The organism is Saccharothrix australiensis, from assembly GCF_003634935.1.
GTDB lineage: Bacteria > Actinomycetota > Actinomycetes > Mycobacteriales > Pseudonocardiaceae > Actinosynnema > Actinosynnema australiense.
Window position 1 is genome coordinate 4,309,432 of sequence record NZ_RBXO01000001.1, and the last position, 57,671, is coordinate 4,367,102.

Sequence of the window (57,671 nt, forward strand, 5' to 3'; positions counted from 1 at the left end):
GTTCCACGCCGGGCATCGGTGGGGCGACGCGAGCCGTTACCGGACGAGGCCGGGGCGGCTGCGGCGCGGAGGGCCGGGGGAACCGTTGCCGCACCGGCGAATGCGCGTGGACGGTCGCGGTGGGACGGTCCCGCCGCGCGGGCCGCCGGGGCAGGGCCCGCACGTACCGCCGGCTGTTCGCCGCGCGGGTGACCGCGCTGCTCGGCACCGGTCTGGCCACCGTCGCTCGGCCTGCCCGCCCACGACGTCGCCGGCGCGGACGCGGGCGCGGTCCTGTGCACCGCCCTGGCGATCAAGATGGTCACCTACGTCGGCATCGGGGCCGGCGGCCGGCGCGCTCGCGGCCAGGGTGCCGCGCGGGACCGCGCTCGTGGCGCTCGACTGCGTGCGCGCGGCCGGCGCGCTCGCCCTGCCGCGGGTGGACGCCGTGTGGCAGGTCCACGCCTGGTCCTCCTGCTGCGCGTCCGCCGCGTTCACCCCGATCTTCCAGGCCACCATGCCGGACGTCCTCACCGCGCGGCGGGGCAGCGCGGGTCAGCGGTCCGCGCGCTCCCGGCCGATGCGGCGGCGCAGGCTCAACGGCCGGATGTCCGTCCACACCCGCTCGATGTGCGCCAGGCACTCCTCCCTGGTGCCGCGGACGCCGGCGTCGGACCAGCCCGGCACGTCCGCCCGGTCCACCGGCCAGATCGAGTACTGCTCCTCGTGGTTGACCACGACCTTGTAGACGTCCCCCACGTCAGGAGGCCCCCTCCACCGGGAACGGCGACGCGGCGGGCGCGGGCACCCGGTCCACCCGCCCGGCGAACTCCAGGTTGCCGTCCGGCAGTTCGCGCGCCAGGTCACCGGTCCGGTACAGCCGCGCGCCGGGCTCGCCGCCGAACGGGTCGGGCACGAACCGGTCGGCGGTCAGGCCGGGCCGCGCCCAGTAGCCGTGCGCCACGCCGACACCGCCGACGAACAGCTCGCCGAGCGCGCCGCGCGGCACCGGCCTCATCGCGCCGTCGAGCAGGTGGACCCGCACGCCGGGCAGCGCGGTCCCGATCGGCACCCGGCCCGAGCCCCGCGCGGTGACCTCGTACGCGGTGCACGACACCGCCGCGCCGGCCGGGCCGTAGGCGTTGACGATCCGGCGCACCGGGCCGCCCAGCCACGCCGCGACGTCCTCGAACCGCAGGTCCGCGCCGCTCACCACGAGCACGCCCGCCCACTCGGTCGCGCGCTCGGGCACGTGGTCCGCCGCCAGCAGCCGCAGGTGCGAGGGCGTCGTCTTGACGAAGCTCAGCCCCGTGTCGCCGCGCGCCGAGGTCGGGAGGTCCGCGCGCAGCCACAGCGTCCGACCGGCCAGCAGCGGGCAGTACAGGCTGGGCACGGCCAGGTCGAACGCGAGCGACGAGTGCAGCACCGCGCCGGTGCCCTCGTCCAACCCGAACGCGCCGACCGCCCAGCGGAGCTGGTTCACCACGTTCCCGTGGGACAGCACGACGCCCTCGGGGTCACCGGTCGACCCGATCGCGTACAGCACGCACACCACGTCGTCCGGCCCCGTGTCGACGCCCAGCGGCGTGAACCGGACGCCCACCACCTCGGCCGCGGTCGTCACGCGGACACCGGGGTACCGCCGGGCCAGCGGCGGGTCCGTCACCAGCACCCGCGTCCCGGTGTCCCGCAACAGGTGCTCGACGCGCGCGGCCGGGCACGACGGGTCGAGCGGCAGGTAGGCCGCGCCCGATTTGAGGACGCCGAGCAGCACCGCCACCGTCTCGGGCACGCGGTGCAGCAGCACGCCCACCACGTCACCGCGACCGACGCCCAGCGCGCGCAGGTGGTGCGCCCACGCGTTCGCGCGGCCGTCCAGCCGCCGGTAGCTCCACCGCACGTCGGGCGCCGCGACGGCGACCGCCTCCGGCGTCACGGCCGCCTGCGCCGCGACGAGGTCGTGCACGCACCCGTCACGCCCGTCCACGGACCTCACCCTCCCCGAGCCTCACGGGCGCGGTCGGAGTCGCCGCGGCCGGACGGCCGGGCCGGACCCGCGAGCCGGGCGCCCCGCGCGCGGACCCCGACCGGCGCGCCGCCCCACCCGCACGGCGTCGCGCGGGCGGACCGCCGCACGGCCGCACCCCCGCGCCGCGCCGCGCCCGCCCGGCGACGGCCGGAGCGCGACGTCGACCGGCGAACCGCCCGACGACGAACGCGGCACGACGCACCGGACACTCCCCTCGCGCGCGGCGGCGACCAGCACGACCGATCGGAAAGCGGCGTCCGACGACAATCCGACGGCGATTGCGCGTCCGCTCGGGGTGGACTCCCGCGGACCCGCCCCGGCTACCGTCGACCCCAGATCCCCCGGTCTTCCCCGACTCGGTCGACTGCTCCGCAGCGGCCGACACTTCGCATACTAGCGATCGGGGCCATCCAGGCAACCCCCGTTCGGACAGTGGTCGACGCCCCCTCAAATCGATGGTCACGGCCGCCGGCGACGTGCTTGACGCGGGCGGAAGCCCTGTGCCACGTTGGTGCCGCGCCAGGTCGGCGTCGGTGGGGCGTCCCGCCCAGGGACCGGAGCACGCGCCGGCGCGGTGGCCGTCGAGGCAATTACGAGTGGTCTTCGGAAACGCCGGGAAACCGGGTGCGCCGACGCGCCTGTGGTCGCCCGGCGCGTGCGCGCGAATCGTTTCGCGGGGGAATCGCGTGCATTGTCGTGAACCATTTCACCCGAACGCCCACCGCGCACGGTTGAATCCCACCGTGCGCGCGGACGTCACCCGACCCGGTGCCCGGCTGGGAATTCGGGGCGAGCCGGCGCGGTGACCCGCCGCGCACCGCGGTCCGGCACGGTCCGCCGGTCGGCGGTCCCGCGGGGCGTCCGCCGACCGGGCCGCGCCCCGCGCGGGTCGACGTGCGGCGCCGGTCGACGTGCGGCGCCGGTCGACGTGCGGCGCCGGTCGACGTGCGGCACCGGTCGACGTGCGGCACCGGTCGACGTGCGGCGCGGCCCCACGTGCGGCGCGGGCCCGAATCCACGCGACCGCGCGGCGCGGTTTTGCGAAGCTGGACCGGTGACGATCACCTCCGCCCTGGCCGCGCTCACCGCCGGGGAACCCGACCGCGCCAGGGACCTCGCGTCCGCCGTCGACTCGCCGCTCGGCCGCGCGCTGGGCCGGTACCTCGCCGGCGACGCCGACGGCACGGTCTACGACCGGCCCGCCGCGTTCCGGGCGTTCATCGGCGGCGGCGGCAACGTCGGCCTGTACGAGGCGGTGGGCTCGGCGCTGGCCGACCTCCACGAGCGCGTGCGGCCGGCCTCGCTGCTCGACGTCGGCTGCGGCGACGGCCGGGCCCTGCGGCCGTCGCTCGCCCGCCACCGGCCCGCGCGGCTCACCCTCGTGGAACCGTCCGCCGCGCTGCTCGCGGAGGCGGTGCGACACCTGCCCGGCGACATCGCGACCGACGCCCGCAACACCCGCGTCGAGCCGTTCGCCGGGTCGTGCGGGTGGTTCGACGCGGCGCAGTCGACCTTCGCCCTGCACACCCTGCCGCACGGGACGCGGGACGAGGTGCTGGCCGCGCTCGCGCCGCGCGTGGGCGTGCTGGCGGTGGTGGAGTTCGACGTGCCGGACCTGCCCCCGGCGGAGCGCCTGCGGTTCCTCGCCGAGACCTACGAGCGCGGCCTGGCCGAGTACGACGACGACCGGGACCTGGTGGCGCAGGGCTTCCTGATGCCCGTGCTGACCGGTCAGCTGCTGCCCGGCGCGGTGCGCTCGACGTGGGAGCAACCGGCGGACCGGTGGGCGGAGCAGGTGGCGCGCGCCGGCTTCACCGACGTCCGCGTCACGCCGCTGCACGACTACTGGTCGTCACCCGCGTTCCTGCTCACGGCCGCCGGGGGCGCCTGACCGCGCCCGCCCGCGCAGCCGCCCGCCGGCCCCTCATCCCCTGCGCCGAACCCCCTGCGCCGAGCCGCCGCCCGCCTTCCGGACCCTTCCCACACCTCGGGACCCGTGCGGCGGCCGGCCCCGGTTCACCCTTCCACCGGCTCGACATCCCGGCGGGCGATCGGGGACGCAAGGGGAAATCCGTGCTCACGGCGTTCGGCGGCGCGAGAGGGCGAGCCTCCCTCGCATACCGTCCGTCGCGGCGGAATCAAGGCGTTCGCCGAATCGTGTGGCCGGTCGCCACCAACCGGAGCAATTGCGCCATCCGGCGCGGACCTACCCATTCGGGCGACTGTACACGGTCAAATAGCCGGTGCTAGCGTATTCCACGGTCGCGACCGCCGATTAGCCCTTCCACGGAATTCGCCGGCACCGCAATTCGGCGGTATCCCGCAGCGCGCATTCCGGTCAGGGCGCGGACTCACGAGGAGAGCACTCACCGATGACCACTGTCGCACCCGGGGTGCTGCGCACCGATTACCAGAAGTCCGTGGCGGCGTATTGGAACGCCGAACGCGACCCGGTGAACATCCGGCTGGGCGAGGTCGACGGGATCTACCACCACCACTACGGACTCGGCCCGTACGACGAGTCCGTGCTGGCGGGGCCCGAGGAGACGCGGGACGCGCGGGTGATCGCCGAGCTGCACCGGCTGGAGACCGCGCAGGCCGACTTCCTGCTGGACCGGTTCGCCGGGATCGGGCCGGACGACCGGCTGCTGGACGGCGGCTCCGGGCGCGGCGGCACGAGCATCATGGCCAACCGGCGGTTCGGCTGCCGGGTCGACGGCGTGTCCATCTCCGAGAAGCAGGTCGAGTTCGCGAACGACCAGGCCGCGCGGTGGGGCGTGGCGGACAAGGTGCGGTTCCACTTCCGGAACATGCTCGACACCGGTTTCGAGGCCGGTGGTTTCGACGGCGTGTGGACCAACGAGACCACCATGTACGTCGACCTGTTCGACTTGTTCAGCGAATTCTCCCGGCTGCTGCGGCACGGCGGTCGGTACGTGTGCATCACCGGCTGCTACAACGACGTCACGGGTGGCCGTTCCAAGGCGGTCAGCCAGATCGACGAGCGCTACACGTGCAGCGTCCACGCGCGCAGCCAATACTTCAAGGCGCTCACCGCGAACAACCTGGTGCCGATCGAAGTGGTCGACCTGACGCCCGCCACCATTCCTTATTGGGAACTGCGCGAGCGCTCGTCGGTGGCGACCGGCGTGGAGTCGTCGTTCCTGACGGCGTACCGCGAGAGCAGCTTCCACTACCTGCTCATCGTGGCCGACCGCGTCCAGGGCCGGATCTGACACCGGCGTCGCCGCCACCGCGCCGTGCTCCGCGCACGCGCCGGTGGCGGCGACCGCGCGCTTCCGCGACGGTTGCCGCCACCGGGCGTCTGTCGGGTCGCCCCGCGACGGTTGCCGGGTCCGGGCGACCGCAGCGCCCCTGCGGCGGGTGCCGGCTCCGGGCGACTGTCGGGTCGCCCGGTGCCGGCGGTGCCCTGGGGGTGCGGTGCCCTCCGGGGCTTGCGCGGAAGCCCTGACGGCGGCTACGCCTCGGCGGACCGCGAGAGGACCCGGTCGGACAGCAGCTGCCCCGGCCAGTCCCCCACCGTGAACGTCTCGACCGGCGTGAAGCCCCTGCTCCGGTAGTACCGCACCAGCCGGCCGTCGCCGCCCGCGTAGCAGTCGACCCGCACCAGGTCGATGCCCTGCCGGCGCGCCTGGTCGCGGGCGTGGTCGAGCAGCGCGGCACCGACGCCGAGGCCGGTGAACGCGCGGGACGTCACCAGCAACCGCACGTACAGCTCGGGCTCGTCGACGGCCGGCACGTAGTCCATCGGCTCCGGCGAGTGCGTCAGCGCACCGGCCGGCTCGCCGTCGACCTCCGCGATCCACACGGTGTCCTCGCGCACCCGGTCGGCGATCCGCCCGGCCCGGCGCGGGTCGGCCGACCACGGTTCGCTGCCCCACTGCCCGGTGCGCCCGGACGCGTCCAACCACGCCACCGCGCCGTCCAGCATCGCCATGATCGCCGGCAGGTCTGCCGGACCACCTCGACGGATCTCCACGCTTCCCCCTTCGCGACAGGTCTGCGGCCACCTTACGTCCTCTGAGGACACTGGCCGCCGCTCCTCAAAGGACACGAGCCGCCGCGAACATCGCCACCGCGGGCATGATCCGCTCAACCACCGCGAGCCCCCCTTACCAATGCGTCCGCATCGTAGACAGTGGCGTGCAACGATCTCAATGCGTCCGTATTGCTAAACTGCCGCGGTGGCCCGCACCATCGACGTCGAACAGCACGAACGGCACAAGGCCGACATCGCCGGCGCGGTGTGGCGGCTCGTCGCCCGCGCGGGCCTGGAGGCGGTGAGCCTGCGCGAGGTCGCCGCCGAGGCCGGGGTGTCGGTCGGGCGCGTCCAGCACTACTTCCGCAGCAAGGACGCGCTGCTGCTGTTCGGGCTGCGCCTCGCGCGGGACCGCATGACGGCCCGCATCGGGCAGCGCGTCGGCGGGCTCGCGGGCACGCCCGAGGACACGCTCCGCGCCACCTTGGACGAACTGCTCGGCGACGACCCCGACACCCGGCAGGCCGTGCGGGTCTGGGTGGCGTTCCTCGGCCGGGCCCTGGACGACCCGGAGTTCGCCGAGCTGCTGTACGCCGACGACATCGACCTGCGCGCGCGCACCGCCGAGGTCGTCCGGGGCGTCCGCGCCGACCTCGACGCCGAACGGGAGGCGCACCTGATCCGGGCGCTCGCCAACGGCCTCGCCGCCGAGCTGGCCTGCGGCCGGACCAGCTCCGAGTGCGCGCGGGCCGTCGTGCACCACCACCTGGACCGCGTGCTCGGCGGCACGGGTCGCGGGTAGCGGCACGACTCGGATCGCGGGCAGCGGCGCAGTACGGACAGCGGCACAGTACGGGCAGCGGCGCAGTACGGGCAGCGGCGCAGTACGGGCAGCGGCGCAGTACGGGCAGCGGCGCAGTACGGGCAGCGGCACGTGGCGGTGGGCAGGGAGCACGGCGCGGATGGCGGCGCGGGAGGCTCGGGCCACGCGCCACCGCCCACCCGGCCGGTGTGCCCCGGATCACGTCCCGGACCGGCGTCCGATAGGGTCCGGGCAAGACCTTGGACCGGGGGGGCGTTCATGGCCGACACCACCTTCACCCCGCCCGGAGCGGCGGACCTCTTCCCACCGGCGATCTTCGGCTGGGTGACCAAACCGATGATCCTCGTCGTGCTCTCGGCGGTGATCATCTCGACGTTCTTCCTCGTCACCTCGCGCAGGCTCGCGGTGGTGCCGGGCAGGCTCCAGTTCGCCGTCGAGTCGATCTACGACTTCGGGCGGAACACGATCGCGCGCGAGCAGATCGGCGGTCGGGACTTCGGCCCGTACGTGCCGTTCATCATCTCGCTGTTCACCTTCGTGCTGGTGAACAACATCTTCGGGATCATCCCGCTCATCCAGTTCCCGACGCTGGCCCACATCGCGTTCCCGGGCGCGCTGGCGGTGCTGGTGGTGTACCCGACCTACCACTGGGTCGGCATCCGGCGGCACGGCCTGCGCGGGTACCTCAGGAACCAGTTCGTGCTGCCGGGCGTGCCGAAACCGGTGCTGTGGTCGCTGCTGATACCGACCGAGGTGATCCTCAAGTTCTTCTTCGACCCGATCACCCTGGCGATCCGGGTGTTCGCGGCGATGTTCGCGGGTCACCTGCTGGTGGTGGTGTTCGTGCTGGGCGGCCAGTACCTGCTGCTGGAGGCCGCGCCGCCGCTCAAGCCGGTGTCCGCGGTCAGCTTCGCGCTCGCCATCGGGATCACCCTGCTGGAAGCGCTGATCCAGGTGCTCCAGGCGTACATCTTCGCGACGCTCAGCGCGCACTACATCGGTCGGGCGCTGGCCGCGCAGCACTGAGGGCGCCGCCGGACCCCGCGCGGCGGGGTCCGGCGCGGCCACAATGGCCGCAAGGGGCCGCACCGGTCCCGGAGTCGAGGAGGTCTTCGTGGAACTCGCCGTCCACTTCGCGGATTTCAGCCTGCCCGAGGCCCCCGGGTCCCTGCCGGGGGCGCTCGCCGACACGGCGCGGGCCGCCGAGGAGGTCGGGTGCGCGGCCTTCACCGTGATGGACCACCACTTCCAGCTGGACTTCCTGGGCGGGCCGGCCGAGCCGATGCTGGAGTGCTACACGGTGCTCGGCTTCCTCGCCGGGAAGACCGAGCGGATCACGCTCGGCGTGCTCGTCACGGGCGTCACCTACCGCCACCCCGGACTGCTGGCCAAGGTGGTGTCCACGCTGGACGTGCTGTCGGGCGGCCGTGCGCTGCTCGGCCTCGGCGCGGCCTGGTACGAGCGGGAGCACCGGGGGCTGGGCGTGCCGTACCCGCCGGTCGCCGAGCGGTTCGAACGCCTGGAGGAGACGCTGCTGATCTGCCGGCAGATGTGGGGCGACGACGACGGCCCGTTCGAGGGCAGGCACTACCGGCTCGCGGAGACGATCTGCGAGCCCCGGCCCCTCCGCCGGCCACCGGTGCTGATCGGCGGCGGTGGCGAGCGGAAGACCCTGCGCCTGGTCGCGCGCCACGCCGACGCCTGCAACCTGTTCGGCGGTCCGGAGGAGGTGGCGCACAAGCTCGACGTCCTGGCCCGCCACTGCGCGGCCGAGGGCCGCGACCCGTCGACCATCGAGAAGACCATCCTGTTCGGCGAGGACCCGCTGGACGACCCGGACGCGTTCCTCGACCAGATGGCGCGGCACGCCGAGCTGGGTGTGTCACGGGTCTGGGTGGGCGCACGCGGACCCGTGCCCGCCGACTGGCTCAGGCGCGTCGCCGACGTCACCGGGGACCGCCTGCGGGCCCTCTGACCGGACGCGGGCCGGCGCGGTGCCCCCACCGGCGAACGGCCCTCCGGCGGGTTGCCTCACCCGAACACGACGTGCACCCGGCCTGACGTGCACCCCGGCCTGACGTACACCCCGGGGCGCGACCCGCGATCAGCGGCCGGGCAGCGGGTTCGCGCGCGGGCGGAGGCGGCCCGTCGGCAGCGGTGGCGCGGGCAGGCGCGTCCCGGCGTAGCCCTCGACCCGGCCGAACCGGTCCGACTCCGCCTGCCACTCCGCGCGGAACCGCTCGATCTCGTCGTGGTCGCGGCCGACGAAGTTCCACCACATCACGATCTCCTCGCCGAACGGCGCGCCGCCGAGGAGCATCACGCGGGCGGGTTCGGCGCCGGGGTTGGCCACCTCGGCGGTGCGCGCGCCCGGAGCGAGGTAGCCCAGCTCGGCGTGCCCGAGGCGGGTGCCGGCCAACTCGACCGCGCCCCGGTCCACCAGGACGCCGTGCTCGAAACCCGCGTCGACCGCCAGGGCCAGCCGCGCGCCGGGGTCGAGCACCAGTTCCGCGCCCAGCAGCGGTGAGAAGGTGGCCACCGGCGACGTGTGGCCCGCCAGCGCGCCGAGGAACACCCGCGCGACCGCGCCGTCCAGGGCGATCGGCTCGGGCACGTGGTGCTGGAAGTCGCGCGGGGCGTCGCGGTGGGCGTCGGGCAGCGCGATCCACAGCTGCACGCCGTGCAGGACGGTGGTGTCCGGCAGCGACACCTCCGAGTGGCAGATGCCGCGACCACCGGTCATCAGGTTCAGCTCGCCCGGCCGCACCGTCGCGTGCACGCCGTGGCTGTCGCGGTGCTCGATGGCACCGCTGAACAGCCAGCTCGCGGTCTGGAGCCCGGTGTGGGGGTGCGGCGCGACGTCCATGCCGCCGGTCGCCGACACGTCGTCGGGCCCGTAGTGGTCGGCGAAGCACCACGCGCCGATCATCGACCGGGAGCGCTGCGGGAGGGTGCGGCGCACGGTCATCGCGCGGGGACCGCCCAGCGGCACGTCGCGCGGTTCGAGCACCTCGACCCTGGTCTCCGGCCCGGACGTGCCGGTGCACACCACCTCGGCCGGGCTGGTCTCCACGTTGCTCATCGGGCGGGCCCCGATCCGGTCGTCACCGGGTCATCGTAGGCCGGGCGCGAACGCCGACCGCGTCGCCGGCGGTGTGCCGTCGACCGCACGACCGCAGCGCCGGCTCGGTCCGCCCCGCCGGCTCAGTCCGTCGCGCGCCAGGGCGCGAACGGTCCGCCGGGCGCGGTCTGCGTCGCCGAGTGCAGCCGGCCGTCGGCCCCGACGAACAGCGCCACCACCCGGCCGTCGCCGTCCACGGCCGCCGCCGGCTGGTCCAGCACCGCGCCGCCGATACCCGCCCACGACCCGGTCGCGTCCGTCGTCACCCCGCCGCCGGCATCGCGCCCCACGACCGCCACCCGGCCGGCCGCGGACACCGCCGCCGGGTCGCCCGCACCGCCCGGACCGGGACCCCGCACCGGAGCCGACCAGCTCCCACCGGATCGCGTGGTTCGCGCGATCTCGCCCGTCTCGGCGACCGGGACCACCACCGTCGTCGCGTCCGGACCGCCCACCGCGACCGGAGGGCCGGCGGGCGGCACGGCCGGGAACGCCGCGTCCCAGCCCTTCGACGTCCAGTGGACCACCGCCTTCGTCGTGCTCGCGTAGACCTCGGGCGCGCCGTCCGGCCCCGGCACGGCGCTCAGGCCGTCCCGCACGTCCGAACCGCCGAGCCTGCTCCACGGACCCCAGTCGCCGTCGGCGTCCTGCTCCGCCCGGCTGATGCCACCGCCCTCGTCCCGCACGAACACGGCCAGCCGCCCGTCGCGGTGCGCGGCCACCGCCGGCGTGCCGACCCGCCGCCCGCCGGGGTCCGGGCTGCCCAGCGCCGTCCAGCCCCGGTCGTCGCGGCAGGTCAGCTCGCCGTTGTCCAGCCGACGGCCGCACACCGTCAGCCCGCCCCGGCCGGCGCCCACCGCGAGCCCGGCGGCCAGCGGGCCGCCCGCGCGGTCGGGCTCGGTGGCCTCCCAGCCGTCACCGGCCCGCCGCCAACCCAGGAGCTGCGCGCCCCGCGCGGCGAACGCGTGCAGCCTGCCGTCCGCGTCGCGCCCCACCCACGACGTGCCGCGGCTCCACCGGTAGTACATGCGGCGGGGCCAGCGGTCGTACGCGCCGGGCCCGTTGGCCAGCTTGTCGTGCCGCTGGTAGGCCGCGAAGTGGCCGATCTTGTCGTCCTGCTCGCCCGGCGGGAGGTTCACCGGCGAGCTCTCGACGTTGTAGTCGCGGTACCCGATCACGGTGAGCCGCGGCCGGTCGGGCGACTGCTGGTAGACCCTGGCCGCGGCCTCCGCGAACCGCGCGCTCATCACGTGGTCGGGGTGGTCGTGCCACGGCTGCCAGTAGGGGTACTCCGGGTCCGGGTCGTCGTCCTGGGCGCGCAGCACCGTCGGCCGGAAGTCCGCCATCAGCTTGGCCAGCACCCTGATCAGGCCGTTCCCGGTGTACCGGGACGGCTCCGAGACCTGGCCGCCGGTCGGCAGCAGGGTGTCCACCGCGTACCAGCCGCGCCGGTCCTCCCACAGGCGGCGCAGCGCGCCCCGCCCGCCCTCGGCCCGTGAGTCGGCGTCCTCGGGCAGGTTGAGGAACACCAGCGACACCAGCGGGCGCGCCTTCAGCGAGTACCGCTCGGCCGTGCGGCCGTCGGCCAGCGGCAGCACCGAGCCGTCCCACTCGTCGGGCACGCCGGCCATCCGCGCGTACGCCGCGCGCGCACCGGCCTGGCGGGTCGCCGAGTAGCCGTTCGCGTCCGCCTCCTCGGCCTCCCCCGCGGTCAGGAACACCGTCATCAGGCGGTGGCCCGAGCGCACCGCGTCGCGGACGTCCGGGTTCATGAACAGCAGGTCGTCGTCGTGGTGCGCGACCACCTGAAGGTGTGCGACCCCATCGGGTGACGCGGGCGGTGCGGTAAGGTCGCCGCAGGCCACCAGCACCGCCAGCGCCAATGCCACGAGCAGTGCGACCGGCCGTGTACGCCCCATAACCAACGCCCCCATCGCATTCACCCCTGCTGCGGCGGACAGGCTACGACAGAAAGGCGACAACGCGGAAAACCGGTGATCAGCGCGACTCCGGGCAACGGGACGAGGCTGCGGGGCGTCGGTTAGAGCAGGTGGGTTCTCCACGGCGGTCGGATCGGCACGGAAAGTGTCTTGAGGGGTTCAAGGGGTCTTGTGCGCATCTCGGTGGTGGTCCCGTGCTTCAACGAGGAAGCCGGGCTGGAAGAACTCTACGCGGCGCTGATGCGCACGCTGCCCGCGCTGGGCGACGATTTCGAAGTCCTGCTCGTGGACGACGGCAGCACCGACGGCACGCTGGCGGTGCTCCGCGCGCTCGCCGAGCGCGACCAGCGGTTCAAGTACCTGGCACTGAGCCGGAACTTCGGCAAGGAGGCCGCCATGCTGGCCGGCCTCGGCCACGCCACGGGCGACCTGGTGGCCATCATGGACGCCGACCTCCAGCACCCGCCCGAGCTGCTCGAACGGATGATCGGCCTGGTCGGCGCGGGCTACGACCAGGTGATCGCCCGCCGCTCGCGGCGCGGCGAGGCGCCGCTGCGCAAGCTCGTGTCGAACCTCTACTACCGGCTGATCAACAAAGTCATCGACGTCGAACTCCAGAACGGCGTGGGCGATTTCCGGGTGCTGAGCAAGCGCGCGGTGCAGGCGCTGCTGTCGCTCGGCGAGTACAACCGGTTCTCCAAGGGCCTGTTCTCCTGGATCGGTTTCGACACCGCCGTCATCGACTACGACAACGTGCTCCGCCAGAACGGCCGGAGCAGCTGGACATTCCGCAAACTGCTGAACTACGGCATCGACGGCGTGGTGTCGTTCAACTCCAAACCGCTGCGCATCGCGATCTACCTCGGCGCGCTGGTGACCGCCGTGGCGTTCGGCTACGCGACCTGGGTGCTGGTGCACGCCGTGCGCCACGGCGTGGACGTGCCCGGTTACGTCACCGTCATGTGCGGGATCCTCGTCCTCGGCGGCCTGCAACTGCTGTTCCTGGGCGTGATCGGCGAGTACGTCGGCCGGATCTACGCCGAGACGAAGCGCCGGCCGCACTTCCTCGTGAAGGAGTCGGGCGGTGCCGGGCACACGCCGGTGACGCTGCCGCTGGGCCCCGGCGTGGCCGAGCACGCGGCGGAGCTGATGGGCGAGGTCGTGGCCGGGCCGTTCACGGAGCGGACCACGTCGTGACCGGCAAGCTGGGACGCGTCGCCCGGTTCGCGCTCGTCGGCGTGGTCAACACGGGCGTCTACTACGCCCTGTACCTGCTGCTGCGCCTGCTCCTGCCGTACCTGGCGGCGCACGTGACCGCGTTCGTGCTGGCGATGGTCGGCTCGTACTTCCTCAACTGCCACTTCACGTTCCGCACGACGCCGTCGCTGCGGACGTTCCTGCTGTTCCCGCTGTCCAACGTGACGAACTTCGTGGTCACCACCACGGGCCTGTACGCCCTCGTCACGTGGCTGCGGGTCGACCAGGGGGTCGCGCCGCTGCTCGCGGCGGTGGTCGCCATCCCGTTCACGTTCATCGTCGCGCAGCTCGTGCTCCTGGGCCGCCGGAAGCCGACCGCGCCCCTGATCAAGGAAGAGGAACGAACGTCGTGAGGACGCTCGTCCAACGGCCGACGCGGGGACCGCTGGTCGCGCTCGGCGTGTGCGTCGCCGTGGTGCTCATCGCGCAGATCCCGTTCCTGCGCAACCGGCTGTTCTACGTGTGGGACGACAGCGCGGTGCAGTTCCTGCCCACCTGGCACCACCTGGGCGACCGGCTGCTGGCCGGCGAGTGGCCGCTGCTGCTCGACGTCGACAGCTGGATGGGCGGCAACCTCGCCGCCGAGGCGCTGTTCGGCGTGTGGAACCCGGTGAACCTCGCCAACTACGCGCTGGTCGCGCAGTTCGACGACCTCGCGGTGGCCGCCGTGGTGGTCAAGAGCGAGTTCCTGGCGCTGCTCGCGCTCGGCACGTACCTGTTGTGCCGGGAGTACGGCGCGAGCCGGGGCCCGGCCGCGGTCGTCGGGATCGCGCTGCCGTTCTGCGGGTTCACCCTGTACTACGAGGCCGCGACCTGGGCCGCCGGGCTGATGGCGTTCACCTGGCTGCCGTTCACCTGGTGGGCGGCGCGGCGGGCGGCGCGCGGCGCGGCCAGTCCGCTGTGGGCGTTCCTGTTCGGCGCGCTGGCGGTGACCACCGGCAACCCGTACGGCCTGCTCGGCGTGTGCGTGGTGATGGCGGCGCTGCTGGTCGAGTCGTGGCTCAAGCGCGACCGGAGCGCCCTGGTGCGCGTGCTGGTCGTCGGCGGGCTGGTCGCGCTGCTGGTGCCGCTGGTGTACCTGCCGCTGCTGGGCAGCTCGGCGGTGACCGTGCGGGCCAACCAGGGCTTCTCCAGCGACGGAACCCTCATGCCGCGCCTGTCCGAGCTGATCAACCTGAGCATGGCCAGCCACCAGCCGATGGTCAAGGGCTTCGGGCACAGCATCCGGATGTTGACGCCCAGCGCGTACTTCGCGTGGTTCGTGGTGCCGCTGCTGCCGTGGCTGCACTGGAGCAGGCTGCGGGACCGTTGGCGCCCGCTCGCCGGTGTGCTCGCGGTGGGCGCGGCGTACCTGCTGCTCGCCATCGGGCCGTCGAACCTGTGGATGTTCCGCTTCCCGCTGCGGCACCTGGAGGTCGTGTACCTCGCGTTCGGCGTGCTGTTCGCGGTGCTGCTGACCGGCGGGCCCCGGATGGACCACGTGCGGCGGCGGGCGTCGATCACGGCGGGCGCGCTGCTGCTGACCGCTTACCTGACGTTCGCGGCGGGACCGTGGCAGTGGCGGCACCACCTGGTCGCGCTCGCGCTGCTGGCGGTGGGCGGCGCACTGGCGCTGTGGCTCGCCCGGCGCGGTCGGCTCGTCGGGACCTACGGCGTGCTCGTGGCGGGCGTCGCGGTCGGACTGGTGGCGCAGACGTCGTGGTTCCCCTTCAACGGCGACGTCGCCGAACACCGCTTCCCGCGGTCGGTCTCCGAGCTGCGCGCCCAGACCCCGCCGCACGAGGGGACGACGTTCCCGGTCGGGACGGTGCTGCCGGGCAACGTGGGCCTGGTCGCGGGGTTGTCGTCGGTCGGCTCGTACACCGGCATGTCATTCCGCGAGTTCGCCGCCGCGACCTGCATGGTCTACCACGGCGGCACCTGCGCGGGCAGCCTGGAGAAGGTCTTCACGCCGACCAGGCTGGACGGGGTGGTGCTCGCCGACCTGATCCGCGCGGAGAGCGTGGTGGTCGAGAACGCGCTGCGGCCGGACGCCCAGCCGCCGCCCGGCTGGCGCGTCTCGTCCCGGTCGGCGAAGTTCACCGTGCTGAGCCGCGAGCAGCCGCTCCCGTGGCCGGACGGGCGGCTCGCGCACGCCACGGCGGGCGTCCGGGTGACCGAGGACGTCGCGCCGCACGACCGCGACGAGTCGGTGCGCTTCAGCAAGCCGCGCGGGCAGGCGGGTTCGCTGGCGTTCGCCCGGCTGGCGTGGCCCGGTTACCGGGCGGAGCTCGACGGCCGGGCGCTGGCGACGCGGGAGGGGCCGGCGGGGCTGCTGGTGGTGGACCTGCCCGCGGACGTCGAGGGCGGCCGGCTGACGCTCCGGTGGACGCCGCCGGGGTTGCCGCTGGGCATCGCGCTCGCCGTGCTGAGCCTGCTGGGTGTGCTGGCGTACGCCGGGTTCACGTGGCGGCGGGCCCGACGCGACCGGGTGCTGGTGCCGGCGGAGCGGCGCGCACCCGCCGAGCTGTCCTCGTCGGGGGTCTGACCAGAGCGGTGGGCGGCCGGTGCGCCGGCCGCCCACGCCGTTCCGGGGCACCCCCGGCTGATCGGCTGCCCCGTCGGGCGCGGCGCTCGGGGGGCGTCAGCCGCAGCCCTTGCGCAGGACCGCCCCGGACGTGCCGGCCAGGCGCACGTCCGCCACGCCCGCGCCGCGCTCGTCGACGTAGGTCGCGCCGAGGCGGACCTGGACCGGCTCGCTCTCGGTCGGGTTCGCGTTGACGACCACCACGCCGCACGTGAAGTCGCGCTGGAACACGTTGTGCCCCACCGACCGGTACGGCGTCGTGGCCGTGCCGAGGTCCCAGTCGTACAGGGGGTTGCGCGGTGGCGGGTCGCCGTAGCCGTCGGTCCGCTCCACCGCGGCGATCGCGGCACGCTCGCCGGCGGTCAGGAAGTAGCTCGCCATCGCGTAGCGCATCGCCCGCTCGTCGCCGGGGCCGAAGTGCGGCTGGACCCAGGTGATCTTGCCGCGCATCTCGTTCTCCGTGACCTCCTCGGCCTGCCTGCTCCAACCCTCCCGGTACTCGGGCAGCAGGTTGGTCCCGCTGAAGGCGAGCCACCACTCGTCGAAACCGCCGTCGACGTGGTCGACGTAGGACGTCCAGCCGCCGGGGTGGAGCCTGGCGTTGGACAGGTTCGCGACCGTGGTCAGCCCGGCGTCGGCGAACCTGCCCTTCATGTTGGACAGCATCGACCGGTAGGCGCCCTGGAACCGGGCGTTGTCCGGGTACTTCGCCGGGCACACGCCGGGGTGGTAGGCGTCGCACGGGAACAGCGCGTTGTCCATGAACACGCCGTCGAACCCGATCGCCTTGCTCTCCTGGATGACGTTGGCGGCCCAGGCGTCCTGGTAGCCGGTGTGGCCGACGTCCATCTGCCAGTGGCCGTCGTACCCGCTGTACTGGAACCGCCGCCCGTCGGGCCCCAGCAGGAACCAGTCGGGGTGGTCCCGGTCGGCGGCGCAGTAGCCGACACCGGCGGGCAGGAACCGGTCGTCCGCCCCGTCGCGGCACGCGTAGCTGCGGGTCGAGGACAGGTCCTTGTAGACGAACACCCGGATGTCCGGGTTGCGTGCCTTGAGCTTCTTCAGCAGGTCGCCTTCCCAGGCGTTGAGCACGACGTACCGGTGCCGCCGGGCCTCGGCCTCGATCATCTCGTCCGACACCGGCGTGCTGTTCAAGTGCAGCCAGAACGACTTGGCCCCACCGCTGAACGCGCCTGGTTTCACAGGACCGTGTTCTACCGCACCGGCGGTCGCGGGGGGTGCGACCAGCAGCGCCGACACGGCGACGAGCGCGGCGAGCGCGGCGAGCACCCGGCCGTGACCACGTCGTCGTGGGTACGTGCATTCGGAAGGAACGATGTTCATGGTTCACCTCGCCGATCACCCGTTCACTCGGATTCGCGACAGACATCGCCGACCGGGCAACCGTCCGTGCGTGAGCCAGTGGCGCAGGCCGGTTCACCGGATCAGGTGGACGGCACAGCAGGATCAGTCGTGTGCGGTCATGCCGTCCACTTCGGAGTGGCTACCCGTCGAGTTAACAGGAAAACTCGGGGTCACCGAAAGGGTTCGGCGCGCGGCCCCGCAGAAGGGCGGATCGCCACTGTCGTGGAGAGCGGCCGGTGAAGGTGACTGCGTGTCAGCACGCTGTTTCGCAGCGTGCGGCGGGCGCGATCCGGCGCGGGGATGCGATCCGGCGCGGCCCTGAGCCGTCGGACCGTCTACAGAGGAGCGGTCCACTCGGGACCCACCGCGTCCAGCCACCCCGCCGCGCGACGGCGCGGGTGGACTCGCGGACGTGCAGGCCCGCGCGCAACCACGCCACCGGGCATGGGCGTGGCGCAGCGCGCCGGCGATGTGCGTGCCGCCGCCGATCCGGGACCTCCGGCAGGAGCGACGACGGGTCCGCCACCCGGTCGGTCAGGTCGACGACCCCGGTTGAGAACGCCGGGAGGTCCACCGGCGGGAACGGCGCGCCGACCGGTTCGCGACCCGGCCGTGATCACCGGTCGCGGGTGCTCCGGTACCGGTCGAGCAGGGCGACCACGTGCCCGCGCAGCACCTCGGGCGCCAGGCCGCCCGCCCACGCGGCGGGCCCGGCCCGCTCGCACTCGTCGATCATCGCGAGCAGCCGGCCGAACTCGTCCTCGCACGCGTCGGAACCCTCGCCCCACAACAGGGTCACCAGCGCCAGCTGCGCGCTGACCGACTCGGCGTCCGGGCGGCCGAGCAGCTGCCCCCGCAGCCGGATCACCTCGCGGTAGCTCGCGCCGTCGCGCCCGCCGACACCCGCCTGCGCCCGCAGGTGCGCGACGTCGTGCAGGCACGCGATGGTCAGCGGGTCCTGCTCGCCCAGCCGCTCGCGGCAGCCCTCGGCGAGCGCGGCGAACTCGTCCAGCACCGCGAGCGACGGCTGCTGCTCCCACTTCAGCCAGGCCAGCTCGCGGCGCAGCGCCACCACCTCGGGGTGCCAGCGGCCGAGGTGGTGGCGGCGCACGTCGACGGCCGCCTCGAACTGGCCGGCGGACCGCGCGTACGCGCCGGTCAGCCGCGCGAACCGGGCGAGCCGGCAGGTGAGCTGGGTGGCCACCAGCTCCCAGGTCAGCGGCGACCGCAGCCCGCCCGCCTCCTGCCCCACCCTGGCGACCACGTGCTCGCAGTGCGGGCTGACGACCGCCCAGCAGGCCAGCTCCGCGGCCGTCGCGAAGGTCAGCCCCGAGGTGAGCCCGTCCAGCACCGCCAGGCACAGCGCCAGGTAGCCGGGCAGGTTCTCGCGCACGTCGGTCTGGTGGCGGTTGGCCTCCCGGATCACCGGGTGCAGCCGCACGCACTCGATCGTCGCCGTCTCCGAGCGCGGGTCGACGAACTCGGCGCGCTCCACCAGGCTCAGGGTGATCAGGCCGGCGACGGTCGCCTCCACGTCCTCCGCCGTGATGCCGTGGAACAGGTCCGTCTCGGCGAGCACCCGCGCGTCGAGCAGGAAGCACGGCACGGCGGCGGGCGCGAAGCAGGACAGCCAGCGCAGCATCCGCCGCGCCCACCGCAGGCCGCGGTCCTCCAGCAGGTCGAGCGACAGCTCCCAGGTCCGGTTGAGCAGCTGCCGCTCGTCGGCCTGCGCGCCGAGCCGGTGCAGCCGGTCGATCTCGGGGAACCGGTCGCGGAACACCTGCCCGTACTCGTCGAAGTCGCGCGGCCGGCGCAGGCCCGGCACGCACGGTCTCTCCTGGACGGCGGTGAGGTAGCGGCCGGCGAGGTGCAGGGCGAGCGGCATGTGCCCCAGCCGCGCGGCGAGGTCGAGCGCCTGCGCCGAGGAACCCGCGCCCGGCGAGCCCGCGTTGAGCAGTTCCGCCGAGGCGGCCGGGCTCAGCGGGCGCACCTCGTGCCGCACCGCGCCCGGTCCCCACGCCTCGCGGGAGTTCTCCCTGGTGGTGACGAGGATCGTGCCGCGCGAGCGGCCGGGCGCGCGGATCCAGCCGGTGCCGTCGCCCAGCGGGCCCCGCACCGCGAGCAGCCGCACGTCGTCGGCGTTGTCGATGATCAGCAGCCACGGTCCGGGCGCGTCCGCCAGCGTCCGGTTCAGCAGGTCGGGCGCGGACCGGTCGCCCGACCAGGCACGCAGCACGTCCTCCAGGTCCGCGCCCGCGTCCAGGGCGACCTCGCGGAGCCCGGCGACCAGGCCGGGCCCGGTGGACGCGTCCACCCACCACACCCGGAAGTCCGGGTCCTGCCGCCACAGCCGCCGGGCGACGCCCAGCGCGATCGCGGTCTTGCCGTAGCCGCCCGCGCCGTGCAGCACGACCAGCTCGCCCGCCGCGCCGGTCGCGGTGGCCACCAGGTCGGCCAGGATCGCGTCCCGCCCGTACAGCTCGGCGCCGAGCCTGCCGATCGGGGGTTTGATCGACACCAGGCCGGGCTGCGGCTCGCCGCTCGGCGCGCTGCCGTACGACACGCCGCCGTAGACGTTGCCCACCTGGAGCAGGGCGTGCGCGGCCGCGCCGGCTAAGGAGTTCACCACCGAAGGGCCGTCACCCCCCTCCCGGCCCGGATCTTCGACTAGCACCCGATGTTCTCCCGCGGGTGTCGACGCAATGGGGTGACCAATGATTCGCGGACGTTGACTGGTTCGCGGACGTTGACGGCAGGGATACTAGGGCAGGACCCGCGCGCCGCCGATACCCTCGGAAAAGGGGAACAGCGGTAATTTCCGCAAATCTGCGGGACGATTCGCCGCCGCGGCGGCGAGGTCGCCGCACCTCATCGCGCTGAACGGCCCACCGAGGCGGAATGCGGTCCCATCACAATCCACGCGCAAGACCACTCGAACGAGTGAACTCACACCAAGGTGGGGGCAAAAATAGCGCTCGGCCGAGCGCCGTCCGCTGTTCGTCGCGGTCGACGGAGGGTGCATATCCCCGGCGGACGACCGACGCGCCGACCCGCGCGGAAGTCCGGCACCAGCGGAAATCCAACCGTCGCGGAAATGCATGTGCAGGCGCACACCCGGATGCACGTTCAAACCGTCCCACCGATGATCTTCGGGACCCTCTTCTGGAATTTGATGTGGAGACTCCACATGGGTCACCCTGCGGCCCATGACGAACGCGCACGGCGGGTGGGTGGAACCCGCGAACCCGGCGACGCTGCCCGAGCCGCTGCGCGGGCTGCGCGTCTACCTGCCGAACCCGATGCCGGTCGACGCGCGGCTGCCCACCGGCACGCACCGCAACCTCGCCGAGGCCGAGCACGCGCTGGGCAGCCTCAACGAGAGCGCCGAGCGGGTCGCCGACCGGTCGATGCTGGTGCTGTGCGGCCAGATCCGCGACGCGCGCAGCTCCGGCGCGCTGGCCGGCCACGACGCCGACCTCGTGGAGGCCCTGCTGTTCCACCTGTGGGCCGCCCGCGCGGCAGGCGACGACGCCGCGGTCGCCGAGCTGCTCGCCAAGCACCCCGTCGGCCGGTTCGTCCTGGCGTCCGCGCACGGCACCGCCCGGCTGGCCGCCGGCGCGCCGGTCGACCCCCGGCTGCTCGGCGAGATCAGCGCCATCCTCACCGGCTCCGGTCCGCGCGACCACGACACGGGCCTGCGCCGCCACCAGGGCTGGTTCGGCGGCCGGACCGAGCGGGACGCCTACCTGCTCACCGTCCCGCCCGGCGAGCCGCTGCGCCGCGCGCTCGCCGAGTGGTCGGCCGCGCTGCGCGCGCCCAGCCCGCTGTCCCGCGTCGCCCGGATCGCGCTGTCGCACCTGCACCTCGAACTCGTCCAGCCCTACCCGGAGGCCAACGGGCACGTCGCCCGGCTGGCCAGCTCGCTGGAACTGGTGCGGACCGGCCTGCTCCGCGACCAGGTCCTGCCGATGTCGCACTGGCTGGACGCGCACCGCGCCGAGTACCACGAGCGGGTCAGGGCGGTGGTGCACGGCGGTCCCGTGCACGAGTGGATCGACTTCTTCGCCACGGGCCTGCGGACCGAGGCGCTGGCCCAGGTCCGGATGATCGACGAGCTGGCCGCCCTGCACCGCGCGCACCTCGCGCTCGCGCCGAGGCCGCTGAGCCTGCGCCGCGTCGCCGCCGACCTCGTCACGTCACCGGTGCTGACCCACCGGACGCTGGTCGAGCGGTACGGGATCACCATGAAGACCGCCACCCAGGTCACCGGGCGGCTCGTCCGGCTCGGCGTCCTCACCAGCCTGGAGGAGCGGGTGTACAACAAGGTCTTCGTGTGCCGGGCGGTGGTCCGGCTGCTGACCACCGAACGGCCGGTGGAGCGGGCCGCGCGCGACCAGGACGCGTTCTGACCGTCAGCGGTCGGCAAGCCCCGCGCGCGTGCGGCGGACCCGGTCGGCGGCCTCGTCGTCCACGTCGACCAGCAGGCTCAGCGCCTCGTCCAGCCGCCGCAGCGCGACGCCGCGCTCGCCGAGCCGCCACAGCGCGCGCCCGAGGTGCTCCAGCACGCCGGCCCGCTCGACCGGTGACGTGCCGGGCAGCCCGTCGTAGAGGCGCATCGCCTGGTCCAGCCGCGCCGCGGCGGCGTCCGGGCGGTGGGAGGCCAGCAGCGTGGCGCCGGTGGCGGCCAGCGCGCGCGCCTCGCCGTGCCGGTCGCCCCGGTCGAGGTAGTCCGCCGCCAGCTCGCGGTAGCAGTCCAGCGCGAAGTGCGGGTGACCGGACCGGCGGTAGGTGCCCGCCCGCCGCCACAGCGCCGCCGCGATGCCGTCGGGCGCGCCGAGGCGGCGGCGTGCCCTGGACTCCCGGACGCCGTGCTGCTCGGCGGTGACGAAGTCGCCCGCGTCCGCGAACCACCGGGCGCTCAACGCCAGCAGGTCGGCCAGCGCTTCCGGTCTTCGGGCCTCGATCGCGGCCTCCGCGGCCCACCACGCCAGCTCGTGCCCCCAGGCCGGGTCGGCGTCGCCCGGCGGGAGCGACCAGAGGCGGGCGGCCAGCGCCACCGCGAGGTCGTGGCGGCCGGCCCTGGTGTTCGCCCGGACCGCGCCGCACAGCAGGGCGCGGTGGGCGGTCAGCCACGGTGCGACGCGGTCCGGGTGGGGGAACTCCACGGCGGGCAGGACCACGCCGGCCACCTCGTAGGCGAAGTCGCACGGGGTGGGTACGGCGGCGCAGGGCGGGTACGCGAGGACGTCGCGACCGGCAGGGGCGTCCGGGTGGGCGTGGTGGTCCCGGTGGCCGGGTCCGGGCGGCCGGCCGGTGTCGTCCGGATCTCCGGTGCCGGTCGGGTCGCCGTCGGCCGTCGGCCGGCCGGGGCCGCCGGGGTTGGCCGGACGGGCGGGGTCGGCGCGCGTGGTCGGGTCGGTGGCCCCCGCGAGGCGGGCCGGGTCCGGCGGCCGGGCGGGTGCCGACCGGCCGACCAGGTGACCGCAGGTGTCCAGGGTGACCAGGAAGTCCTCACCGATGCGGCGGGCCACCGCCGGCCCGTTGCCCGCGTGCGGGTCGGGCAGCGCGTCCGGCGCGGGCCGCAGGGCGAACCGGCCCTCGCCGGCGGGCAGCAGGCGCGCGGGGCTGTCGTCCAGCGGGACGCCGACGAGCCCGGCCACCACCTCGTCGGCCGCCCACAGGTCCACGTCCGCGCCGACCGCGAGCACGCGGACCGGCAGCACGCCCGCGCCGAGGACCCGGAAGCTGTGCAGCAGGTCGGCCCGGATCGCGGCACCGCCCGACGCTTGGCTCACCCGCAACAACTCCTCGACCCCCGACCGCCGTGCGCCCTCCCGTCGTCCGCGTGCGCCACTGATCATGCAGTCTTCCGGCGGCGCGTGGTGGGCCGATCCGCCGCCCTTCCGGGGACCGCCACGCTGACCAGCGGTTCCGGGCGGGCGGGCGAGGTTCGCTCACCCCAACTTCAGCCATACGGGCTACCGCATACGAGGGATGCGCCGATGCACACCGCCCGTACGGGTGAAGCATGCGGTGGCCTGGCCGGGACGACCGGCGCGACCACGACCGGCGGCCCACCCGGTCAGCGCGGGGCGCCCGCCTGCCCACCGGTGGGCCGACCGCCCCGAGCGGGTCCGGGCAGCGGGTAGTCCGGCAGGTCGGGGTCGGTGGCGAACCGGTCGGTCGTCTTCAGCAGCAGCGACACCAGCGGTCGGGAGTTGAACAGCCCGTTCCGCAGCCTGATCCGCGCCCGGCTGCGCGGCGCGAGGAACGGCCCGGCGTTGGCCCGGCGGGCGACCTTCGCCAGGCCGCGCAGCCGTTCACCGTACCGGCGGAACGCCGTCCGGTGGTCGCCGCCCGCCGCCTGCAGCTCACCGGCCAGCACGTACGCGCCGACCACCGCCAGCCCGGTGCCGAACCCGGCGAGGGTGTTGCCGTACCCCGCGTCGCCGAGCAGCACGACCCGCCCCCTGGCGTACCGGTCGGTCTCGACGCGGCTGATCGAGTCGAGGTGGACCGAGGTGGTCCCGGCCAGCGCCGCCACCAGCTCCGGCAGCCGCCAGCCGCCGCCCGCGAACGCCGACCGCAGGACCTCGCGCTGCGCCACCGGGTCGTAGCGGTCGTAGGTCAGCGGGGCGGAGGCGAACACGAAGAACGCCGGTCCCGGACCGCCGACCACCGCCGTCCGGCCGGGCTCGCTGTACATCACCGCCTCCTCGCCGCCGAGGTCGCCGAGGCCACCGAAACCGCCGAGGTCGCCGAGGTCGGCCAGCGCGTAATAGTGCCCGAGGAACCGCACGTGCTCCTCCTCCGGCCCGAACACCAGCCGCCGCACCGCGGAGTGGATGCCGTCCGCGCCCACCACCAGGTCGAACGTGCGCTCCGCGCCGCGCTCGAAGGTGACGTGCACGCCCCCGGCGGTCTCGGTCAGCGACGTCACGGAGTCGCCGAACACGTACTCGCACGCGTGCGCCGTCCGCTCGTGCAGCAGCGCCGCCAGGTCGCCCCGCCGGATCTCGACGTCGCCGCCGGTGAACTCGCGGGGGATGACGGCCAGCCGCCGGCCGCGCCCGTCGACGACGGCCTGGTCGACCCCGCCGGTCCGGAGGGCGCGCACCTCGTCCAGCAGCCCCATCCGGGCGAGGACCCGGAGGTGCGTCGGACCCTTGAAGTCGACGGCCTGCCCGCCTGGACGCGGCGCGCACGCCTTCTCCACCACCGTGACGGCGCAGCCCAGCCGGTGCAGCCAGTGGGCGAGCGCGGGGCCGGCGATGCCCGCGCCGGAGATGAGGACCTCGGTGTTCTCCATGCCCACAGCGTCGGCAGGTCCGTCGACAACGCGCCGGCAGTCCGCTGACAGCCCGGACCGTCACAGCGCGGCGGCGGTCAGCGCCTGCTCGGCCGTCATCGCCGCGCCGCGCGCGTACGCCGCCCCGAACGCCTCCGCGCCGATCAGCTCGCGCGCACCCGCCGCCACCCGCGCCACGTCCGGGTCGCCCGCCTCGGCCGGACCGCGCAGCGCCACCGCCACGCCCAGCAACAACGCCGCCCGGTCGCCCTCACCCGCCGCCAGCGCCGCGCCCGCGCGCCCCTCCACGGCGGCGGCCAGTTCGACCGCCAGCACCGGGGTCCACACCACGGCCACCGCCCGGTCGTGCCGCCGCGCCGCCTCGGCGGCGTCACCCGCCGCCTCGGCCAGCCGACCCGCCGCGGTGAGCGCCCGCGCGGACATCCACTCCGCGCCGCCCTCCTCCGCGCGGGCGCGGTCGAGCAGGTCGGCGGCGGTCCGCAGGTCGCCGCGCAGCCGGGCGACCTCGCCGAGCCCCAGCAGCGCCTCGGCGGCGGGCCGCGCGAACAGCTCGGCGGCGCGCGTGAACGCCGCGTGCGCCGCCGCCAGGTCGCCCTGGCGGACCAGGCAGCGACCACGGTGGCAGTGCAGTTCCGCGCACTCCTCGGTCGCGCCGAGCTGCTCGTACAGGTCGAGCGCCGTCGCCCACCGCTCGTGGGCCGCCGCCCAGTCGCCGCGCCACCCCGCGATCCGGGCCAGCCAGTCCAGCGCCTGCGCCGCGCCCCACCGCTCGCCCAGCGCGCGGAACGCGTCCAGCGCCTCCCGCATCCCCCGCTCGCCGTCGGCGACCGCGCCGCCGAGCACGGCGAGCAGCGCGGAGCTGAGCAGGCCGAGCGCGGCGTTCCACGGGTCGTCGCCCGGCAGCCCGCCGAGGTCGGCCGCCCCGTCGTCGGGCGGACCGGCCGCCATGCCCCACAGCACCAGCCCGAACGGGTACCGCACCTCCCCCGCCGCCACGAGCCGCCGCGCCCGGTCCCAGTGCGCGGGGGCCGGGCGCGGCCGGGCGTGCACGACGCAGCTGACGTACTCCTCCTCCAGCCCCGCCGGCACGTCCCCGTCGAGCAGCGCCGCAGCGGCCTCGCCCACCTGACCCCGCGTGCCGCTCAGCCACCAGTACGCGGCCAGCGACGCCACCAGGCGCATCCCCGTACCGCGGTCCGCCCAGCGCAGCGCCGCCAGCAGGTTGTCGTGCTCCGCGGCCAGGCGCGCCAGCCACGTCAGCTGGTGCGCGCCGCGCAGGTGCGGGTCGGCGCGCCGGGCCAGCGCCAGGTGGTGCGCCACGTGCCTGCCCCTCAGCTCCGCCTCCTCGCCCGCCTCGGCCAGCCGCTCGGCGCAGAACAGTCGGATCGTGTCGAGCATCCGGTAGCGGCCGTCGACCACCCGCACCAGCGACCGGTCCACGAGGTCGGCCAGCACGTCCTCGTCCTCGCCGCACACCTCCGTCGCGGCGGCGGCCGTCGCACCGCCGACGAACACGGAGAACCGCCGCGCCAGCACGCGTTCCCGTGCGCCGAGCAGGTCCCAGCTCCAGGCGATGACCGCGTGCAGCGTGCGGTGGCGCTCGGCCGCCGTGCGGTCGCCCCGCGACAGCAGCCGGAACCGCCCGTGCCCGGCGAGGCGTCCGGCGATCTCCGCCGCCGTGAACTGGCGCAACCGGGCGGCGGCCAGCTCGATGGCCAGCGGCAGCCCGTCCAGCGCGGCGCACACCTCCACCACCGCGCCGACCGTGTCGTGGTCGACGGCGAACCCCGGCCGCACCGCCGCCGCGCGGTCGGCGAACAGGCGCACGGCGGGGCTCTCCAGCGCCTCCGCAGGCGACCGGTCCGGCGCGGCGGTCGGCAGCGGTTCGAGCGGCAGCAGCGCCTCGCCGGTCAGGCCGAGCGGCTCGCGGCTGGTGGCGAGCACGCGGAGCCGGGGGCACCGGCCCAGCACGGCGCGGACCAGCGCGGCGACGTCGGCGACGACGTGCTCGCAGTTGTCCAGCACCAGCAGCGGCTCCCGGTCCAGCGCGGCGACCAGCCGCTCCACCGGGTCGACCGCGTCCGCCCGGAACCCCGACCCGCGCAGCCCGAGCGCGGCGAGCACCGCGGACGGCACCGCGTCGCCGGTCCCCACCGCCGACAGGTCGGCGAAGCAGGCGTCGCGGCCGGCGGTGAACTCGATCGCGAGCCGCGTCTTGCCCGTGCCACCCGGCCCGACCACCGTGACCAGCCGCGCCCGCTCGGCGGCCAGGCGCGCCAGCTCGTCGGCGCGCCCGACGAAGCTGGTGAGCTGGGCGGGCGGACGGCGGCGGGCGGGCGGCGCGGGCTGCTCGGCCCGCAGCACGGCCAGGTGGGCGGCGGCCAGGCCGGGCGCGGGTCCGACGCCCAGCTCGTCGGCCAGCAGCCGCCGCGCCCGGTCGAACTCGGCGAGCGCCTCGGCCGTGCGCCCGTCCGCGTGCAGCGCGCGGACCAACTGCTCGCGGAACCGCTCCCGCAGCGGGTGCCGCTCCACCAGGGCGCGTAGCCGGGGCACCGGGCTCTCACCGGACGCCGCCAACTCGGCGTCGACCAGGTCCTCGGTCGCCGCCAGCCGCAACTCCTCCAGCCGCGCGACCTCGGCCGCGCCGTGCGGCAGGTCCGCCACCGCCGCCCCGCGCCACAGCGCCAGGGCCTCCCGCAGCACGCCCGCCGCCTCGGCGGCCCGCCCGGCCGAGAGCAGCCGCCGCCCGTCCCGCGCGAGCCGTTCGAACACGTGCGCGTCGACGTCCTCGGGTTCGACGGCGATCCGGTACCCGTCGCCGACGAACCCGACCAGCCCACCCAGCGCCCGGCGCAGCCGCGACACCTGCGCCTGCACGGCGTTCGCGGCCCCGGCGGGCGGGTCGTCGCCGTACTGGCCGGCGATCAAGCGCGCCAGGGGCACCACGCGGTTCGGGGTGGCCAGCAGCATCACCAGCACCGCACGCGTCCTTGGCCCGCCTACGTGGACGAGTTCCCCGTCCGCCGTCCGCACCTCCAGCGGGCCGAGGAGGTTGTACTGGGTGGTGTGTTGGATTTGCCCGCTGTGTTGGATTTGCCCTCTGTGTTGGATTTGCCCTCCTTCGTCGGGCGGCTCGGCCGCCTGGGAGTCGGCGGCTCGCGGGGCGTTTCTTGTCGATCGAAAAGCGTGATCGACAAGAAACGCGCCACGAACCACCGACGCGGCCTCGCTGTGTTGGATTTGCCCTCCTTCGTCGGGCGGGCTCGGCCGCCATTGGGTCGGCGGCTCGCGGGGCGGGTTGCACCGATCGAAAAGCATGATCGGCACAACCCGCGCCACGAACCACCGACGCGGCCTCGCGGGGTTGGATCTGCCCGACTCCGTCGGGCGGCTCGGCCGCCATTGGGTCGGCGGCTCGCGGGGGGCGGGTGCGAGAGGCGGCCTGTTGGTCGTTGGTGAGCGGATCATGTGGAGGGGGCGTCGCTTTCGTGGTCCAGGGTGGCCAGGCGCTGTCGCACCGCGTCAGCCTCCTGCGCGCGCTGTTGCGACCGGTACAGCGATTCGGCTTCCTGCCAGGTCGTGCGGGCCTCGTCGGTGCGTCCCAGGGCGAGCAGCGACTCGGCCAGCCGGTCGAGCGTGTTGACGGCCTGGTAGGTGTTGTCCACCGCCCGGTAGAGGTCGACGGCCGCCGCGAAGTGGCGCACCGCGTCCTCGTGCGCACCGGTCCGGTGGTCGATGAAGCCGAGGCTGTCGAGGGTGTCGGCCTCGCCCTCGCGGTCGCCGTGCGCGCGTTGCAGGGTCAGCGCCGCCCGGCAGTGCTCACGGGCGAAGTCGTGGCGGCCCAGCTGCGCCGCGCACCAGCCGACGGCGTTGAGCGTGTCCGCCTGCCACGCCGGGTTGCCCAGGGTGCGGTGGATCTCCAGGGCGCGCATGGCGTGCTCCAGGGCGCGTTCGTGGTCGTCCGCCTGCACCCACGACCAGGTCAGCGCGTGGTGGGTGTGCGCCTGGTCGGCGCGCGCGCCCGTCTCCTCCGCCAACGCCAGCGCCTGGTACAGGTGGCGCATCGCCTCCTCCGGCCGGTCGACGTCGGCACTGGCCCGGCCCAGCATGCGGTGCGCCAGGAGCTGCGCGGCCGGGTCGCCCAGGCGCTGTGCCGCCGCCAGCCCGGCCCGCCACAGCGCCCACTGGTCGTGCCGGTTGCCGCGGCGGAAGTGGTAGGTGTTCATCGCCCACGCCAGTTGCCACACCACCCGGTGCCGACCGCCGGCCGCGGCGGCGTCGACGGTCGCGAGCAGGTTCGCGTGCTCGGCGTCGAACCAGGCCAGCGCCGCCGCGTCGTCCGCGAGCGGCTGCGGCCGGCTGCCCGGTTCCGGTGGGTCGAGGTCGATCGGCGTCACGTAGGGGTGCAGCAGCAGGTTCCCGGCGTGCGCGGTGCGCAGGTAGAAGTCCGCCAGGCGGCGCAGCGCGGCGTCGACGTCGTGCCCGGCGGCCCGGTCGGCGGCGAACCGGCGGATCAGGTCGTGCATCCGGTACCGCCCCGCGCCGTCCCGCGCGACCAGCGACGCCTGCTCCAGCCCGCGCAGCAGCGCCCGCGTCCGGGCGCTCGGCAGGCCAGCGAGGCTCGCGGCGGCGGGCAGGCCGATGTCCGGTCCGGGCGCGGCGCCCAGCAGGGCGAACAGCCGCGCCTGGTCGGCGGTCAGCGCGCGGTACGACCAGGAGAACACGGCGGGCAGGCTCGCCGCCGGGTCGTCGTCGTCCAGCGCGCCGAGGCCGGACTCGCGCAGGTCCGCGACCAGCTCCGCGAGCGGCAGCCCGGCGACGGCGTGCGCGGCGACGATGCCCAGCGCCAGCGGGAACCCGCCGCACAGCCCGATCAGCTCGGCCACCGCGGCGGGTTCGGCGGCCACGCGGTCCGCGCCCAGGCGGTCCGCGAGCAGCGCCCGCGCCTCCGCGTCGGTGAGCACGTCCAGCGGCAGGTGGTGCGCCGAGTGGCCGGCGATCAGGCCGGTCAACCGGTTGCGGCTGGTCACCAGCACGGTGCAGCTGGCGCCGCCCGGCAGCAGGTCGGCGACCTGTGCGGTGTCCGCGGCGTTGTCCAGCACGATCAGCACCCGCTTGTCCGCCACCAGGCTGCGGAACAGGGCGGCCCGCGCGTGCGGGTCGACGGGCACCCTGGCCCGGTCCGCGCCGAGGGCGTCGAGGAAGCCGCGCAGCACCGCCTCGGTGGCGAGCGGCGCGCCGTCCGGGCTGAACCCGCGCAGGTCGGCGAACAGCTGCCCGTCCGGGAACCGGTCGAGGTGGCGGTGCGCCCAGTGCAACGCCAGCCACGTCTTCCCGATGCCGCCCGCGCCCGCGATCGCGGAGATCACCACCGTGCCGCCCGCCTGGTCGAGCGCGGCGTCGAGCCGGTCCAGCTCGTCGCGCCTGCCCACGAACGGCGCGGGCGGCGCGGGCAGCCCGCGCGGCACGGCGGCGGACGCCCGCGCGACGCCGCTCAGCGCCGGGTCGCCGGCCAGCACCCGCCGGTGCAGCTCCCGCAGCGCCGCGCCGGGCTCCACGCCCAGCTCGGCCACCAGCCGGGCGTGCACCCGCCGGTAGTGCTCCAGGGCGTCGGCGGCCCGACCGCCCCGGTACAGCGCGAGCATGTACTGCGCGGCCACCCGCTCGTCCAACGGGTGCTCGGCGGCACGGGCCGACAGCTCAGCCACCAGCCCCTCGCCCCGGCCCAGGCGCAGCAGCGCGTCGGTCAGCTCGCACTCGGCGCGCAACCGCTCCTGCCGCAACCGGTCGCGCTCGGCGGACGCCCAGTCGCCCTCCAGCCCGCCCAGCGGTTCGCCGCGCCACAGCTCCAGCGCCTCGGACAGCACCGCCGCGGTCCGCTCGTCACCACCGCCGGCGGCCCGCGCGCACAGCCTGCGGAACCGGTGCAGGTCCACCACGTCCTCGTCGGCGACCAGCGCGTACCCGCCCGCGCGCCGCTCCACGCGGACCTCCGCCGTGAGCTGCCGCAACCGGGACACGTAGCTGGACAGCGTGGCCCGCGCCCGCCGGGGCTGGTCCGCGCCCCAGACGCGCTCGGCCAGCCGGTCCGCGGACACGGCGCGGTTGAGGTCGACCGCCAGCGCGGCCAGCACGCACCGCTGCTTCGCCGGCCCCAGCTCGACGCGCTGCCCGCGCACGTGCGCCGTGACCTCGCCCAACAGGGCGATCCGAACCCCCATCACCACTCCCGGCCGCCGAGTGCCTCCGCCCGGACACCACCGGCCGCGCTGTCCCGCGCGACCGGCCGTGCCCGATCGCGCGCCCCAGGCTATGAAACCACCGAACCCGCGGTCCACTTCGAGTCTCCATGCATTCGCCATGCATTCTCTTGAAGCAACGGGACCACGGCAGGGGAACCACGACGGCGAGGCGACCGGGGGCTACGCAGGTCTTGGACGGTCGTCGGGAACGCTACGCACAACGACCACCCCTTCGATCGGGTACGAATCCGCCGCGCGGATCTCCCATCTGTTTGACGTTGATCCGTCAGCGACCCCGCCCGGGGAGCCGCACTGCCCTAAGCCAACCGCCAGCAGCCACCACCAGCCACCGCCAGCCACCGCCGGGGCCGCCGAACGACGGCCCCGACGGCCCTGGCGGCCCGCGTCAGCCCAACGCCCTGTTGAGCGCCGTGACGTTGACGCCGGGCTCGCCCAGCACACCCGCCGCGCGCCCCTCGGTGTGCGCCGAGACCAGCGCCCGGACGCGGTCCTCCGCCAGCCCCCGCGCCCTGGCCACGCGCGGCACCTGGAGGTCCGCGTACGCCGCGCTGATGTGCGGGTCGAGGCCGGACGCCGACGCCGTCACCGCGTCCTCGGGCACCCGGTCCGCCGGCACGCCCTCGCGCGCGGCGACGGCGGCCCGGCGCTCCGCGACCACCGCGTCCTGGCCGGCGTCGCGCTCGCCCTTGTTCGACCCGCCCGAGGCGGGCGGCGTCGCGGCGGACGGCCGGGTCCGGAACCACCGGTCGCCCTCCCGGTCCACGCCGACCAGCGCGGTGCCCACGGCCTCCGCGTTGGCGTGCAGCCCCGGCAGCCGGGACACGCCCCACACCGCCGCCGGGTACAGCACCCCGGTGAGCACGGTCAACGCCAGCAGGACGCGCAGTCCCGCCATCGCCTGCTTGCCGAAGTCGTCCACGGTGTCACCCGATCCCTGGGATGTGTCGCACGAGCAGGTCGATCAGCCAGATGCCGACGAACGGGGTCACGACCCCGCCGACGCCGTACACCAGCAGGTTGCGCCGCAGCAGCGCCGACGCGCCGGCCGGTGTGTACCGGACGCCCCGCAGCGCCAGCGGGATCAGCACCACGATGATCAGGGCGTTGAAGATCACCGCCGACAGGATCGCCGACTGCGGCGAACCCAGGCGCATGACGTCGAGCACGCCCAGCTGCGGGTGGATGGCCGCGAACATCGCGGGCAGGATCGCGAAGTACTTCGCCAGGTCGTTGGCCACGCTGAAGGTCGTCAGCGCGCCGCGGGTGATCAACAGCTGCTTGCCGACCGCCACGATCTCGATCAGCTTGGTGGGGTCGGAATCCAGGTCCACCATGTTCCCGGCCTCCTTCGCGGCCGAGGTGCCGGTGTTCATGGCCACGCCCACGTCCGCCCGCGCGAGCGCCGGCGCGTCGTTGGTGCCGTCGCCGGTCATCGCCACGAGCCGGCCGCCCTCCTGCTCGCGCCGGATCAGCGCCAGCTTGTCCTCGGGTTTGGCCTCGGCGAGGTGGTCGTCCACCCCGGCCTCCGCCGCGATCGCCCGAGCGGTCAGCGGGTTGTCACCGGTCACCATCACCGTGCGGATGCCCATCGCGCGCAGCTCGGCGAACCGCTCCCGCATGCCGGGCTTCACCACGTCGGACAGCCGGATGACGCCCAGCACCACGTCGTCCACCGCGACCACCAGGGGCGTGCCGCCCTGCGCGGCGATCCCGTCCACGACCTCGCGGACCGCCGGGTCCAGGGCGAACGCGCTCGCCGCGCCCTTGCGGACGCGCCGACCACCCAGGTCGACGCCGCTCACCCTGGTCTGCGCGGTGAACGGCACGAACTCGCCGTCCCGCTCCTCCTCCGCCGGCTCCGCCGCCCGGCCGTACCGGGACGCGCACAGCTCGACCACGCTGCGCCCCTCGGGGGTGTCGTCGGCGAGGCTCGACAGCCGCGCGGCGTCCACCAGGGCGTCCAGGTCCGCGCCGGGCGCCGGGATCAGCTCGGTGGCCCGCCGGTTGCCCCACGTGATGGTGCCGGTCTTGTCCAGCAGCAGCGTGTCGACGTCGCCGGCCGCCTCGACCGCCTTGCCGGAGGTGGCCAGCACGTTGCGCTGCACGAGCCGGTCCATGCCCGCGATGCCGATCGCCGACAGCAGCGCGCCGATGGTGGTCGGGATCAGGCACACCAGCAGCGCGGTCAGCACGATCACCGACTGCTCGCCGCCGGAGAAGACCGCGAACGGCTGCAACGCCAGGACCGCGAGCAGGAAGATGATCGTCAACGTGGACAGCAGGATGGTGAGCGCGACCTCGTTCGGCGTCTTCTGCCGCCGCGCGCCCTCCACCAGGGCGATCATGCGGTCCACGAAGGACTCGCCGGGCCGGGTGGTGATCCGCACGACGATCCGGTCGGACAGGACGGTCGTGCCGCCGGTCACCGCGCACCGGTCGCCACCGGACTCGCGGATCACCGGCGCGGACTCGCCCGTGATGGCCGACTCGTCCACGGTGGCGATGCCCTCGACCACGTCGCCGTCGCCGGGGATCACCTCGCCCGCCTCGACCACCACCAGGTCGCCGACCGCCAGCTCCGCGCCGGCGACGGTGCGGCCGTCGGCCAAGCGCGCGACCGCGTCCTTCCTGGTCTGCCGCAACGAGTCGGCCTGCGCCTTGCCGCGCCCCTCGGCGACGGCCTCGGCGAGGTTCGCGAACAGCACCGTGGCCCACAGCCACAGCGCCACCGCGACGGTGAACGCGCTCGGGTCGGTGACCGCGAACACCGTGACCAGCAGCGAGCCCACCCACACCACGAACATGACGGGGTTGCGCGCCTGGTGGCGCGGGTCGCACTTGCGCAGCGCGTCCGGCAGCGACGTCAGCAGCTGCCGCGGGGTGAACGCCCCGGCCGCGACCCGGCGGGCCGGTGCGTGGGCGGACCGGTCGCCGGTCGCCGGGTCCGTCCCCTGTGGACGGTTGATGGTGTCGATCACAGCAGGGCCTCCGCGATGGGACCGAGGGCGAGAGCGGGCACGAAGGTCAGCGCCGCGACCAGGACGATCGAGCCGGCCAGCAGGGTCGTGAACAGCGGACCCGTCGTCGGCAGCGTCCCGGCCGTGGCCGGCGTCCGGGGTTGGGCGGCGAGCGAACCGGCCAGGCACAGCACGGCGACGATCGGGACGAACCGACCCAGCGCCATGCACACGCCGAGCGACGCCTGGAACCAGTCGCCCGTGGCGGTGAGGCCGGCGAACGCGCTGCCGTTGTTGTTCGACGCCGACGCGTACGCGTAGAGGATCTCCGACAGCCCGTGCTCGCCGGAGTTGTTCAGCGCCTCGCGCGTGCCGGGCAGCAGGGCCGCGATGCCCGCGCCGACCAGCAGCACGGTCGGCATCGCCAGGATGGACACCGCCGCCGCCGTGACCTCCCGCCGCCCGAGCTTCTTGCCCAGGTACTCGGGGGTGCGGCCGACCATCAGGCCGGCGAGGAACAGCGCGATGACCGACATGACCAGGATGCTGTAGAGCCCGGTGCCGACACCGCCCGGCGTCATCTCGCCGAACAGCATGTTCAGCAGCGCGCCGCCGCCGCCCAGCCCCGTGTAGCTGTCGTGCGCCGAGTTCACCGCGCCGGTCGAGGTGGCCGTGGTGGTGTTCGCGAACAGCGCCGACGACGGGATGCCGAACCGGAGTTCCTTGCCCTCCAAGGGGCGCAGCCCGTGCGCCTCGGCGGTCCAGATCACGGCGAGCACCAGCCCCCAGAGCGCGCCCATCACGCCCAGCAGGGCGTACCCCTGCTTGCGGTCGCCGACCAGCGTGCCGAACGTCCGGGTCAGCGACACCGGGATGACCAGGATCAGGAAGACCTCGACCAGGTTCGACCAGCCGTTGGGGTTCTCGAACGGGTGGGCGGAGTTCGCGTTGAGGACGCCGCCGCCGTTCGTGCCCAGCTCCTTGATGGCCTCCTGGCTCGCGACCGGCGCGGTCGCGACCTGCCGACCGTCCACCGCGACACCGGGTTCGAGGCTCATCACCACCCCGGTCGCCACCAGCACGATCGCGAACAGGAACGCCACGGGGAGCAGGATGCGGACGGTGCCGCGCACCAGGTCGACCCAGAAGTTGCCGAGCCGGTCGGCGCGGTGGCGGGTGAAACCGCGCACCAGGGCGACGGCCACCGCCATCCCGACCGCGCCGGACACGAAGTTCTGCACGGTGAGGCCGACCAGTTGGACGGCGTGGCCCAGCGTCGCCTCCGGCACGTACGACTGCCAGTTCGTGTTCGTCACGAAGCTGACCGCGGTGTTGAACGCCATCGCCGGCGGCACCGCGCCCCGGTCGAAGTCGAGCGGCAGCAGCGGTTGCAGGCGCTGTAGGAGGTACAGCAGCACCACGCCCAGGAAGGAGAACGCGAGCACGCCGCGCGCATAAGTGCCCCACCGCTGCTCGGAGGCGGGGTCCACGCGCGCCACCCGGTACACGGCGCGCTCGACCGCCAGGTGCCGCGAACTGCTGTACACCCTGGCCATGTAGTCGCCGAACGGCCGGTGCACCGCGGCCAGCGCGACGAGGAGGACGCCGACCTGGACCAGGCCGGCCACGGTCGACGTCATCAGAACTTCTCCGGACGGATCAGTGCCACGAACAGGTAACCGATCAGCGCCAGGGCGAGCACGCCGGCGACGACGTTCGCCACCACACCGGTGCCGCTCACAGCCGCTCCAGACCGCGCACGGTCAGCGCCAGCAGCACGAATACACCGATCAGCAGCAACGCGTAGGCCAGGTCGGCCATGAACGCGCTCCCTTCCCGACTGGAACAGGCCCCCTTTGGGCCGTGTGACGCCGGAAAGGCTGCATCAGGAAGTAGGTGCTCTTGACACGCCTGACGTGCCCTTGACACCGGTGACCGGCATCTTTACGGGACGTTGATGGCCGGGAGACTTGCCTCTCACTGGACCGTCCACCCAATCAGGGGGACGCGGCTACCGAGAGCAACGAGGACACTCGTGCCCTCCCAGGCCGCTCCAACGTTCTTCGAGCTTTTGAGGCAACGGGACCACAGCAGGGCAACCACGGACTCCACGCGCCCGGAAGCCTCCCAAGCCTTGGACGGTCGTCGGGAACGCCAAGCAAAGGGATCACCCTCAACGATGAGACCTTTGCTCGGTCGCGATCCCCCATCTGTTCGGCTTCGTGCAGCGGCACCGCTATCGGGTCGGTGACGGATCAGCGTTCAACAGACGGGAGATCCGCTCGGCGGATTCGTACCCGATCGAAGGGGTGGCCGTTCTGCGTAGCGTCCCCGACGACCGTCCAAGACCTGCGTAGCCACCGGTCGCCCCGCCGTCGTGGTTTCCCTCCTGTGGTCCCGTTGCTCTGAATAGATGCATGGAGTCTCGGATGGGATGTCGATGCGCTGGCGGCCGTTCCGTCAGACGGCGGATGCGGACCGTCTCGGTCAGACGGCGGGCAGGAGTTCGCGGCCCCGGTCGTACCACCAGGCGTCGAACGCCGGGCTGCACCCCTGCCGGCGCGCGTAGCTGTCCAGCACGTGGGCGTGGATCTCGTCGATGTGCGCGGCCACCACCGTGTCCGGGCGGTAGAACAAGCGGAGTTCCTGCCACAGCGGCGCGCCCCCGATGGCGCGCACGACGGTGCTGCCCGGACGGTCGCGGCTGGTGGCCAGCGCCGGGCCGACGGCCAGTTTCGCCAACACCAGTTCCAGCAGCGTCGCCAGGCACTGCGTGCTGTGCGGCTGGCGCAGCACCACGCCGTGCTCCTGGCACACCTGGTTCAGGTAGGTCCACCAGCGGGACGTGCCCGGCGGCTCGTCCACCCACGCGTGCTCGAACACGTCCTCCAGCGGCACCGGACCAGGCCGGACGATCGGGTGGTCGTGCGCCATCACGACGAACACCGGCTCGGCCGGGTGCACCAGGACGCTCGCCACGCCCGGCGGCGTCGTGAGGCCCGGCAGCGGCGGCCGGTAGACCAGCGCGAGGTCCAACTCGCCGATCGCCACCTTCTCCACGCTGATCCGCTCGTCCAGGTCCTCCTGGAGGTTCACGTCCGCGCACCAGGGGCGCTCGCGCAACCACCGGCTCACCGCCACGTGCAGGAAACCGCAGTACCCGCCGACCCGCAGCGGGTCGGACGGGCCGCCCCGGCGCGACCACTCGCCGACGCGCTCGGCGATCGCCGACATGCTGCTCAGCACGACCCTCGCCTCGCCGAGGATCTCCGTGCCCAGCGGGGTGGGCAGGCAGCCGTACTCGGTGCGGAAGAACAACGCGCCGCCGACGCTCTGCTCGATCCTCTTGAGCAGGCCGGACAGCGCCGGCTGGGACATGCCCAACCGCCGGGCGGCACGGGTGAGGCTGCCGGTCTCGTCGATCGCGGCCAGTGCGCGCAGGTGGCGTACTTCCAGCTCCACGGGACCTCCGCTCCCCGCCCCCGGACGGTCCCGCGACCGTACCCCCGCCCGGCGCGCGCGGGGAAGGGGTCCGCGTCGCGGCGGACCCCTTCCCGCGCCAGGGGTTCGGTCGTGGCCTACGGCTTGGTCGTCTCCAGGGTGTACCGGCCGGAGCCGCTGTAGGAGCGGACCTGCCACCGGTAGCGCCCGGCGGTGCCGGTGTAGGTCACCTCCTCGGTCGAGTCGGGGCCGGTCGCGGAGGCCACCGTGCGCCACGACGTCCCGCTCTGCTTCTGGAGGTACAGGTCGAAGTCGGCGCCGGCCGGGCCCTTCAGGCAGCCCTTCTGCGCGCCGGCCGCCGCGTCGAAGTACCCCGTCTTCGGCTCCACGGCCGTGGCGCCCGTCGACACGGTGCCCGTGGCGGCCGTGCCGCAGCCCGGCGGGTTCGGCCCGCCGCCGTCGGAGGTCAGCAGGGTGACGCCGTAGGCGCGCAGGATCTCCGGCACGGGCTGGAAGTACGTCGTCGCCGCGCCGCCCTTGCAGTCGCCGGACCCGCCGGAGGTCACGCCCTGCGCCTGGCCGTCGGAGATCGCCGAGCCGCCCGAGTCGCCGGGCTCGGCGCACGCCGTGGTCTCGATCGCCTCGTACACCTTGCCGATCTCCGGCCCGTAGTCGACCGTGGCGTCCCGAGACCGGATGGTGCCGCAGTGCCAGCCGGTCGTGCCGCCGGACCGGCAGATGGACGACCCGACCAGCGCCTCCTGCGCGCCCTTCACCGCGACCCGGCCGCCGTTGTAGTCGTTGACCGCGCCGATCGGGGTCTCGCCCGCGTTGGTGCGCACGAACGCCATGTCGTCGGTCGGGAAGCTGGAGCCCTCGAACCGGCCGCCCGGCTGGGTCGTGGTCTCGCCGACGCCGCCGCAGTGCCCGGCCGTGATGAACCCGCCCCGCACGGAGAACCCGACCGAGCAGCCGTACTTGCTCGTCCAGTACCGGTTGCCGCCGACGACGTCGATCAGCGGGCGCGGCCGCTCGGTCGTCTCGGCGTAGCGGACGGCCCCGGTGTCCACCCCGGTCGCGGCCACCCAGGCACGCGCACCGGCCTCTGCTCCCGGCGCGTGCTTGACGAGGACGCTGTTCGCGGCCGGGTCGATCCGCCAGCCCGGCACCGAGGCCGGCGCGGCGGACGCGGCGGCGTCCAGCCTGCCCTTGACCGCGACCAGGGTGGACTCGCCGCGCGTGACGAGCCGGGGTTCCGCACCACCGGCCCGCACGGTCGCGGCGGCGCGGGAGTCGGTCACGGCGACGACGAGCGTGCCGCGCTCGGCGTCGAACCAACTCCCACCGAGGCGGTCGCCGAGGGCCGCGCGCAGCCCCCGGTCCGCGGTGAGCGCGGCACGCTCGGCCGTCAGCCGCGCCACCGGGTCGGCGACGCCGAGATCACGCCGCATCGCGGCCGGCACCGGTTGCTCGGCGGTGACGGGTTCGGGCGCGGCGGACGCCGGTGACGCGGCCGTGGTGGCGGCGACGGTGGTCATCACCGCCAAAGCTGCGAGCGGCGACATGCGCGGTCTGGACATGGTGGGTCTCCTCGCGGTGCAGGGGACCGCCGGAGAGCACGCGACCGTCGCCGGCCGCGGCGCGGGAAGGCTGTCGACGGCCCGCTCCGGCGGTCACCCGACCGTAATCCGCGCAAGATCAGGTGGGGAGATCACACATCGCCATAGCACCGGGCCGACGGGCGCGCCGCTCCCCCCGCGCATTCGCCCCTGCGGGCGGGAGGCAACCGCGCGCACCACCGATCCCCCACGGATCCGTTGCCCCCCATCGGTCCTTGCGCCCGCCGCCCACCCCGTACCACGCTGGCCGGCGGGGGGCACCGCACCGCGAACCCCCGGACAACCCGAGCGCGGTCGTGGCTCCGCCGGGCACCCCGCGCGACCGCCTCCCCGACCGGACACGGTCCGTTCACCGGGTAGTCGCCCACGTGGGCTACAAAGCGCCCACTTCGTCGTCGAGCTTGGAGGCCCCGTGGCACGCAAGGTCCGTGTTCTCGCAGGTCTGGCGGCCTGCGGGTTGGGCATGTCGGTCCTGTCGCCCGCACAGGCGACCGTGCCCGAGCGCTTCCAGCGGGTCGACACCATGCCGGTGTTCCGCAACAGCTCCGCCGCGGAGCACACCGCAGCCGAGATCGCGGCGGCCACCGCCGACGGCCGGACCGTCGTCTACACCGACTCGCCGGCCCGGCGCATCGGCTTCGCCTCCGTCCGCGACGGGCGGCTGTCGCCCGAGGGCGTGCTGCCCGTGCCGGGCGAGCCGACGTCGGTCGACGTGGTGGGACGCCTGGCGCTGGTCGCGGTGAACACCTCCGAGTCGTTCACCGCGCCGTCCGGCGTGCTGCTGGTGGTCGACCTCGCCGGCCGCCGGGTCGTCGCCACCCACGACCTCGGCGGGCAGCCGGACTCGATCGACGTCTCACCGGACGGTCGGCACGCCGCCGTCGCGATCGAGAACGAGCGCGACGAGGACGTGGCCGACGGCGCGCTGCCGCAGGCGCCCGCCGGGTTCCTCGCGATCGTCGACCTGAAGGGCGCGCCGACGGCGTGGGCGGTGCGCCGCGTCGAGCTGACCGGGCTCGCCGAGGTCGCGCCGGAGGACCCGGAGCCCGAGTACGTCAGCGTCAACGGCCGGGGCCAGGTCGCGGTCACGTTGCAGGAGAACAACCACATCGCGATCGTGGACCTCGCCTCGGGCCGGCTGGTGCGGCACTTCCCCGCCGGCTCCGCCACCGTCCGCGGCGTGGACACCGAGGACGACGGCCGCGTCGACCCGTCCGGCACGATCACCGCACCACGCGAGCCGGACGCGGTGGCGTGGCTGGACGACCGCACCCTCGGCACCGCCGACGAGGGCGACTACCGGGGCGGCTCGCGCACGTGGACGGTGTTCGACGCGGAGACCGGGCAGGTCGTGTTCTCGTCGGGCAACGAGCTGGAGCGGGTGGCGATCCGGCAGGGCCAGTACCCCGACGGCCGGTCGGACAACAAGGGCACGGAGCCCGAGGGGTTCGCGGTGGCCACCTTCGGGCGGCACCGGTACGCGTTCGTGGGCCTGGAACGGGCGAACATGGTCGCCGTGTACGACGTGGACGACCCGCGCCGGCCGCGGTTCGTGCAGGCGCTGCCGACCGGTGTCGGCCCGGAGGGGCTGCTGCCGATCCCCGCGACCGGCACGCTCGTCGTGTCCTCCGAGGAGGACTCCGCCGAGGACGGCGTGCGCTCGTCGCTCAGCTCCTACCGCCTGACCCGCACGCCGCTGTCGGTGTCGTTGCGGGACAACAAGGGCACGCCGTCGATCGTGTCCGACGGCATCGGGTTCGGCGCGCTGTCGGGGCTCTCGGGCGTCCCCGGCGACCACCGCCACGTCGTCGCGATCACCGACTCGGCGTACCGCCCGACGCGGGTGCTGACCGTCGACGCGCTGGCCGCGCCCGCCCGCGTGCGCGCCGAGCTGACCCTGACCAAGGGCGGCGAACCGGTCGGCTACGACGGCGAGGGCATCGCGGCGCGCCGCGGCGGCGGCTACTGGGTGGCGGCCGAGGGCGACGGGAAGAAGGTGCCGAACCTGCTGGTGGAGGTCGCCGCGTCGGGCGAGGTGGTGCGCGAGGTGCCGCTGCCCGCCGCCGTCGCGGCCACGGCCACCGGCAACGGGTTCGAGGGCGTCGCGGTCACCGGCCGCGGCGCGGGCGAGCGAGTGTGGCTGGCCGTGCAGCGCGAGTGGAAGGCGGACCGGCCGGGCCAGGCGACGCTGGCCCGCTTCACGCCCGCGACCGGCGAGTGGGCGTTCGCGGCGTACCCGCTGGACGCCCCACCGGCGGGCGGGTGGGTCGGACTGTCGGAGGTCACGGCCCTGGACGACCGGACGCTGCTGGTGCTGGAGCGCGACAACCGGCGCGGCGACGCGGCGGTGACCAAGAAGGTCTACCGGGTGGACGTCTCCCGCCTCGCACCGGTCCCGGCGGGCGCGCCGAAACCGGTGGTGGCCAAGAGGCTCGTGCGCGACCTGCTGCCCGCGCTGAAGGCGGACGGCGCGCCGGCGCACGACAAGGTCGAGGGCCTCGCGGTGGTCGGCCACGGCCCGGTGCGCCGCCTGGTCGGCGCGGTCGACAACGACGGCGTGGACGACGCGCCCGGCGAGTCGGTGTTCCTGCGCCTGGGCTGGGTGGGCTGACCGGCGCGGGTGCCCGGCGCGCTGCCGGGCACCCGCCCGGTCGGTCAGGCGACGGCGCGGCCCGCCGGTGCCGGGCTCACCCTGGTCGGGACCGCCACGACCTCGTTGTCCGACGGGTAGCCGTCCCGGCCGGCCTCCAGCGCCACCACCGCCTTGAACGCCACCTTGCCCAACGCGCCGTCGTCGGGCGTGAACGTGTAGCGGAACGGGAAGGACGTCCGGCCGGCGGACTTCGGCAGCCACTGCGTCGCCGACCCCACCTCCACGTAGCCCTTGGGGGTGCTGCGGTACAGCGTGACCCGCACCGCCTCGTCGTAGCGGTGGTTGGCCACCGTCACCGTGACCGGCTTGCTCGTGCCCGCGACGGCCGACGACGGCACGGCGAACCCGCTGATGCCCACGTCGTGGGTGCGGACGGGGATCGTCTTCGTGGCGGTGCCCGCCCGGCCGTCCGCGGTGCTCGCGGTGAGCCGGGCGGTGTAGTCGCCGTCGGCGGCGTAGCGGTGCCGCACCTCCGCGCCGGTTGCGGTCGCGCCGTCGCCGAAGTCCCACGCCAGCGCCGCGATCTCCGTGCCGCCGGGGTCGTGGGACGCGTCCCGGAAGGTGATCTCGTCGAACAGGGACGGGTCCGGCGCGTCGTGCTCGAAGGCGGCCGCCGGCGACGGCGCGACGACGAGGTCCACCTCGATCTTCGAGTGGCTCGCGTAGTAGGGCGACAGTTGCACGTAGTAGGTCTGCCCGGCGACGGCCTGGAACGTGGTGGAGGCGTCGTAGGTCGCACACGTGAGCGGTTTCAGGTCGGGCAGCGAAGTACCCGTGTAGACCGCCATGTGGGCGTAGGAGCGCTGCTTGAGCGTGACGGGGCGCGTCTCGGTGGGCCGGTAGGCGTACCAGACGGTCTGGTTCCAGATCTCGCACGCGCTCCCCGGCTCGCCCCACTCGCTGGTCGCCACCGACGCGTCCGCCTCCATCCGGTGCGGCAGGGTGCTGATCGGCTCGGCGTCGGCGAAGTCGTCGTTGGCCGGCTCGCGCCACTCGGTCACCGCCAGGTCGAGCACGCCCGGTGTGCCGGGCGCGCCGACGACGAAGTGGTAGACCTCGCCGGCCTTGACGCGGAACGAGAGCTGGGACTGCTGCCCGCCGCCGAAGTCGTCGTTGCACCCCAGGTGCGCCAGCGAACCGCGCTTGCCGGAGTAGGCGGCCACGACCGTGTCGTGGTCGCTGCCCAGCGTCGACACCTCGACCAGGGCGTCGACGGGCGGGAGGTAGTTGAACCACAGCGTGTGCCCGGCGTGGGCGCAGTCGTACGGGTCGTCCTCCGCGCGGGTCGCCTCGGTGGTCGACAGGGTGGTGCGGAACGGCAGCGCGCGGATCGGCGCGGCCAGGTCGAACTCGTCGTTGGCGGGCGGCGCGGCGTGCGCGACGCCCGGCACGGCCAGGCCGAGCAGCAGCGCGGCCAGCGCGATCAGCAGACCGCGCGGGCCCGGTCTCTCGGACGGGATCATGTGGTGTTCCCCTCTGGAGGTGGTCCCCGACTCCGCTGGACGTGACCCCCGACGGCACCCGACGCTAGGAGCGGACGCCCGCTCCGGTGCGGGCGTCGGGCGCGAGGTGCACTCGGACAGCCGATCAAGGCCACTCGAACGGCGCGCACCGGCACGCGGCGGCGGAGCGGAGCGGCGGCGGGGCGTAACCTGGGTTGGTGCGATCATCGACCCACTCGGCGAGGTAGGACGTTGGGACTCTTCACCCTGCCCGAGGCGCGGCGCGAGCTCGAACGGCTGCGGCCGGTGCTGGACGAGATCGTCGCGCTGCGGGCCGACGCCGCCGAGCTGTCCGCCGCCCTCGGCGCGGGGACGCCGACGGACCTGGGCGGGCTCGCCGAGTTCAAGGCGGCGCAGGCCAGGCTGGACGACCTGATGAGCGCGGTGCAGGCCACCGGCGCGGAGCTGAAGGGGTTCGCCCCGCTGCTGGTCGACTTCCCGGCCGACCTGGCCGGCGTGCCGGTGCTGCTGTGCTGGCTGGAGGGCGACCAGGAGCTGACCTGGTACCACCGGGCCGACCTGGGGTTCGCCGGTCGCCGCCGGCTGCCCTGACCTGCCCGCTGTGACCTGCCCGCCCCGAGCCGCCCGCGCCGGCCCGCTGTTCCGGCCCGCCTGCGCCAGGCCGCCCGCCGCGCCCGGCCCGAGCCTCGTGACCGGTGCAACCGGCCCCGCCTGACCGAAGCCGCCGGACGGCCGGCCCGCCGGGTCAGCGGTCCCCGGCGCGGAACCTGTCGAGCACGCGGCGTTCCCGCTTGGTCGGACGCCCCGCGCCGCGCTCCCGGCGCGCGACCGGCACCGCGGCCAACGGCGGCGGCGCGGGTGTGCGGTCGAGGTAGCACGTCGCCGCGTCGGCCGCGCCCACCCGCTTCTGGATCACCCGCACGACCTCCACGACCCGCGTCGTGTCGCCCACCCGCGCGCGGACCTCGTCACCCGGCGACACCGTGGTCGCGGGCTTGGCCGGGTGGCCGTTGACGCGCACGTGCCCACCCCGGCAGGCCGCCGCCGCGTCGGGACGGGTCTTGGTCAGCCTGACCGCCCACAGCCAGCGGTCCACGCGCGTCGACTCCACAGCCCTACATCATGCCTTCAGCCGCCCGACGGCCGCGCAGCGCGTGGACGGCGGCGGCAGCGGTGCCCAGGCACAGGGCCAGGGCGCTGAGCGCCAGCGACACGTGCACCCCGACGGCCGCGCCGAGCAGGCCGACGGTGAAGCCGCTGCCGGTGCGCAGACCACCGGACGACATGCCGTAGACGCCCAGGACGCGGCCCCGGTCGGCGGGCGGGCTCAGCAGCTGCACGACCGTCTGCGTGATCGACAGCGACGCCAGGTGCGCGACGCCGCCCACCAGCAGCAGCACCACCGCGAGCAGGTAGCTCCCGGTGACCGCGAACCCCAGGCTGGTGACGCCGTAGATGCCGGTGGCGACCACGGCCGCGGTCACCGTCGACGGTATCCGGCGGGTCACCTCCAGCAGGATGCCGCCGAGCACGCCGCCCGCGCCGTTGGCGAACAGCAGGACGCCGTAGGCCGTGCCCGCGCTACCGGCGCCCAGGTCGTTGGCGAAGATCGGCATCGACGTCTGGAGCGACGCCCCGACGAAGAACGAGCCCAGGCCCGCCAACACGATCATGCTGATCAGCGTCCGGTTGGTCCCGACCTCGCGCAGCACGCGCAGCGACTCCAGCGCGCCCACCCTCGGCCGGGCGTGGCGGTCGCGGGTGTGGCCGGTGAACCTCGTGCGGAACAGGAACACCGTCAGCGGCAGGTAGAAGGCGACGTTCACCAGGATGCCCGCCGTCGGGCCGAGGCCGAGCAGCAGCGCGGACCCGACCACGGGGCCGAACAGGATGCCGAGGCTGCGGAAGGTCGCGTTGAGCCGCACCGCGCTGGGCAGCTCGTCCGGGCCGACGAAGTCGTGCAGCATCAACTGCTCGCCCGGACCCCACAGCGCGCCGGCCACGCCGTGCAGCACCAGCAGCACGCACGCCTGCCACATCTGGAGCGAGTCGGTGAGGAACAGCACGCCCCACGCGACGGAGACCGCCATGAACAGCACCTGCGCGGCCTGGATGACGCGCCGGCAGTCGTACCGGTCGGCCAGCGAGCCGAACCACATGGACAGCAGCAGGAACGGGGCCCAGTGGCTGATCACCGCGAACCCGGACAGCGCGGGCGAGTGGAACTTCTCCCACAGCACCCAGTAGGTGATGACGTGCTCGATGTTGTCGGCCATCATCGCCAGGCCCGCGCCGAACAGGTACGGCCGGCAGTCGCGGTTGCGCAGCGCGGCGAACCGGCGCGGCGGCGTCGACCCGACGGGTGTGGCGGGCTCGTGGCTCGGGACACCGCAGGCGGCGCACATGATCTGGTCCCCCTCGGGCTGGCGCCGCACCCCCGCGGCGACGTTCGTTCAGCGGACAGCCTGGTTCCGGGACCGGACCGACCCCGTCCCACCGTAGGAGGATCGGGCGGCCACGCCTAGCACTCGTGCGAACAAGGCGGTGTGGGACGCGCAACACCGCCCACGACCACACGGGAGCCGCCGCCGACGGGACGCCCGCCGCTCGGGGTGACGCGGTCAGCGCGGCAGCAGCAGGGCCACCGACTCCACCACGATCATCGCCACCGTGCCGACCGCGACCGCGAGCGGCAGGCCCGCGCCGCCCGGTCTGCCCCGCCGCCCCTCCCGGTAGCGCCACCGCGCGGCGACGAGCACCACCAGCCCGAGCGACACGGTGACCACCAGCCCCACCAGCGCGAGCGGTCCGACGCGGTCGACGGTCAGCCTCGTCAGCACCGCCGAGCCCGCGATCATCGCCAACGCCGTGCGCTGCCACGCCAGCGCGGTGCGCTCGGGTTGCGCGCCCCGGTCCACCGCTACGCCTTCAGCACCAGCACGACGACCGCCGCCACCACGACGCCGACGACCAGCACCAGCCCGATCGCGAACGACGGCAGCGGCTCGTCGTGCCGCATCGCGCGCTCGCTGCGCGCCCACCGCACCCACGACACCACCGCGCACACCAGGCCCAGCCCGATCAGCAGCACCGCCAGCGCGGGCTCCAACGCGTCGGGCAGGCCGAGGTCGACGGCGTCCACCGCCACCCCGCACGCGAGCAGGGCGAGTGCCGTGCGGATCCACGCCAGGAACGTCCGCTCGTTCGCGAAGCTGAACCGGTAGTCGGGTTCGTTCCCGGAGCCGTAGACGCTCCGCGGTCGCCTGTCGCGGTCAGGCGGGGGCACGACGCATCACCTCCCAGCGTGTCGTGGCACCCGGACCATAGCCGGTGCGCGGTCCACTCAGGACACTGGCCGTCGCCCGGCGAACGCGAGCAGCGGGGCCGCCAGCAGCACCAGCGGGATCGCGATCGCCAGGGTCGCCGGCCGCGACGTGTCGCCGAGCGGGCCGGCGGACGGCAGGAACACGCTCAACCCCACCCCGACGGCCACCACGAGCACCGGCACGGCCACCGCCACCGGTACCGCCTCCCGCCGGGGCACCCGGTCGCGCGGCGAGCGGGCCACCACCAGCCCCGCGACGCCGGCCACCAGGTGCTCCCAGTCCGACAGGGTGCCGACGAAGGCGAACGACCCCACCACGTAGAGCGCCAGCCCCAGCCGCACCCTCGACCGCCACGGCGGCGGCGCGGACGCGGACAGCAGCGCCGCCACCCACAGCGACCCGGCGGAGAACCCGACGTCCAGCGTGCCGGCGGTGCGCTCGGCCCAGTCCCACCCGGTCCACCGCAGCACCGCCAGCAGCGCGGCGCTCAGCAGCACCGCGCCGAGCTGGCCCGCGACGGCGACGACCGCCGCGTACCGCGTGCCCCGCACCCACTCCGCCGCACCGACGAACAACGCGAACGTGCCCGCCATCGGCACGTAGGCGGCGGGCACGACGGCCAGGAACGACCCGGTGACCGGCGTCCACCAGCGCCCCTCGGCCAGCGACGGCACACCGAACGCCACCTCCGGGTACCAGGGCCGATCGGCGGCGGCCGACCACAGCGCGCCGGTCGCGACCCCGACCACGAGCATCACCACGACCACCGCGGTCGTGAAGGGCAACCGCCGCACCACCTCAGTCACGCGCCGCACGGGACCTCGCACCTCGTTCCCCGGACCTCGATCGGCCCCGCCGCCCGGACGCCGAGCGCCTGCCGCACCCCCTGCCGCGGACCCACCGCGATCATCGTGCACAGCGGGACAACTCCCGGCGACCGCCGGTGGTTCCGCCGTGGCCGGGGCCGGTTCCGTCCACATCGGACACCGCGACTCCCGTCGGACCCGTGGCCCGCGAACGCGTGATCCCCGAACGCGCGACCCGCGGACACGCAGCCCGCGGACACGCGGCGGCCGACCCGGCCGTCACCGCGCCCGACGGTCGGCCACCGCGCGAAGGGGTCAGGAAGCGCCTTCGAGGCCGCGGCGGAACCACTCCGTCATGTGCGTCTCCGCGCGCGGGAACCAGCGGTTCTCGGTGGCGAAGTCCGCCGGCGACGGCGGCTCCTCGAACGCGGGCCGCTCGTCGCGGTTGTACCGGATCTGGTAGCGGAACGGCGGGTCCACGATGTACTCGAACCCGACCCACGAACCCAGGCCCTCGGCGTACATGCCCTTGCGCAGCTGCTGGAACATCCGCCACACCTCGGGCGGCATCTCCCAGCCGCGCACCGACTTGTCCGGCATCTGCACGCCGGTCGACATCTCGCTGTGCTGCCCGATCATCGACGCGCGGACCACCAGCCGCTGCCAGCCCTCCGGCATCGTGGCGACCACGGCCTGCGTGATCTCCGCCAGCTTCTGCTGCTGCTCGATCGGGTCGAGCTGCGGCCACTTGGGCATGGTGTGGAGTCCTCCTCGGCGGCGCGCCCGCTCGTCCGGGCGCGGTAGTGGTCCGGTCCCAGCCTACCGTTGCGGTTCGGCGGCCTCCCGCTCGCGCTCCGCCGCCTCGCCCGCGTCGAGCAGGGCGCGCAGCCACGGCGGGATGTGCTCCTCCGACCTCGGGAACACCTCCAGGTCCCGCACGAACGTCGTCGGGTGCAGCGCGGGCCACCAGCGCGGGTCCTCGTCGAAGTTGAACGACACCTCCGGCTCCGCGCCGGGCCGCAGCACCATCCGAGCGGAGAACCACGTGCCGCGGTCCTCCTCGTACAGCACGCCCCGCAGCTCCTGGAACGCGTCGGTCACCACCGGCGACAGCACGACCTGGCCGGGGTCCGCGCCGCGATCGTCCCGCACGGACACGGCGAACTCGTACGCGAGGGCGGTCGCCGTCACCGACAGCGCCAGCTCCGACCAGCCCGCCGGCGCGGCCGACGTGAGCGCGTTCGCGGCCTCGGCGACCAGCTCAGCGCTTCTTGAAGCGGTCCTGGGGTCCATAGTTCACCTCCGGCTTGTTCGGGAACACGCGTTCCTTGGTGACCACGGAATCCACGATCTTCCGGTTGTTCTCGTCCAGCAGCGGTTGGCCGTTCGCGTCCGTCTTGTAGGTGACCTCCTGCCAGCGCATGGTCACCTCGCCCGGCACGCCGTCCGCGTCCCGCTGCATCCGCACCTGGTAGTTGCGGATGTCCTGACCCGGCGCCTCGGCGAAGTTCTTCAACTCCACCTCCTGCGCCCGCCACGACGCCGCGTTCGTCCAGCCGTCCTTGTAGTTGCCGGAGTTGGACGCCGCCATCTGCGGGTGCATGTTCAGGTACTCGCCGAGGCCGCCCAGCTCGTTGGCCAGGAGGTGGCCGCCCGCCCACTTGACGCGCGCGTCCTCCTTCGCCTGGTCGGACAGCGGGCGCTCGGGGGTCTCCGGCGGGAACGCCGCCTCGCCCTCCATCTGCGCCCGCCGCTGCGAGCCGCGCTCCTTCTGGTCGTCGCGGTAGTCGGACGACTGGCCGCCCGCCTCGACGTCGCCGGTCATGGAGTCCGTCTGGCCGTGCCGGTCGGTGTGGAAGGTGAGGAACAGCTCCCGGTTGTGGTAGTTCGGCACCCGGTACTGGACGTCGGGCAGCAGCGGGTGGGCCAGGTCGGGGTTGAAGCCCGCCCACTTCTGCTCCTCCTTGCCGACCGGGACCGGGTTGCCGTCCTCGTCCCGCACGACGTTCCTCTTCGAGCCGGGCTCGGCCTCGACCCACTTCACCCGGCCGTTCTCGTCGGTGTAGAAGGTGGTCTTGGTGCCGTTCGCGTTCTCCACCGGGTAGGCGGTGTAGGGGCGGAGCGGGTCGTGCCCGTCCAGGCCGCGCAACGGCTCCGGCACGGGGTCCGGCGTGGTCGGCTGGTGGAAGTCCGGGTCCTTGTTGCCGTCCGGGATCGTCGGCCGCTCGCGGTGCTCCGCGCGGATCGGCGGGTCGTACACGTCGATCGGGCGGGGCGGGTCGTCCGGCTTGTCGCCGGGCCGGTGGGTGGGCCGGTCCCAGTCCACGAACCGCTCGTTGAACGCCGGGTCGTCGGGGCTGATGACCCTCGGCTTCGGCGGCGGCGCGTATTCCGGGTCGTCGGGGTCGGGTGCGTCGCCGTTGTCCGTGCCGTTGCTCGCGTCGCTGCTCGGGTCGTTGTCCGGGTCGTCGCCGTCGCCGCGGGACCGCGCGTCCTCCGGGGTGAGGTCGTGCTTGTCGGCGTCGGCGGTGTCGGGCGTGAAGGCGTCGTCGCTGCCCTTGGAGGTCGAGCCGTCGGGGTGGTGGGTGTCCCACTCGCCGTTCGGCGGGATGCGGGGCGTGCGGTTGCCGTTCGCGTCGACGTCGTAGTCGGACGAGAAGACCCGGCCCTGGGAATCCGTCCAGGCGGGCTTGTTCGGGGCCAGGACGGGGGTGTCGAGTTCGCGCGACAGCCTGCGGGCGAAGTCGTTGCTGCCCGCGTCGCAGCCGATCAGGCGGATCGGCCTGCCGTCGTAGTCGCCGTTGCGGCGCAGGATGTCCGCGAACTCCTCGGGCGAGTACGTGTGGTCGCCGATCCGCGCCCGCCCGTCCGGCGTGACGTGGACGTCGACGGTGTACCTGCCGTCGGGGTCGGGCTGCACCCGGTGCGGCAGGTCGCCCATGTCGTCGTCGCCGCGGTGGAACGAGGTGCCGGCGGGGGTGGACTCGGCGTGCCTGCGGTTGACCTCGTCGGGTCCGGGCCGGTCGTCCGCGCCGTGGTGGGCGCCGTCCGGGTCGCCGCCGTCGTGGTGCGGGCGGTCGTCGCCGCCGTCGCGGTGCCGGTTGTCGACGTCGTGCGGGCCGCCGTCGGGCCGGTGCTGATCCGGTCGTTGCTGGTCGGGGCGGCTGCCGTCGGGGCGGTTGCCGGGCCTGTCGGTGCCGGGCCCGTGGTGGTTCGGCGCGGGCGCGGGGCCTCGGCTGACGGGTGGCGTCGGGCCGGTCGGGTGGGTGCTCGAACCGGGGCCGTTCGTGCGCGGCGGGCCGACCGGACCGCGCTGCTGCGGCGGACCAGCGTGCGACGGACCGCTGTGCGGCATGCCCTGGCGGGACGGTCCCGTGTTGGGCGGCGCGGTGTGCGAAGGGCCGCCATGAGTCGGTCCGGCGTGCGGAGGTCCGCTGTGAGGTGGTCCGGCGTGCGAAGGGCCGGACGGTGACGGACCGTGGTGCGAGGGCCCGTTGTGCGAGGGGCCCGCGTGCGAAGGGCTCGTGGTGGGCGGGCCGGCGTGCGACGGCCTCGGGCCCTCGGGGGTGCGGGCGCTCGGGATGCCCGACCCCACGTCGCCGCGGCTGCCCGGCGTGCCGGTCCAGCCACCACCGCCGGGGCGCGTGCTGCTCGGCGTGCCGCCACTCGGGTTCGCACCACCGGGGTGCGCGCCACCGGGCGGGTTGCCGCCGGGGCCGGTCGTCGGCTGGTTCGGGTGCGGGCCGGGTGCGTTCGGGTCGCGCTGCGGCGTCGACGTGTGCGGCTGGTCGGGGCGGGCCGGTGCGTCCGGCGGCGCGGCCGTCGACGAGTGCGTCTGGTCGACCCGCGCCGGGGCCGGGCCACCACCGGACGGGCTGTGCCCACCCGAAGAGTGCCCACCCGACGACGGTCCGCCCGAAGGGGAACCACCCGAGGAACCACCTGGTGAGTGCCCGCCCGGCGCGGAGTTGCCGCCCGGACCACCGCGGTGCTCCCCCACCGGCGCGTGGCTGCCGGGCGCGGGGCTGTTGCCACCGGGGCCGCCGCGGTGCTCGCCGACCGGATGGTGGCTGCTCGACGACGGGCTGTTGCCGCCCGGACCGCCGCGGTGCTCGCCGACCGGGCTGTGGCCGCCGGGCGTCGAACCGGACGGCGTGTGCCCGCCCGGCGTGTGCCCCGAGGGCGTGCGGCCGGTCGGCGTGTGGGTGCCGGGGCTGGTGCCGCCGGGTGTGGTGCCGCCGGTCGGGTGGGGTGTGCCGCCGCGCGGGCTGTCGTTGTCGGGTGAGCCGTTGCCGTCGCCCCGTCCGGGTCGGCCGCCGGGCGTGCCCGAGGGGCTGGTGTCGGCCGGGCCCGGCCGGGTGGTGGTGTCGGCGGGGCCGCTGCCCGAGGTGTTGGTCGTGCCGTCGCCCGACCGCGACGACGGCGTACCGGCGTTGCCGGACGACGGCGACGAGCCGTCGCCGTCACCGCTGCCGTTGCCCCGGCTGTCGCCGTCACCGCTGCCGTTGCCGTCACCGCTGCCGCGACCGGTCCCGGATGGACCGTCGACATCGGACCTGCCGGTCTGGAGGAAGCCGCCCTTCTTGATGTTCTTCGGGTCCAGCACGTCCAACCCGGTGGCCTTGCCCGCGAGCTTCCCGACCACCTTCATGATCTTCTCGAACACCTCGACGAGGCGCTTGAGCATCGGCGAGACCCGCTTGATGGTGCTCAGCAGGTCCTTGATGATCTTCGCGATCCTGGCGGCCCACTTCGAGATCGCCGTCACGGCCTGCGCCACGATCACCGGCGTGCCGAACCCCAGCGTGAACGCCGCCTCCAGCACCCAGGCGATCAGCTTCCCCACCAGGTCGGCGATCAGGTCCCGCACCATCTCGCGGACGAACCCGACCACCATCCCCATCAGCCCCACGACCGTGCCCACGGTCGAAGCGGCCGACGCGGCCCCGCTCAGCGCGTCACCGTGCACCTGCGAGTTGGTCAGGTACTGGGCCGCGGCGGCCCCCTCCCACCCCGCGGTGCCCTTCGCCACGGCCGCCCGGTAGTCCTCGGCGACCTTCCCCAGCTCCTCGCCCACGTTGTTCCACGTCGTGGAGTAGGACTCGATCACCGGCGGGTTGCCCGCCAGCCAGTCCAGCACCTCCTTCAACGGCTGCATGTGCTCCATCAGGAACGACGCGGCCGACGACAGCAGCGTCCCGAACGGGTCGATCGCCATCGCCGCCGCGTCCGCGGCCAGCCCGACCATGCCGAGGCCGGCCTCGACCCAGTTGCCGTCCTTGATGCCGTTGAACGTGTCCATCGCCGACTCGGCGATGGAGATGCCCGTCGCCCACCCGTTGTCGCCGGTGCCGGCGTTGAAGAACGAGTTCGACTCCGCGGGCGGTGCCTCGACCAGGGGGTTCTCCGGCGCCATCACGAACCCGTCCGGAAGCTGTCACGCACGGAGTCCTCGATCTCGCGGTACTGCGTCACGGTGTCGCGGACCGCCTTGCCGGCGGCCTCCATCGCGGCCACGGCGCCCTGCAACGCCTCCAGCCCCCACTGCTCGACCGGGTCCAGCATCATCCGGAACGGCTGGCAGATGATCCCGTACGCGTCCGTCGGCATGCTCACCGACTGCGCGGCCTGCACCGCCGTCTGGATCCGCGATCCCAGGTCGTCCAGTTGCTTACCGTGACCCTCCAACGTCTCCGCGACGATCTCGAATCCGGCCATGAACATCTCCCCCCGAACGCGTTGCCCCCGACACCGGGCGGGCACCGGGTCGTCGACGGTCACTGGTCGACGGTCACTGTATGAATGCCGACGCAATCACGTCGAGTCCGGTTCCGGTCGACCCGGTGATCCGCACGGCGCGGGCCGTGACGGTTGTCACGACCCGCGCCGCGCGCCGGGCATCGCGGACCGCTCGACGACACCACGTCGTCACCGCCATCGCACCACGACCGGCCGGTCACGGGGGTGGTTTTCGGGAGGATCAGGCCGGACCGGCGGGGTGGTGGTGTCCGTAGGGGACGGCGTCCAGCAGCGTCACGCGGATGGTGCTGCCGTCGGGCACGGCGTAGGTGCGCTGCTCGCCCCGGCGGGCGCCGGTCAGCGCGGCGCCCAGCGGCGAGTCGGGCGAGTAGACCTCGATGTCGCCGTGCTCGGCGGCGCGCGTGCCCAGCAGGAAGGTCTCGGTGTCGTCGGTGTCGTCGTAGCGGACGGTGAGCACCATGCCGGGTTCGGCGATGCCGTCGTCGGGCGGGTCCTCGCCGACGACCGCGTTGGTCAGCAGGTCGTGGATCTCGCGGATGCGCTCCTCCCGCTGCCTGCGCCTGCTCGGGTCGCGGTCGTCCTGCGCGGCGGTCCCGTCGAGGGCGCTGGGCGCGGCGTTCCCGGTCAGGGCGGCCAGTTCCGCCAGCAGCCGCTGGTGGGCCTGCGGTGTCAGCCAGACGCGTCGGCTGCCGGGTCGGGTGCTGGTCATGGTGGCCCTCGTGGTTGGTCTCGGGTCGGTGGGTGGAAGGGGGTGCCGTCAGGGCGGTCCGGGGGGAGACCGGGTCCGCCCTGACGGCGAGGGTGCCCGTGGCGCCGGGTGCTGATCGGCGCCGGCGCCGCGGGCTGGGTGGTGGCTCGTGGATCGGTCGCGATCGGGGACGGTCGCGATCGGGGATGGTGGCGATCGGGGATGGTGGCGATCGGGGACGGTGGCGGGTCGCCTCGTCCTCTGTGGATGGTGCGGTGGTGCGAGGGGCGTCTCCGGTGGCGGGTGGGGTGGGGCAGGCCGGCGGCGGGGAGGCGTCAGCCGCCGGCCGGGTCGGTGGTGCGCAGGCGCAGGATCGCGTCGACGTCGCGGGCGTAGTCGGTGGCGATGCGCGTCAGGATGTCGCGTTGGACGCGCAGCAGCGTGTTCTCCGCGCGCAGCCAGGTCAGCTCCGCGCGTTCCTCACCCGTGAGCGGGTCGAGGCCGGTGGGCGTGGTGCCGTCCATGCGGTCGCCCTCAGCGCAGCGGGTCGAACTCGCGCAACGCGTCGGGTTGCTTGCCGGTGGTGATCTGCTCCGCGAGCAACCGGCCGGTGACCGGGCCGTGCGCGAGTCCCCACATGCCGTGGCCGCCCGCGACGTACACGCCGGGCACGCGCACCGCGCCGATCAGCGGACGCCCGTCGGGCGTGACCGGGCGCGGGCCGACCCACACGTCCCGCCGCTCCTTCCAGCGCACGCCGTCGAGCAGCGGGCGGGCGGAGGCGATGATCGCCTCCAGCCGCGCCGTGACGCCGGGCGCGTCCGGGTCGCGGAACTCCATCGTGCCCGCCACCCGCAGCGCGCCCTGGTACGGCGTGCACGCCACCCGCACGTCGGGCAGGTAGATCGGACCGGGCACCGGTCGGTCCACGGGCACGGTGAACGAGTAGCCGCGCCCGGCGCGCACCGGCACGCGCACGCCCCAGCGGGACGCCAGCCGGGACAGCCAGGCGCCGGTCGCCACGACCGCGACGTCGGCCGACACCGCCTTGCCGGTGCGGGGCCGCACCGTGACGCCCTTGCCGTCCGCGCCGATGTCGACGGTCTCGAACAGGCGGATCGTCGCGCCGCGGGCGACGACCGACCGGGCCAGCGCCTGGACGAAGCCGCCGGGGTCGATGTGGCGCTGGCCGTCGATGCGCACCCCGGTGGTCAGCGCGGCCGAGGCGAGCGGCACGTGCTCGCGCAGCCGGTCGCCGCGCAGCTCGGCGTGGTCGACGGGCTGCCCGGCGTCGGCCATGCGGCGCAGCTCGCGCAGCAACCCCTGCGCCTGCGCCGGCGTCTCGAAGGCGGCGGTGATGGGCGCGTCGATCGTGGGCGCGTCGACGCCGTTCGCGGTGAGCACGTCGAACGCCTCGACGCACTCCTCGTTGAGCGGGAGGTTGGCGCGGACCGCCCGCGTCCAGGACGACCACCGGCAGTTGGCGGCGAACCGCGCGAGGAACGCCCACAGGCCGGGGTCGACCGCCAACGGGATGTGCAGGGGCGCGGTGGGGTTCAGCAGCGACCGCAGGCCGTAGCGCAGCACGGAGGGCTCGTTGAGCGGGATCGCGAGGCCCGGCGCGATCCACCCGGCGTTGCCCCACGACGCGCCGGCGGCCACGCCGGTGCGGTCGATCACGGTCACCTCGACGCCGCGCTCCTGGAGGAACCACGCGGTGGACAGGCCCACGATGCCCGCACCGACCACGACCGCCGACCGCGGTCCGCCGTCGATGCGCCCGACGCCGACCATGACCACCTCCACACCCGATGGGAACTCCTGACGCCAGCCAGCATGGCCAGGCCGACACGCCGAACCGTTGTCCGTCGCCGACAACTTGGCGAGGAACTCTTGTCCGAATCCGACAGGGGTGAGTTCATGGGGGCTCGGTTGTCGGGTTCGGGCCGGTCAGGGCCGCGAGGGATCGCGGGTGCCGAGGGGTGGGGTTCATCAGCCGGTCGGCGGCGTCGGCGGTGTGCCGGCAGTGGTCGACCACCCGGTCCAGCGCCGCCCGCCGCACCCCTCCGGGCAGGTGGTCGTGGGCGGTGGTGGCGGCGTAGGCGCGCACCAGGTCGTGCCTGGCGTACCGGCCGCCGGGGGCGTGGGTGATCAGGGACGCGTCGGCCGGCGCGCGCAGCGCGGCGTGGGTGTCGCGCGTCCAGGCCCCACTCGCGCGGCTCGGCGACGAGGTCGGGCCGGGTGCGGGTGCGGGCGGCGATCAGGCCCGGCACGAGCGGGACCGTCACCGGGCGCGGGCGGCGCGGTTACCGGGCCGGGCCACCGCCGGGACTGGCGCGACGCCGGCGGTTCCCTCGACGACCACGCGCTCCACTCCCGGTCGTGGTCGGTCGTGGTCGGTCGTCCCGGTCGCGGTCAGTCGTCCCCGGCCGCCGCCAGGTCGATGATCATCGCCAGCCGCTTCCGGGCGTCGTCCAGGTCGAGCGCGGTCACCTCGGCCATCCGGCGCAGGCGGTACCGGATGGTGTTCGGGTGCACGCCGAGCCGCTCCCCCGCGACGGCGAGGTCGCCCTGGGCCTCCAGCCACGCGCGCAGCGTCGCCACGTGGTGGGTGCCGTGCCGGGTGTCGTGGCGGCGCAGCTCGGCCACCGGGCCCCGCGCGGGGGTGCGGCCGGCCCTGGCGGCGGCCCGCAGGCGCTGGAGCAGGATGTCGTCCCACGACTCGTCGTACGCCGGCGGCACGGCCTCCGGTGTGCGCGCCTCGTGCAGGGCCAGGCACTCGTCGGCCTCCTGCCTGCTCGCGGGCAGGTCGGCGGCGGACGCCGTCCCGCCGATGCCGGCCGTCACCGTCACCTGCGCGGGCAGCGCCGCCCGCAGCAGGGCCACCCACTCCCGCGCGCCCGCCACCTGCTCACCGGGCAGGATCGTGTAGAGCGTGTTGCCTGCCAGGGTGCTGCGCCCCGGTCGCGACCAGCCGAAACCGGTGGTGGCGCGGTCGAAGGCGAGCAGCAGCGCGGCGTGCCGCTCGGCGGCGATGTGCGCGCGGACGGCGATGACCCGCAGCGGGCCCTGCGGCAGCCCGAGCCTGCTGACCACCGTGGCGGCGTCCGCGGTGCCCTCCAGCAGCCGGCTCACCAGGTCCGACTCGACCTGGCGCTCCAGGTCCGCGCTGGCCCGCGAGCGCAGCAGGTGCAGCGCCACCGTGCGCGCGCCGTCGGCCAGGGCGGTGCACCGCACGCCGGTCAGCGGCGCGCCGCAGGTCACCCACACCGAACCCAGCAGCTCGCGGCCCGCGCGGACCGCGACGACCATGCGGCCCGTCAGCCCCAGCTCCGGGGCCTGCTCGACGAACAGCGGCTCGTCGTAGGCCGCCAGGTACCCGAACACGCCCCGGTCCTCGAACAGCTCGCGCAGCCGGTCCGGCACCTGCCTGCTCAGGATCGTCTCCAGGCGGGCCGGGTCCGCGCCGTGCTGCGAACTGGAGTACGCCAGCACCCGCGACAGCCGGTCCTCGATGGTCACCGCGCCGCCGACCGCCCCGGCCAGGCTGTCCGCCAGCGCGAACAGGTCCGTCGGCCCGCGGCCCGACTCCGTCTCGCGGCCCTCCAGCACCAGCCCGTACACGACGCCGGCCAACTGGCTCCAGGACACGGCGGGGTCGACCACCATCACCGCGACGCCCGCCGCCTCGCCGGCCGCGACGGCCGCCCGCTCCACGTCGACCCCGCCGTGCACCAGCACGACGGACGCCCGCGCGGCGACCGCCCAGTCCACGGCCTGGTCGAGCGATGCCGCGCCGACGGCCAGGAACACGTCGCCGCCCACCGCCCGGTCGGCGGTGGCCTCGTGCATCACCACGCTGCGCAGCTCGACCGCCCGCGACACCGGGCAGCACGCCAACCGCACACCGTAGCCACCCAGCACGTTCACCAGGCGGTCCAACCTGACCATGAGCAAACCCCGTTCGAAGGCCGACGACCCACCGTAACCGCCGACCTCGCCACCCCACGCGGCCGGGACGACCCGCCGCGCCCCTCCACTGTGGACGGCACCTCGGCGGTCCAGGGTGCCGGCCGGCGGTGGCGGACGTCCCGCAAGCCGGACCGGGACGCACCGCCCGCCGCCGACCCGGACCGCCCTGCCCGGCCGCCCTGCCGGCACCCGAGCCGTACAGCGCTGTCAGGGTTGCCCGGTCAGCCGGCGGGGACGGCCAGCACGCCGAGCACGGTGGCCTCCAGCACGGCGGCGGCGTCGCGCCGGCGCAACCTGCCCGCGCCGACCTCGTCCGCCGCCACGTGGAGCAGGT

44 protein-coding genes (1 of these 44 running past the window's edge) are annotated in these 57,671 nt (G+C 74.6%); 11 read left to right on the forward strand and 33 right to left on the reverse strand.

Annotated features, from left to right (window positions below; all coding sequences use genetic code 11):
• Nucleotides 1-534: 534 nt before the first annotated feature.
• Both C8E97_RS18555 and C8E97_RS18560 read right to left on the reverse strand, forming a co-directional pair.
• Nucleotides 535-738, reverse strand: coding sequence for an MbtH family protein (locus C8E97_RS18555; RefSeq protein ID WP_121006859.1), 204 nt, complete (start codon nt 736-738; stop codon nt 535-537).
• 1 nt (nt 739) lies between these two features.
• The gene (locus tag C8E97_RS18560; RefSeq protein ID WP_170211900.1) at nt 740-1,966 is read right to left on the reverse strand and encodes an AMP-binding protein; all 1,227 of its coding nucleotides are present in this window, start codon (nt 1,964-1,966) and stop codon (nt 740-742) included.
• A gap of 1,096 nt (nt 1,967-3,062) precedes the next feature.
• Here C8E97_RS18560 and C8E97_RS18570 point away from each other — a divergent pair.
• Nucleotides 3,063-3,899 (forward strand): class I SAM-dependent methyltransferase, encoded by an 837-nt coding sequence (locus C8E97_RS18570; RefSeq protein ID WP_121006862.1) that lies wholly within the window; start codon nt 3,063-3,065, stop codon nt 3,897-3,899.
• A 481-nt stretch (nt 3,900-4,380) separates the two neighbouring features.
• Nucleotides 4,381-5,244 carry a geranyl diphosphate 2-C-methyltransferase gene (locus tag C8E97_RS18575; protein ID WP_121006863.1) on the forward strand — a complete coding sequence of 288 codons (864 nt, stop codon included), beginning with the start codon at nt 4,381-4,383 and terminating at the stop codon, nt 5,242-5,244.
• 242 nt (nt 5,245-5,486) lie between these two features.
• On the opposite strand, the gene C8E97_RS18580 is transcribed toward C8E97_RS18575, so the two are convergent.
• On the reverse strand, nt 5,487-6,008 hold the full coding sequence (locus C8E97_RS18580; RefSeq protein WP_246018983.1) for a GNAT family N-acetyltransferase: 522 nt from the start codon (nt 6,006-6,008) through the stop codon (nt 5,487-5,489).
• A 205-nt stretch (nt 6,009-6,213) separates the two neighbouring features.
• Here C8E97_RS18580 and C8E97_RS18585 point away from each other — a divergent pair, with 205 nt between their 5' ends.
• The 3 genes from C8E97_RS18585 (at nt 6,214) to C8E97_RS18595 (ending at nt 8,806) form a co-directional block, all read left to right on the forward strand.
• Nucleotides 6,214-6,810: a TetR/AcrR family transcriptional regulator gene (locus C8E97_RS18585; RefSeq protein WP_121006864.1), complete on the forward strand. Its 597-nt coding sequence runs from the start codon at nt 6,214-6,216 to the stop codon at nt 6,808-6,810.
• Nucleotides 6,811-7,089: 279 nt separating this feature from the next.
• Nucleotides 7,090-7,857, forward strand: coding sequence for a F0F1 ATP synthase subunit A (gene atpB, locus C8E97_RS18590; RefSeq protein WP_121006865.1), 768 nt, complete (start codon nt 7,090-7,092; stop codon nt 7,855-7,857).
• Between the two features lie 88 nt (nt 7,858-7,945).
• Nucleotides 7,946-8,806, forward strand: coding sequence for an LLM class F420-dependent oxidoreductase (locus C8E97_RS18595; protein ID WP_246018985.1), 861 nt, complete (start codon nt 7,946-7,948; stop codon nt 8,804-8,806).
• Nucleotides 8,807-8,935: 129 nt separating this feature from the next.
• On the opposite strand, the gene C8E97_RS18600 is transcribed toward C8E97_RS18595, so the two are convergent.
• Both C8E97_RS18600 and C8E97_RS18605 read right to left on the reverse strand, forming a co-directional pair.
• On the reverse strand, nt 8,936-9,913 hold the full coding sequence (locus tag C8E97_RS18600; RefSeq protein ID WP_121006867.1) for a pirin family protein: 978 nt from the start codon (nt 9,911-9,913) through the stop codon (nt 8,936-8,938).
• Between the two features lie 122 nt (nt 9,914-10,035).
• Nucleotides 10,036-11,886 (reverse strand): PIG-L family deacetylase, encoded by a 1,851-nt coding sequence (locus C8E97_RS18605; RefSeq protein WP_121006868.1) that lies wholly within the window; start codon nt 11,884-11,886, stop codon nt 10,036-10,038.
• Nucleotides 11,887-12,063: 177 nt separating this feature from the next.
• Between C8E97_RS18605 and C8E97_RS18610 the strand changes: the two genes are divergently transcribed.
• Genes C8E97_RS18610 through C8E97_RS18620 form a run of 3 tightly spaced genes read left to right on the forward strand, consistent with a single transcriptional unit; the run spans nt 12,064 to nt 15,676 of the window.
• Nucleotides 12,064-13,089, forward strand: coding sequence for a glycosyltransferase family 2 protein (locus C8E97_RS18610; protein WP_121006869.1), 1,026 nt, complete (start codon nt 12,064-12,066; stop codon nt 13,087-13,089).
• Nucleotides 13,086-13,502, forward strand: coding sequence for a GtrA family protein (locus tag C8E97_RS18615; protein ID WP_121006870.1), 417 nt, complete (start codon nt 13,086-13,088; stop codon nt 13,500-13,502). Before C8E97_RS18610 ends, C8E97_RS18615 begins: the two co-directional genes overlap by 4 nt.
• The gene (locus C8E97_RS18620) at nt 13,499-15,676 is read left to right on the forward strand and encodes a hypothetical protein (protein ID WP_121006871.1); all 2,178 of its coding nucleotides are present in this window, start codon (nt 13,499-13,501) and stop codon (nt 15,674-15,676) included. The genes C8E97_RS18615 and C8E97_RS18620 overlap by 4 nt, the downstream gene beginning before the upstream one ends.
• Before the next feature lie 96 nt (nt 15,677-15,772).
• On the opposite strand, the gene C8E97_RS18625 is transcribed toward C8E97_RS18620, so the two are convergent.
• A complete protein-coding gene (locus C8E97_RS18625; RefSeq protein ID WP_170211901.1) occupies nt 15,773-16,918 on the reverse strand; it encodes a putative glycoside hydrolase in 1,146 nt (381 codons plus the stop codon).
• Nucleotides 16,919-17,696: 778 nt separating this feature from the next.
• A complete protein-coding gene (locus tag C8E97_RS18630; RefSeq protein WP_121006873.1) occupies nt 17,697-19,709 on the reverse strand; it encodes a P-loop NTPase family protein in 2,013 nt (670 codons plus the stop codon).
• Nucleotides 19,710-20,286: 577 nt separating this feature from the next.
• On the opposite strand from C8E97_RS18630, the gene C8E97_RS18635 reads away from it, so the two are divergent.
• Nucleotides 20,287-21,489: a Fic family protein gene (locus tag C8E97_RS18635; protein ID WP_121006874.1), complete on the forward strand. Its 1,203-nt coding sequence runs from the start codon at nt 20,287-20,289 to the stop codon at nt 21,487-21,489.
• Between the two features lie 3 nt (nt 21,490-21,492).
• On the opposite strand, the gene C8E97_RS18640 is transcribed toward C8E97_RS18635, so the two are convergent.
• The 10 genes from C8E97_RS18640 to C8E97_RS18685 all read right to left on the reverse strand — a co-directional run bounded on the left by C8E97_RS18640 (nt 21,493) and on the right by C8E97_RS18685 (nt 38,630).
• The gene (locus C8E97_RS18640) at nt 21,493-22,875 is read right to left on the reverse strand and encodes a tetratricopeptide repeat protein (protein WP_121006875.1); all 1,383 of its coding nucleotides are present in this window, start codon (nt 22,873-22,875) and stop codon (nt 21,493-21,495) included.
• 287 nt (nt 22,876-23,162) lie between these two features.
• Nucleotides 23,163-24,389, reverse strand: a complete 1,227-nt coding sequence (locus C8E97_RS18645) for an FAD-dependent monooxygenase (RefSeq protein ID WP_121011830.1) — start codon at nt 24,387-24,389, stop codon at nt 23,163-23,165.
• Nucleotides 24,390-24,449: 60 nt separating this feature from the next.
• Nucleotides 24,450-27,359, reverse strand: coding sequence for an AfsR/SARP family transcriptional regulator (locus C8E97_RS18650; RefSeq protein ID WP_246019383.1), 2,910 nt, complete (start codon nt 27,357-27,359; stop codon nt 24,450-24,452).
• Nucleotides 27,360-27,853: 494 nt separating this feature from the next.
• The gene (locus C8E97_RS18655) at nt 27,854-30,610 is read right to left on the reverse strand and encodes an AfsR/SARP family transcriptional regulator (protein WP_121011836.1); all 2,757 of its coding nucleotides are present in this window, start codon (nt 30,608-30,610) and stop codon (nt 27,854-27,856) included.
• Between the two features lie 427 nt (nt 30,611-31,037).
• A complete protein-coding gene (locus tag C8E97_RS18660; RefSeq protein WP_121011839.1) occupies nt 31,038-31,547 on the reverse strand; it encodes a potassium-transporting ATPase subunit C in 510 nt (169 codons plus the stop codon).
• 28 nt (nt 31,548-31,575) lie between these two features.
• A complete protein-coding gene (kdpB, locus tag C8E97_RS18665; RefSeq protein WP_425470546.1) occupies nt 31,576-33,630 on the reverse strand; it encodes a potassium-transporting ATPase subunit KdpB in 2,055 nt (684 codons plus the stop codon).
• A complete protein-coding gene (kdpA, locus tag C8E97_RS18670; protein WP_121006876.1) occupies nt 33,627-35,249 on the reverse strand; it encodes a potassium-transporting ATPase subunit KdpA in 1,623 nt (540 codons plus the stop codon). Before kdpA ends, kdpB begins: the two co-directional genes overlap by 4 nt.
• Complete coding sequence (gene kdpF / locus C8E97_RS18675; protein ID WP_121006877.1) at nt 35,249-35,350, reverse strand: K(+)-transporting ATPase subunit F; 102 nt, start codon at nt 35,348-35,350, stop codon at nt 35,249-35,251. Before kdpF ends, kdpA begins: the two co-directional genes overlap by 1 nt.
• Nucleotides 35,351-36,096: 746 nt before the next feature.
• Entirely contained in the window at nt 36,097-37,071 is a 975-nt protein-coding gene (locus C8E97_RS18680) for a LysR family transcriptional regulator (protein ID WP_121006878.1), read from the reverse strand.
• 116 nt (nt 37,072-37,187) lie between these two features.
• Nucleotides 37,188-38,630, reverse strand: coding sequence for a S1 family peptidase (locus C8E97_RS18685; RefSeq protein WP_121006879.1), 1,443 nt, complete (start codon nt 38,628-38,630; stop codon nt 37,188-37,190).
• 451 nt (nt 38,631-39,081) lie between these two features.
• Between C8E97_RS18685 and C8E97_RS18690 the strand changes: the two genes are divergently transcribed.
• On the forward strand, nt 39,082-41,280 hold the full coding sequence (locus C8E97_RS18690) for an esterase-like activity of phytase family protein (RefSeq protein ID WP_147455166.1): 2,199 nt from the start codon (nt 39,082-39,084) through the stop codon (nt 41,278-41,280).
• Between the two features lie 44 nt (nt 41,281-41,324).
• Here the strand turns inward: C8E97_RS18690 and C8E97_RS35390 are convergent, their stop codons facing one another.
• The gene (locus C8E97_RS35390; protein ID WP_246018989.1) at nt 41,325-42,785 is read right to left on the reverse strand and encodes a PKD domain-containing protein; all 1,461 of its coding nucleotides are present in this window, start codon (nt 42,783-42,785) and stop codon (nt 41,325-41,327) included.
• 231 nt (nt 42,786-43,016) lie between these two features.
• On the opposite strand from C8E97_RS35390, the gene C8E97_RS18700 reads away from it, so the two are divergent.
• Complete coding sequence (locus C8E97_RS18700) at nt 43,017-43,376, forward strand: DUF2203 domain-containing protein (RefSeq protein ID WP_121006881.1); 360 nt, start codon at nt 43,017-43,019, stop codon at nt 43,374-43,376.
• Between the two features lie 154 nt (nt 43,377-43,530).
• On the opposite strand, the gene C8E97_RS18705 is transcribed toward C8E97_RS18700, so the two are convergent.
• The 15 genes from C8E97_RS18705 to C8E97_RS18775 all read right to left on the reverse strand — a co-directional run.
• On the reverse strand, nt 43,531-43,896 hold the full coding sequence (locus C8E97_RS18705) for an RNA-binding S4 domain-containing protein (protein ID WP_121006882.1): 366 nt from the start codon (nt 43,894-43,896) through the stop codon (nt 43,531-43,533).
• A 4-nt stretch (nt 43,897-43,900) separates the two neighbouring features.
• Nucleotides 43,901-45,190, reverse strand: a complete 1,290-nt coding sequence (locus C8E97_RS18710; RefSeq protein WP_121011848.1) for an MFS transporter — start codon at nt 45,188-45,190, stop codon at nt 43,901-43,903.
• A 216-nt stretch (nt 45,191-45,406) separates the two neighbouring features.
• Nucleotides 45,407-45,703 (reverse strand): DUF202 domain-containing protein, encoded by a 297-nt coding sequence (locus C8E97_RS18715; RefSeq protein WP_170211902.1) that lies wholly within the window; start codon nt 45,701-45,703, stop codon nt 45,407-45,409.
• 2 nt (nt 45,704-45,705) lie between these two features.
• Nucleotides 45,706-46,071, reverse strand: coding sequence for a YidH family protein (locus C8E97_RS18720; RefSeq protein WP_121006884.1), 366 nt, complete (start codon nt 46,069-46,071; stop codon nt 45,706-45,708).
• Between the two features lie 57 nt (nt 46,072-46,128).
• The gene (locus C8E97_RS18725; protein ID WP_147455167.1) at nt 46,129-46,917 is read right to left on the reverse strand and encodes a hypothetical protein; all 789 of its coding nucleotides are present in this window, start codon (nt 46,915-46,917) and stop codon (nt 46,129-46,131) included.
• Between the two features lie 315 nt (nt 46,918-47,232).
• Nucleotides 47,233-47,673 carry a hypothetical protein gene (locus tag C8E97_RS18730; RefSeq protein ID WP_121006886.1) on the reverse strand — a complete coding sequence of 147 codons (441 nt, stop codon included), beginning with the start codon at nt 47,671-47,673 and terminating at the stop codon, nt 47,233-47,235.
• A 63-nt stretch (nt 47,674-47,736) separates the two neighbouring features.
• Nucleotides 47,737-48,210: a hypothetical protein gene (locus C8E97_RS18735; RefSeq protein ID WP_121006887.1), complete on the reverse strand. Its 474-nt coding sequence runs from the start codon at nt 48,208-48,210 to the stop codon at nt 47,737-47,739.
• Entirely contained in the window at nt 48,179-52,333 is a 4,155-nt protein-coding gene (locus C8E97_RS18740) for a hypothetical protein (protein ID WP_121006888.1), read from the reverse strand. Before C8E97_RS18740 ends, C8E97_RS18735 begins: the two co-directional genes overlap by 32 nt.
• The gene (locus C8E97_RS18745; protein WP_342776234.1) at nt 52,333-52,635 is read right to left on the reverse strand and encodes a type VII secretion target; all 303 of its coding nucleotides are present in this window, start codon (nt 52,633-52,635) and stop codon (nt 52,333-52,335) included. The genes C8E97_RS18740 and C8E97_RS18745 overlap by 1 nt, the downstream gene beginning before the upstream one ends.
• 262 nt (nt 52,636-52,897) lie before the next feature.
• Nucleotides 52,898-53,386 carry a GreA/GreB family elongation factor gene (locus tag C8E97_RS18750; RefSeq protein ID WP_121006889.1) on the reverse strand — a complete coding sequence of 163 codons (489 nt, stop codon included), beginning with the start codon at nt 53,384-53,386 and terminating at the stop codon, nt 52,898-52,900.
• 314 nt (nt 53,387-53,700) lie between these two features.
• Nucleotides 53,701-53,889, reverse strand: a complete 189-nt coding sequence (locus tag C8E97_RS18755) for a hypothetical protein (RefSeq protein WP_121006890.1) — start codon at nt 53,887-53,889, stop codon at nt 53,701-53,703.
• A 10-nt stretch (nt 53,890-53,899) separates the two neighbouring features.
• A complete protein-coding gene (locus C8E97_RS18760) occupies nt 53,900-55,159 on the reverse strand; it encodes an NAD(P)/FAD-dependent oxidoreductase (RefSeq protein ID WP_121011854.1) in 1,260 nt (419 codons plus the stop codon).
• Between the two features lie 124 nt (nt 55,160-55,283).
• Nucleotides 55,284-55,475: a hypothetical protein gene (locus C8E97_RS18765; RefSeq protein WP_121006891.1), complete on the reverse strand. Its 192-nt coding sequence runs from the start codon at nt 55,473-55,475 to the stop codon at nt 55,284-55,286.
• Nucleotides 55,476-55,780: 305 nt separating this feature from the next.
• Nucleotides 55,781-57,316, reverse strand: a complete 1,536-nt coding sequence (locus tag C8E97_RS18770) for a PucR family transcriptional regulator (RefSeq protein WP_121006892.1) — start codon at nt 57,314-57,316, stop codon at nt 55,781-55,783.
• Between the two features lie 242 nt (nt 57,317-57,558).
• Nucleotides 57,559-57,671, reverse strand: the end of a protein-coding gene (locus C8E97_RS18775; protein WP_121006893.1) for a TetR/AcrR family transcriptional regulator. Its footprint extends 469 nt past the window's final position; only the last 113 of its 582 coding nucleotides appear in the window; its start codon lies beyond the right edge, outside the window; the stop codon is at nt 57,559-57,561.

What these genes read in the sequence shown, in the direction of transcription:
- C8E97_RS18635 (WP_121006874.1), top strand. Translation starts at nt 20,287, where the DNA reads ATGACGAACGCGCACGGCGGGTGGGTGGAACCCGCGAACCCGGCGACG.
- C8E97_RS18735 (WP_121006887.1), bottom strand. Translation starts at nt 48,210, where the DNA reads ATGGACCCCAGGACCGCTTCAAGAAGCGCTGAGCTGGTCGCCGAGGCC.
- C8E97_RS18660 (WP_121011839.1), bottom strand. Translation starts at nt 31,547, where the DNA reads ATGGCGGGACTGCGCGTCCTGCTGGCGTTGACCGTGCTCACCGGGGTG.
- atpB (WP_121006865.1), top strand. Translation starts at nt 7,090, where the DNA reads ATGGCCGACACCACCTTCACCCCGCCCGGAGCGGCGGACCTCTTCCCA.
- C8E97_RS18575 (WP_121006863.1), top strand. Translation starts at nt 4,381, where the DNA reads ATGACCACTGTCGCACCCGGGGTGCTGCGCACCGATTACCAGAAGTCC.
- C8E97_RS18745 (WP_342776234.1), bottom strand. Translation starts at nt 52,635, where the DNA reads ATGGCCGGATTCGAGATCGTCGCGGAGACGTTGGAGGGTCACGGTAAG.
- C8E97_RS18750 (WP_121006889.1), bottom strand. Translation starts at nt 53,386, where the DNA reads ATGACCAGCACCCGACCCGGCAGCCGACGCGTCTGGCTGACACCGCAG.
- C8E97_RS18655 (WP_121011836.1), bottom strand. Translation starts at nt 30,610, where the DNA reads ATGGGGGTTCGGATCGCCCTGTTGGGCGAGGTCACGGCGCACGTGCGC.
- C8E97_RS18740 (WP_121006888.1), bottom strand. Translation starts at nt 52,333, where the DNA reads ATGGCGCCGGAGAACCCCCTGGTCGAGGCACCGCCCGCGGAGTCGAAC.
- C8E97_RS18755 (WP_121006890.1), bottom strand. Translation starts at nt 53,889, where the DNA reads ATGGACGGCACCACGCCCACCGGCCTCGACCCGCTCACGGGTGAGGAA.
- C8E97_RS35390 (WP_246018989.1), bottom strand. Translation starts at nt 42,785, where the DNA reads ATGATCCCGTCCGAGAGACCGGGCCCGCGCGGTCTGCTGATCGCGCTG.
- C8E97_RS18650 (WP_246019383.1), bottom strand. Translation starts at nt 27,359, where the DNA reads ATGCTGCTGGCCACCCCGAACCGCGTGGTGCCCCTGGCGCGCTTGATC.
- C8E97_RS18760 (WP_121011854.1), bottom strand. Translation starts at nt 55,159, where the DNA reads ATGGTCGGCGTCGGGCGCATCGACGGCGGACCGCGGTCGGCGGTCGTG.
- C8E97_RS18605 (WP_121006868.1), bottom strand. Translation starts at nt 11,886, where the DNA reads ATGGGGGCGTTGGTTATGGGGCGTACACGGCCGGTCGCACTGCTCGTG.
- C8E97_RS18685 (WP_121006879.1), bottom strand. Translation starts at nt 38,630, where the DNA reads ATGTCCAGACCGCGCATGTCGCCGCTCGCAGCTTTGGCGGTGATGACC.
- kdpA (WP_121006876.1), bottom strand. Translation starts at nt 35,249, where the DNA reads ATGACGTCGACCGTGGCCGGCCTGGTCCAGGTCGGCGTCCTCCTCGTC.
- C8E97_RS18710 (WP_121011848.1), bottom strand. Translation starts at nt 45,190, where the DNA reads ATGTGCGCCGCCTGCGGTGTCCCGAGCCACGAGCCCGCCACACCCGTC.
- C8E97_RS18600 (WP_121006867.1), bottom strand. Translation starts at nt 9,913, where the DNA reads ATGAGCAACGTGGAGACCAGCCCGGCCGAGGTGGTGTGCACCGGCACG.
- C8E97_RS18645 (WP_121011830.1), bottom strand. Translation starts at nt 24,389, where the DNA reads ATGGAGAACACCGAGGTCCTCATCTCCGGCGCGGGCATCGCCGGCCCC.
- C8E97_RS18730 (WP_121006886.1), bottom strand. Translation starts at nt 47,673, where the DNA reads ATGCCCAAGTGGCCGCAGCTCGACCCGATCGAGCAGCAGCAGAAGCTG.
- C8E97_RS18770 (WP_121006892.1), bottom strand. Translation starts at nt 57,316, where the DNA reads ATGGTCAGGTTGGACCGCCTGGTGAACGTGCTGGGTGGCTACGGTGTG.